Genomic DNA, 57,671 nt, shown 5'->3' on the forward strand with positions numbered 1-57,671 from the left:
CCGCTGTCATGCAAAGCGACCTATCATACACGAATGACTGCCATCTTATCTTGCGTCATATCATGCATCGTATAGCCGATGCCGCCCGTGTTGTATCCCGATTGCCGCCGTCCCGCGAAGGGCATCCAATCGACCCGGAATGCAGTGTGATCGTTGACCATAACTGCAGTAGCATCCAGTCGTTGTATGGATCGCATTGCAATATTTATGTTTCTGGTGAAGACGGCTGCTTGAAACGCGTATGGAAGGGCATTGGCAGCCGCTATCGCGTCATCCACACTATCATAGCTATAAACGCAGATCACGGGGCCAAATATTTCGGCCGTCGATACTCGTGCGTTGTCGGGTGGACTTAACAATACGGTCGGAGCAAAGGTTGTATCACCAAGGCGTTTGCCGCCGGTCAAAACGGTAGCTCCCGCCTTGACGGCCTCGTCTACCCATTGTTCGACGCGATCCACTTCTGCTGGTCGAATAAGTGGCCCACACTCAACACTGGGATCGCGGGCATTTCCGACTTTCAGAGCGCTGGCAGCATCGGCTAGCTTACCGGCGATCTCTGCCGCCATGCTTGCTGGCGCAAAAACACGCTGAACTGAAACGCAGACCTGACCTGAGTGGTAGAACCCGCCCTTCGCAAGCAAAGGTATCATCGTTTCAATATGAGCCGTTTCATCAACAATTACAGGTGCAGCCCCACCATGTTCCAGCGCGCATCGCACCCCAGGGGCCAGCTTGGACCGCAGCATCCAACCTACCTTGGCTGAGCCGATAAAAGAAAAGAAGCCGACCCGAGTGTCGGTGATCATCTGCTCGGCCACGTCGTTGTGGCAAATCGCTAAGTGGCACCAGTTCTTAGGCAAACCGGCTTCGTGCAGAATTTCGACAAACGCCTTGCAGGACAGTGGCGTGTCCAACGCTGGCTTGACGATCACAGGGCACCCCGTAGCAACGGCAGGGGCGACCTGATGCACGATTAAGTTTAGCGGGTGGTTGAACGCGCTGGCCGCCACCACGACACCGATGGGCTCGCGCTGCGTAAAGGCTATCCGACCTGATCCGGCAGCGGTCAGGTCCATCGGGATTTCCTTGCCAGCCATATGGCCAATCTCATGGATGCACAGCTCAACTCCATCGATGGCGCGGGTCACTTCGATACGCGCGTCGATCAGGGGTTTGCCGCCTTCGCTGGCGATTAGCATCGCCAGATCTTCGGCTCGGTCAGACATGATACGAGCCGTGGTCTTGAGGATCTCGATCCGCTGAAAGGCCGGCAGCCACCCGTCGCGCGACCGATGCAAACCATGGGCCACGTCCAACATGGCATCCACATCATTCCACGTGTTGATCGCGACACTGCCGATCTTTTCAAGATCAAACGGGTTTAGAACGTCCAGAGTATCGCTCATATCAGGCACACCTTTGCAGCCAATTCATCAATCAGCACGCGCTGGTTTTCGCTGTAGTCCACCGGTAGGTCGATCAGATGCACACCGCCCGCGTGGAACGCTTTTTCGAAGGTTGGCACCAGATCCTCGGTACGCTCGATCCGATGGCCGGTCGCACCATAACTGTTGGCGTATTGCACGAAATCGGGGTTGTTGAATTCCAGGCCCCAGTCGTCAAACCCGGCATGCGACTGCTTCCACCGGATCATCCCGTATGAACTGTCATTCAAAACGGTCACAACCAGATTGAGGCCAAGACGAACGGCAGTCTCGATTTCTTGACTGTTCATCATGAACCCGCCGTCGCCGCAGATCGCCATGACCCTGCGGTCAGGGTACAGCTTGGCTGCCATCATGGCCGAGGGCAGTCCGGCCCCCATGGTGGCCAGAGCATTGTCCAGAAGAACTGTATTGGGCTGATAGGCCTGATAGTTTCGCGCGTACCAGATTTTATAGATACCGTTGTCCAGCGCGATGATATCGCAATCGCCCATCACTTTGCGGGTATCAGCCACAAAGCGCTGGGGGATTACCGGGAATCGTGGGTCATCGGCACCTTCAGACGTGTGCAGGTCGGTCTCTTGCTTGACGCGCTGGAAATAGCTTCGATCAAAGTCGAGCGGGCCGCCCAGTATGTCGCCGAGCCGGGCGATGGATTGCGCCAGATCACCAACCACTTCTACCTGCGGGAAATAGACCTGATCGACCTGCGCCGCCTTGTAATTCACATGGATTACCTTCACCCCGTCTTCCTCCATGAAGAAAGGCGGTTTTTCGACCACGTCATGACCCACATTGATGATCAGGTCAGCCCGTTCGATGGCGCAATGCAGGTAGTCGCCGTCAGAAAGCGCTGCCGTTCCCAGAAACAGGTCCGATTGTTCATCCACCACGCCCTTTCCCATCTGCGTGTTGAAGAAGGGGATTTGCGTCTCATTCACAAAGGTGCTGAGTGCACTTCGCGCGTCCTTTCGGTTTGCTCCGGCTCCAAGCAGCAGCAGAGGCATTTTCGCTGCACGGATCATCTCTGCCGCTTCAGTCAAGACCGTATCCCCTGCTACGGCGTAGTGGCGCGGATGCGGCTTAAGAACGTGTTCCGTCGTATCTTCGGCCGCGATATCTTCGGGCAATTCAAGTAAGACAGCGCCAGGGCGTTCCTCTTGTGCCACGCGAAAGGCCTCGCGGATCAGGGATGGAATGGTGTTGCCGTGCACGACCTGTTTCGACATCTTGCAGATCGGATCGAACAGGCCCACGACGTCAATGATCTGAAATTGGCCCTGTTTCGATTTCTTGATGGGTTTCTGCCCCGTGATCATGATCAGGGGCATGCCGCCCAGATGAGCATATGCAGCGGGTGTGGCAAAGTTGGTGGCCCCTGGCCCCAGTGTTGCCATGCAAACACCCGCCTTGCCGGTCAAGCGTCCGTAGGTCGCCGCCATAAATGCCGCGCCCTGTTCATGGCGGGTCAGGACCAGTTCGACCCTTGAGGTCCGCAAGGATTCCAGCACATCCAGGTTTTCTTCACCCGGTACGGCAAAGATGTATTCTACCCCTTCAGCTTCAAGAGCCGCGACAAGCAGGTCAGAAGCTTTGGTGGTTGACGGCGTGTTTTGGGAGTGATCGGACATGTGTTCTCCTGATAGCTTTTGGCTGATACAAATGGGTCGACCAGATGGTGATAGGCCTCATGGTTGAAGTTTTGACAAGGCTGCCGTGCTACTCAGCAGCCTGCAAATGTTGAGATTCGGGATAAAGCTCATCCATTGAAACGGACCGGCCATTGTCCAACACAATACGCGCATGGTGACGCTTGAGCTGGCGCGGTTCGGCCACCCCGCAGCTATGGGCGATAATACCGACCTCTTTCTTCATGTTCCGGGCATAGCTTGCCACGCGTTCCGATTTACTCGTTGGATCAAGGCCGAACTGCAACTTGGTATTATGCGTGGTAATCCCGGTCGGGCAGGTGTTCTTGTTGCACTGCAACGCCTGGATGCAGCCCAGTGCAAACATGAACCCACGCGCTGAATTCACAAAATCCGCACCCGCACAAAAGGCCCATGCCACCTCGGACGGGTTGATCATCTTGCCGCTGGCGCAGACTTTGACCCTGTCGCGCAACCCATGTTTCTTGAGCATATCGACAGTCAGAGGCAGGCTTTCGCGCAGTGGCATCCCCATGTTGTCAATCAGGCTCATTGGGGCCGCACCGGTGCCGCCATCCGAGCTGTCGATGGTCACAAAATCCGGCGCGCTTTCGGGGCCGCGTTTCAGGATCTCTGCGCACAGATCGTCAAAGAACCCATATGACCCTATAACCGCTTTAAAGCCGACCGGCTTTCCGGTGATGTCGCGCACGTAGGCGATCATATCCAGCAGATCGCCGACGCTGTCGATTTCTGGGTGGCGGTTCGGGCTGATTGCGTCCTGACCTACTTGCAACCCGCGGATGTCGGCAATGTCCTCAGTCACTTTGGCGCCGGGGAGGATGCCACCCTTGCCGGGTTTGGCGCCCTGGCTCAGCTTGATTTCAAACATCTTCACCGCATCATGGGCGGCGACAGAGCGCAACTTGTCCTCGTCAAACCCGCCTTCAGGTTTTCGCACTCCGAACTTGCCGGTCCCGATCTGGAACACGACATCTGCACCGCTTTCCAGATGATAAGGTGACAGACCGCCTTCGCCGGTATTGATCCATATGCCCGCTTTCTTAGCCCCTTGGGACAATGCCCGCACGGCAGGGATAGAGATCGCGCCATAGCTCATGCCAGAAATGTTGAACATTGAACCCGTCGTATAGGGGTGACGTGCAAAGGGTCCAACTGTGACAGCAACCGGCCCCCGAGCATCCTGTTCCAGCATCGGGAAGGGGCAGTTGACGAAATACACAGTGCCTGTGGGACGCAGATCCCTCGTTGAACCAAATGCGACGGTTGAATCCACGTTCTTCGCGGCACGGTACACCCACGAGCGTTCCGCCCGGTTGAACGGCATCTCCTCGCGGTCCTGGGCAAAGAAATACTGCCGGAAGAACTCTCCCATATGTTCGAAAAAGTATCTGAACCGGGCCACGACGGGATAGTTCCGGCGCAATGTGCTTTCCGTTTGTGTCTTGTCTTTGAAATAGATGACGGCAACCCAAAGCACCGCGAGGCCGACAGAAAAAATGAACACATAGGATAGTATTTCCAAAAAGCTCAGGATCGCATTCGAAAATTGTGACATTTGTGGGAACTCCGGGCTATTTTTGTTTTGCTTGGTTAGAAATCCTACGATCTGTTTTCGATCGCCTGTTGATTAATGCATCCAAGGATTCGGTTGTGTAGAGGGCCCAATGTGCGATCAACTCTTATTGATATATGATCACATGAATAGGAGCGGCGCCGTGATTGCTTTTAGAGGCCGTCGGGTTTTATTCGCGGCGAAGCTCCGATCCAAAAGGACCGGAGCTTTGTGCGACAGACATCCCATTACACAAGGCTAGACTTGGCCAGCTGCGCTTTTCTTAATAAACTGCAAGCCCATATGTGCCGAGCTCGGGTAGCCCCCCGAGAGTTTGCTTATGGATCAAATCACCATTTGATTGAATGTCGAAAATCATAACTTCGCCTCGATTTCCGATAAGCTGATAGATTTCCATACCATCTGCACTCACTTCGATATCACTGAAAAACAGGTTTTCATTTGGGTCTTTGAAGGCCTGAGCATTTACCAAAGCAGCCGTTCCATTGGGTCGAATCCTGAAGCTGCTAATTGAACTCGACAAGGCATTTTCCGCCCAAGGAGTTTTGCCATCTTCGGAAATCGTAACCCAGCAATTTGCGATCTCTCCATCTTCGACTGATGGGCCTGTGAGTACATCCCCGGAAATAAGCTTCAGCGATCCGTCGGAAGACAAATCGTATGTAGAAAGCGACCCTGTCTGCCAAGAGTACGAGGGGCTCAGGACAACTTCACCTTGGCCTTCGCGTAAGCTGAAGTCAGGGGTCAAAAACCGGGCTTCCGACATCGCGATCGTATTCCCCGATATGGCAAACCCGACCGGGATCGCCTGAAACCGGGTGTCCTCGTCACGCGGAGAATCAACTTGAGAGATGGGTGCTGCAGACAGAGTTCCATTCTCAACTGCAAAGACCTTTATTTTTCCAGTCACAAGCTCATTGACCACCACAAATTCACCATTGTCAGAAAAACTGATGGTCGATGGCCGCGCTTCCAGATCTCGCCGAGAGTCAGCAACACTCTCAAGACGACCATCAGCTATCCTATACATCCCAATGTTGCCCGCGCCATTGTGGGTGCCGACCGCGGCAACCGCCAGCAAGTCATCATGAAAGGCGAGGCTGATTGGAAATCTGCCGGGTGCCGCTAGTGAATTTACGACGGATAGCGTGAAGTCTTGAGCAACGCGCATCAACGAGATGGTTGCATCGCCGGCGTTAACAACCGCCAAAAACCTGCCATCGTCAGACATTGCCAGCGAATTTGCAGAGATGAGCGGATCATCCCCGTTTGCCAACGGATGAGATGGGTCTTTCTTCAGATCGGGGATTTCTAGATCGCCAGTCCCCGTTCCTCCGGTTGGAAACTCGCCATGAACCCGATATTCACCATTGGCTTCAGTTTGATAGGCGACGATGGAGTTTTGCTTGGCATTGTTTGTGACCACAAAGAAACCACGCGTATCAACCCAACCAACGCTGGCGGTACCAAAGACGAGAAATGAGGCGAAACAAATCATGGTTTGTGAGTGGTGCATGGCGCTTCTCCTTTTGTCTTGCAAGGGAACCTGCCTTTTGCTCAACCGAATCATGAGCGGGTGCGCTTTTAGGCAGGAAAAAAAGAGGCTACCGAGAGGCCCGCTAAAAACTGTTGCTGAACTGTAGGCGAATTATGACGGCTGAACTTTCCAGGGATCATATCAATACTGGAACAGATGTCCGATTGACTACTCGACTACGGCGGGAGAGGGGGCTTCCAAGCGGTTCAGCCTTCCGACGGAGCTATCCGGTTCGGTTTTTCTTCGCGTTCTAGGTCGCAGTTGTGAGGGTTGTCTCGCGTCAATGGATATTGCATCTCCAGTTCTTTTCTAAGTTTGTGGTCTTTTCGATAAGAAGATTGGGGGTCCGCTTGTTGTTACAGGCAGAATTATCATATGGATTTCGAAATTCCGGTTATGAAATCTATAACCGTTTAGCGGCGCTCGATAACCGCGTGCGTGTCGTTCGGAGCATGCCAATTTGCTCCTCTATAAATTGCGCGCCTACTGAGACAGTTATTTATTTATTTTGGGTTATCATATTTTTGTGCCCAATGAGGCAGTCCTGCGACGTTGGATAAGACGAAGGCAATCTTACAGTTCATATAAACGCGTTGGTGGGACATTTCTGGGCGCGAGTAACGTCAACTTATCCTGACCCGGACATTCGGTACTGTCTCTCGAATGTGTGAGTCGCCTGAGCAGCTCGAAGTTTGCAAACCTCGGTTTTGAGGGTCTGCTTAGGGCTGCCGCCAGCCAATCGAACTGATTGCAGAGAAAGATAACTTTGGACCTTCTTGGCCTTTTTGCGGCAAGGCAACGAACGTCAACCTCATTGAAAAATGAAATCATCAGAATCTTTCTTTTCGAATAGGCCGTCGAACAAACAGGGTTTCAGGTTTATCAATCACTATTTCCCAAACAACGTTGCTTGAAGCAAAAACGTCTTTGAATCCCTGCATATTCGACGGCTCGTCCAAGATCAGGACCCAACCTTCATCGAACACGCTACCGATCAATCGGTTAAGCACCTCCAGCCGATCTTTTTCCAACAACATGTGCAAGGTGCGATCTATGAGCAATACGTCGAACTTATCTTCGGGAACAAAGGTCCTTATGTCTTCGACGATGCCCTCAACACTTAGATTCTCGTGCCGTGCTGCTTCAAGCAAATCACGAATGCCATTGGGAGAGATGTCAACACCTACAACGCTGTGACCCAATCGTGCGATGAACAACGCGTCACGGCCTTGACCGCAGCCAATATCCAACACGCGCAATGGTTTGCCAGAGCATTGTTTGAAAAAGTCGACAAAGACTTGAGTGGGTTCTCCAAGTGCATTGCGCGTTGACCGATAAAGCTTGTCGAAGTTGTACGGTATATACAGGCCAAACATCTCTTTTGTTGAATTTGACAACCCTTCTTCCAGCTCAAATCCATTTTTCCTCAATACTCTGGCAGAAGCTGGGTTGCCCGTTTCAACACCGCCGTAAAGCTGTACCGATTGGCCGTCGGCCCTGTACCATGTAATGAGACCCGAAATCAGTTCGGTCGCATAGCCTTTCCCCCAGGCGCGTTCGCAAAAAAGATACCCCAGATGAACTGTCTTAAGCGTTTCGGGTTCTAAAAATTCAGCTAAGATCAGAAGACCCAAAAGGCTATCATCAGCTCGATCTCGAACCGTCAATACCTCGCACTCGGCAGCCTGCTCGTTTATCCAGTCCTTTATCGAGGAACCGGTATCATGAATCTGCAACGGTTCAGGCAGATGTTGTAAAACAGCAGGTGTTAGAACGTCCTTAAGTTCATCCATCAATTGGCGTCGTTGTTCACCATTGCTCACTGTCTCTGACCAGCTTTGAACTCGCAAGCGCGCGGTCTCAAATTTCCTTGTCTGTTCCAAAGGCTCTACCTCGATTTGATTACTTGCAAAGTTGCGGAAGCACTATTGACTTCGCGCGCATACAGGTTAGTTAGAGTGACTGACTAAATAGGATGGTGGCATGAAGTTGGCAAGGCTGATCGAACTGGCGCACAGACAAGGCCACAGACAGTGGGCGAAAGCAGGCGGGCATCTGGGGATGACCCACAGCGAATACGAGTATCTTCGCGCGATAAAGGATCAGGAAGCCAAAAAAACGGACAAAGATGATCATGGGCAACATCTCCAAGATGTTGTCGATGATATGGGTGTTCGAAAAGCATCGGCCAGTGCGATGGTCTTGAAGCTTGAGGAGCGTGGGTTAGTCGTGCGTTTCCCTTGTCAGTACGACGCCCGCGCTCAACACATAATGCTAACTGAACAAGGTCAAAACCTACTGTCTTCTGGCGAGCAGATCTATGAAGCAGCAGCGAAGGCGCTGCTTGAGGAACTGTCCGAAGATGACGTCAGAGCGATTGAAATCGCAGTAGGGCAGCATCGGAAACCGGTCTGACAAGTATTTTGCTGCTTAAGGTAAGTCAGTCTGACTAACTTGAAAAGGAAACTGAAATATGACGTTCGAACTAGTCCTAATGGCGACGGCCATCCACATCTTGATCTGGGAGAAACTCCCTGAATGGGGAACGTGGTTCAACCGCTTCATTGCGGCGCTGCCTCGACCGCTAAGTTCACTCTATGAACAATGGCATTGCCCGTACTGTGCCGGGTTTTGGATCGCGCTGGTTCTACATGGTTTGACCGGGTTTTGGACGATACCGGCACTTGCGGCGCTGCCAGGGCAACTTGGTGTTACTGCGGCACCTATCGGGTGGTTCTTGGACGCCCTTGCCTCAGCGACTTTGATCTATGCAGCAATCATCGGATTAAAAGCCATCGGCCTACCGGCCATGAAAGCTCACATGATGAAAGAGGACTTCATGAAGTCCAAACTTTCGAAAGACGGTGCCTAAATAGCCGAAGAATACTAGTTGAGTTTGCTGGCAGATAGAATGTCCGCAAACGGTAGACACGTGAGCATATTCAACTCGAAGTGAATAGTAAGTGCCTTTTCCAAGCCGCTTGCCGTCATGCCTTACACGCAGCGGTGATGATGATCTCGACTTTCAGATCCGGCCGAGCGAGCTTTGCCTCACCGCAAGCGCGAGCCGGAGCGTACCCGGTCGGAACCCAGCTATCCCAAACGTCGTTCATCTCATCAAAATCGGCCATGTCGGACAGCCAGATGATCGCTTGCAACATCTGTTCCCGCGACGATCCCGCTTCGTCTAGAAGCGCATCGACGCGAGACAGGCACTCACGGGTCTGCTCGGCCACAGTGGCACCTTCGCCAACCTGCCCGCAAAGAAATGCGACGCCGTTGTGTTTGACTATCTTGCTCATGCGTCGGCTGGTGTTGATACGTTCGATCATGAAGGCTTCTTTCTTAGTTGGTTGCGCTGTTCACCGAACCGTCCATCGCTGCCAGTTCGCCAAGAGTCACGGGTTTCAACGGTGGCCTGATCCGATAGTATCCGGTTTCGTCCATCGTAGCGCCGTTCGCTTCGGCCAGCAGGCTGCTTACGGTCAGTCCGCAATATCGGCCTTGGCACGGTCCCATTCCGGCACGACTGAAGGCCTTGGCCTGGTTCGGACCCGAACAGCCGATACCGGCATGGCGACGAATGTCTCCGGCAGTGATTTCCTCGCAGCGGCAGATGATAGTCGCGTCGGCGGGCTTTGTGGCTTCGATTGCGGGTGGAAAAGCCGCGTCAAGGAAAGGGCGCGCCGCCAGTTCCTGCGCGATACTGCGCCGAATTGGTTTGGCGGCTTTGTCCCTCTCGATCGTCGAAATCGCCCCCAGATCGGCGGCCATTTTCAATGCTGCAAGGCGGCCTGCCAAGGCGGCTGCCTTCGCGCCACCGATGCCAGCGCCATCACCGGCGATATGGACCGTTTCGACATTTGTCCCGCCCCAGTCATCTAGGTTGGGCACGAAGCAGTGCTGCTGTGCGTCCCAGTGATGCGCCACGTCAATGGAGCGGGCTGCCTGTGTGTTAGGCACGACACCGTGATGCAAGAGCACTGTGTCGCAGGGAATATGCCGGGTCTTTCCGCCCGCAGTAAAGCGGATGCCTTCGGCGGTCGTTTCTCCATCAATCGAAATACCCGTAGCGGAAGTGTAGCGGCGCACCCCGGCGCGACGGATTTCCGATAGCATCGTCAATCCCTTGAGCAGATATCGCCAGCCGCGAAGGGCTCCGCCCAGATGCGGAAGCGCACGCAGAAAATCCGCTCGTGTCTGCGTTTCGACCAGCGCCAGAGGGGGTGTGCCCGCTCGTATCATCTGCGCAGCGATCAAGTAAAGCAGCGGCCCTGATCCAACCAGAACCGCGTTTTTTGACAGGACGCCAGATTGTTTCAACAGAATTTGCGCCGCCCCCGCCGTCATCACACCAGGCAAGGTCCAGCCCGGTAGCGGCATCGGGCGTTCCAGGGCTCCTGTGGCGATGAGGATGCGTTTCGCTTCGATTGCCCCCCCTCGTCCGTCAGCGGTGTAGAGAACCCGAATTCCCTCTTCGATCGACCAAACCACCGCTCCGCCGATATGGGTGATGTTGCCGTGATCCAGCCCGGCTGTGAGGGGCAATCCGTCTATATAGTCCTTACCCAGCAGTTCGCCCCTGATAGGTGCGACCCGATCCACATCGCGGTAGATCTGCCCGCCGGGACGGCGCTGCTCGTCCAGAAGGATAACATGCAGGCCAGCATTTGCGGCGGTTGCGGCCGCGGCCATTCCGGCAGGGCCAGCCCCGATGATGACAAGATCAGTTTTCTGCATCGATCACGTTCCTTCCTTTGCGCGGCATCGACAAGCGCAACCCTTCCGTAACTTCAAGCATGCAAGCTTGACGGGTCACACCGTCAACGTCCACGAGGCAGTCGAAACAGGCACCCATCATGCAGAATGGCGCACGTGGAGCGCCCGAAACCGGTGTGTATCTGAAAGTCTCTACACCGGCGGCCAGCATCGCGGCCGCGAGATTTGAACCTTCGGGCAGCTGCAGCTCTTCGCCCTCGAACCATACTGGAACCTGTGGGCGCCCAACCTCCAACTCAAGAAATGACGAAGCGGTCTTCACTGAACACCTCCAGATTCGGTGCGGCGTTGGTGCCTTCCAGCCAGTCGGGCAGGAAACGAGCGTGGGCCGCCGCAAGGGTGATGCCGCTGTGGCAAGTGACCAGGAAGGCGCCGGCCATCTCGGGACTTTCCTGGTAGATTGGCAAGCCATCGGGCGACAGAATTCGCAAAGCTCCCCAACTGCGTACGAGTTGCGCCTTGGCAAGCACCGGGTAGGCCGCGATGGCCTCGGAAGCGAGGCCGGAGAGGCCAGGCTGGGTGACGTCATCATTCAGGCCCACCTCTTCGTTGGTGGCACCTATCTGGACGCCACCTTCATCTACCTGCCGTGCGATCAGCGAGGGGCGGTTGATTATTTTTGGCAGCTTCTCGGTGATCATCACTTGACCGCGCTGTGGCCGGATTGGGGCTTTGAAGCCCAGTTTGGGCCCAAGTTCCATTGCGCCCAAACCCGCGGAAAGGATCACCTTGTTGGCCTGCACCTGGCTTCCGTCCGCACAGGTGATAGTGAAAACATCCGATTTCCTGACGTCTGTGACAGTTTTTTCGTTCAGCACCCGCCCACCAAGCCGCCGGACGTCGTCGGCGAGAGACCGCAGCAACTTCAATGGATTCACGTGGCCGTCTTGATGATGAAGGATCGCACCAACGACTTTGGGACCGATCTCCGGCTCCTCCATGAGGAGCGCCTTCCGATCCAGAACTTCATATGGGTAGTTTCCGTCCAGCTTCGCTTTCAGCTCCTCGTATTGCGCGACTGTTTTCGTCAGGGTTTCTTCCGAGAAATGCAGGTCGTAGCCACCCATCTGCTCAAGCGACATGTCATGTCCGGTCGCGTCAGCAAGCTCATCGGAAAATCCGGCCCATGCGGCGGCGGATTGCTGGCTCCACGCGGCATAACGGGGTTGTTTGGTGCCCTTGGATTGCACCCAGACAAGTCCAAAATTTCCCCGACTGGCGCGAAAGCTGCCGTCGCCTCCATCAAGGACCAGAACGCGCTTGCCGCGTTTCAAAAGGCCCCATGCGACAGACAGGCCGACAACACCACCGCCAATGATTGCAAAGTCGGATTCCATGATCTCAGTTTCTGAGTTTAGGTTTGAGTAGAGCCGGGGCGACCTGAAAAGCTGTCGCCCCGGATTGTATCAGACGAGAGGCTGCTTACTCGGAGACCTTATCAAGGATCGCCTGACCCCATTCCACGCCCACGTCTTCGAGCACGACCGGCCAGACTTCCGCCTGAACCTTAGCCGACATCGCGGCCAGTTCCGCGTCGCTTAGCGAAACGATGGTCGCGCCCAGATCGGCCAGTTTCTGTTCGTTGGCCTTCTGGTCTGCTTCGGCCACGGTCCAGCGGGTCGCTTCAAATTCTGCCGCGGCCGCTTTCAGCGCGTCCTGATCCTCGGCATCCAGGCCGGCAAGGGATTCATTCGAGATGATCATGTACCAGACCTCGAAATGGGTGTTGGCCGGGATGTAGGTTTTGGTCACATCGCGGAACGAGGCATAGTAGCCTTCGGCACCCGAGCCGATCACACCGTCAACAACGCCGGTCTGCACCGCCGTGAAGGCTTCGGAAAACGGGATAGGCGCGGGGATGTAGCCCAACGCATCGCCGGTTAGCTGGAAGCTCTTGATGCCGGGCACCCGCACCTTGATGCCGTTATCGACCGACGGATCGCCCGGCGACACTGCGTCGGTATTGAGCGCGATGCCACCAAAGTAAACCGGATAGGCGGCCAGCATGGTGATGTCCTGCTTGGCGTAAAGCCCATCCATGGTTTCACGCACCACGCCACCGGGGCCGTAGATCGCGCGGGCCTGTTCCCAGTTTCCGGCGAGATAGGGGAACGAGCTGATCTGCATCTTGCGGTCTGCAGCGGCGGCGGCTGGCTGGGTCGCCATGTCGACCGCGCCGACCGAGATACGTTCCTGCACTGTTGTATAGTCGCCCAACGCTGAGGCGGCATAAATTTTGATGTTGACGTCACCGCCGGTTGCTTCGTCCACGGCGGCGGCAAAGGTGTTCAACTCGACGTCGATCGTGGTACCTTGCGGGCGCACATGGCTCATCTTCAGGTCGGCTGCCATCGCGGTGGTCGACAGCGCCATCAGCGCGCCGGTTGCAGCAGTTATCATCATGCGTTTCATTGTGTTTCCTCCGTTTGGGTTTAGTTGGTTCAGGATCAGTAGCCAAAGAGTCTGGGCAGGAAGAGCGACAGGTCCGGCCAGAGCGATGTCAGGAACACCACGGGCACATAACCAGTCACGATCAGGATCATCGCGGGCGGGATCACCTTGGTGACCTTCACGTTGCCGATCCGAGCCCCGAGATAGAGGATCGAGGCATAGGGCGGTGTCACGCCCCCCATCGCGGTGTTGACCCCCATGATCGCGGCAAACTGCACCGGGCTGACACCAATGGCATTCATCAGAGGCAAGAGCAGCGGCGCTATCAGGATGATTGCGGTGACGTCGTTCACGACCATGCCGACCAGAAACAGCATAATGTTGATCAGGATAAGCAGCAGAACCTTGTTGTCAGTGATCTCAAAAATCGAGGCGACCAGCGCCTGCGGGATACCTTCCATCACATACATCTGGCTTAGGATCATCGAAAACAGGATCATAAGCAGAATTGCACCGACGGCGGTTGCGGACTCCTTACCGGCCATCAGGAAGTTTTCCCACCTGAGCCCCTTGTAGATCAGAAAGCCGACGGGCAGTGCATAGATCACCGCTACTGCGGCAGCTTCGGTCGGGGTCATGATGCCGCCATAGATGCCGCCCAGGATGATTACCGGCATCAACAGTGCGGGGAAGGCGTGAACGCCGCGTTTGGCAACCTCGCTACTGAGTTCGCTGAACGTGGGCTTTTCATCCAGTATCAGGTTGAACTTGCGCGACATCCATAGGTTCACCATTGAAAAGTTGAACATGATGAACAGACCCGGCCCAAGAGTCGCGAGGAAACAGGCGAGGATCGACGTGTCAGTGACCCAGCCGTAGATGATCATGGTGACCGAGGGTGGGATCAACAAACCAAGGATCGAGGAATTGGCAATCAGAGCGGTCGCGTATTCGCGGGGATAGCCGCGCTTTTCCATTTCCGGGATCAACAGCGGTCCGATCGCCGCGATACCGGTCAGGCCGGACCCCGAGATCGCCCCGATCACTGCACAGCTGACCGCCGCCACGACACCCAGACCGCCACGCACGTGGCCGATAAAGGCACTGACGAAGCGTAGCAGAGAGGCGGCAATACCGCTTTCGCTCATAATGGATCCGGCCAGAACAAATAGCGGAATGGCCAGCAAAATCGGGTTTCCAAGTTGCTGGAATCCCCAGAGCATGTTGCCCTTCATGGTGGCGCCGCCGATGAAATACATCACCATCAGCGCACCCCCGAAGCAATAGGGCAACGGCACTCCGAGGGTCAGCAGGATCACCAGGACAGCAACGGCAAGCAGGGCGACTTCAACCAAGGTGAATCTCCTCGTCAGTATCATATCCAAGAATGTGGCGGACCAGATGAATCGCCGTGTAGATCATCATCAGCGCCAGACCGATGGTCAGAGCCACCTCGGCATAAAATGTGGGAATGTAGAGCGTCGGGCTCTCTTTCCAGACACGCCACGAATAGCGGGTGAATTCCCAGGACCAACTTAGCAGCCAGAGTCCGACAATCAGGCTGATCACTTCGCCGATAATCGCCAGAATGACGTGCTGGCGTGGCGTCTTCAGGAAGATCTCAAGCACATTTGCGCGGATATGAGTGTTTTCCCGCGAGGCATTTACCGCCCCAAGGACGTAGAGCCACAGCGCCGGATATGCCATGGTTTCCTCAAGCCCCATCACCGGTACTTGCAAAACATAGCGGGTGATAACCTGAACAAACTGGCCCAAAGCCACGATGCAAATAATGCTGGTCAGCAGGTATTTTACGAAACGCTCCATTTCCCCCCTCGCGACGTGATTGTCCGTCGTCGCAATACCTACTTTCTTCTCTTCCATAGAAGCAAATTGGAAATTACGTTATATCCATAGTTTGCCTCTATGGGGTGCAATGGGAATCCAACCACATGAACCTGACAATCCGTCAACTCACGACATTTCGCGAAGTGTTACGCACTGGGTCCATATCCGAAGCCGGGCGCACGCTCGGGCGCACGCAACCATCGGTCAGCGCGATGATTGCGGGCCTTGAGAGTGAGATCGGATTTCGACTGTTCGAACGAGAGCATGGCCGGCTGACGCCGACGCCCGAAGCGCATTATTTTCTGGAAGAGGCCGAGGCCGTCCTGTCGCGGCTTACACAGTCCACGAACGCTCTACAGGAAATATCGAACCTGAAGCGTGGCCGCCTGCGCGTCGCTTGCCACCCAGCCGCATCAGGGTTCTTCATGCCAAGTGTTCTCGGCCAGTTTTTGCAAGACAAGCCCGCTATCAAGGCGTCGCTGATGATGCGCTCGTCCAAAGTCATTGAGGAACTGATCGCCTCGCAGCAATACGATCTCGGTTTTACCGAAACACCTGAGCCACGAAAATCAATTCATCAGCAGGATTTCGATCTGGAATGCCTGTGTGCTATGCCCGCTTCGGACCCGCTGGCTGCAAAATCCCTAGTTTCAACAGAAGATCTGGATGGCGCAAACCTGGCAACGCTTTTTTCAGAACATCCGACTTTCCTTCAGACATCTGCGGCCTTCAAGAACACTGGAAAGAGTTTTGAGCGTAGGTTTGAGTTGCGGACATTCTTACCTGGTTTGCAGTTTGTCAAAGCGGGCCTGTGCTATTTGATTTGCGATTTGATTACAGCTTTTAGCTGCAACGATCCCCTGCACGGTACCGGTGGTATCGTATTTCGCCGCTTTAGCCCCAGAATCAGCAGCAGCGTTTCAATTCTCACCCCCGCACATCGCCCGACGTCTCTGATAACTCAAAGCTTTAGCCAGAAACTGACTGAAGACATAAACGCTATGAAAGCAAACGTACTGCTCTGAACGCGGTTCTACACCCGAGCAATGGCCGGTCCCACAACTGGGCTTTGGTGCAGCTGTAGCGCAAGTCTGCTTTGTTGCGCTTTCTGTGAGTTCGCCGATCCGTAAGCTTTGCTTGTGCGGCGAATGTCGGGAAAGCGGATTGCGACCGCAGCATGCCAACACAGTTTCGAGCGTCCACAAAGGGCCGAGTGCTAGGGCAGCGCATTCTGCTGATCAACCAAACTCAAGTAAGACACACTGCACCGGTCTTCAGGTTGCGAAGAGGCTCACTGGCGTTCCGTTTGACGTAGACTTGAAGCACTTGAACCGTTGAAACATTAAATAAGCGCAAGAATCTTAAGGTGTTGAATTCAATGGGAGACAAGTCTCAATAATTCGGTCCCATTAATTACGTACTCCGACAGGCGAACCGTCGCAGCAGTTAATGGCTGGTAATGAGAGTTATGAAAAACAACCAAAGACGTAGAAGCCAAATTATGTGAAATGCACGTCTTTTGCCATTGTAGCAGCAGAATGAGTTAGTTTCTCAAAGACGAAGGCGCGCCGTGGGAGAAAGCTCTACTACCTTCAACCCACTGTTAGATGCGACGCTTACCTGTCCGTTGTTCCACGCATAGACAAGCACCACTGTTTTGCCTGTATGCGCATCCTGCACCTCAATGATCGGTTCGGCTCTTTTCGCGCACTCGTTGGGTTGCTGTGTCTGCATTTTCGTTCCTTGGTATCCAGCAGGTTCATTCCTCAAAACCCAGCGTCAAGCGAAGGGTAGGGGACTTTCGACTGTTCGATAATTGCGACCCGCTCCAGAAAACGAAGCGGGATTCTGCTCAACTTTTAGCTGAGTACCCCGGTTCGTTGACAATCGCACGAAACGAAACGACACAGGACGAAATGGAACGAAACGAAAGCGTGGAAGCCATTGACCAAGCGCGGGAAATATTTTGTTCCTCCGCCGAAAAACGGCAGCGACATCAAAGAGCTCTTTAAGTACTTGATGTCAGTCGGCGCTGGTCTACCGACCGATGAGACCGGATTGCCAGTCGGTTCCTGGACCCCGGAGCTTCTTGCGAGCACCATCTCGCAATTCGAGTCCAACAAAATGGGCGTAGACCTTCGGACCGTCCAGCATTGGTTTCAGGACAATGACAAAGGTATTAGCGCGGACAACATTCATTGGTTGGCGCGCATCTTTGGTTGTGACAATCCTGAGACCATCACGGCGTGGAGGGCGGAACTCAATGCTGCCAACAGACGATTGGCAGCAAAGCGAAGAGAGACGCGAAGTGCTCAAAAGCGCGGAGCGAACCACTCTGATGGTGCTTCCAAGGGCGGCGATCAAGATGAGATTGCGAATACAAGGAACCGCGACAAGAGGGTAGAGCCGACGAAAATCCCGGGGTTGGCCGGGCGAACGGAGGCGATGTTCAGCGCTCGTTCTTCATTGGGCTTGCCTGCCGTCGTGTTCGCCGCCGCCACCGCTTTGGGACTCATGTCGTTTTCATTGAGCATTCACAGCGTTCTTTTCGCACTTCCTACCGGTGCGACAAAGCAAGTCGGTTTTTTGTGGGCCCCGAATTGGACAGTTGTTTTCCTTGTACTTCTGCCAATCTACTTCGCTGTGTTGATCAATCTGTTAAAGCAGTGGAAAGAAGAATGGCGAACTGACTTAGTAACGAAGCTGCGCTCCAAGTCGCCACGAACAAGCTGGGCAAGCAGGGTTACAACGATGTCCTATGTCTATTGGGCAGTGTTTGTTGTGACCGTTTTGATAGCCTCAGCTTTCAACTGGGTGGAAACACACCTGATCCCATTGCTAACTGGGAATGCAGGGAACTGGCCGGTGGACTGGGGAAGAATTGCGATCTTTAATCCTGATCTGGTTTCAGTTCCGAACGCCGTTGTGTTCTCCGGGCTCGTCTTCATGCTGAATGCTTTTGGGTCCTATCTGTTCTTTGCCGGCTTGATCGTCCTCTATACGCTCACCGATGATTTTGTCGATTTTTCTACAGGCCTCGCCCACGACAGGGCTGAAGAACAGCGGCGACGTCTGGCAAAGATCGGCGACGAGTTGATGGTTGGGGTTTTCCGGTGTTGTTCATTGGGCCTGATGATCACCATCTTGATGAAACTGCAGGCCAGCTTTCTGCTCTCGGACAGCAGGGACATCGTTGGTTGGCTGGCAGCCGATCTGCAAGCCCTTTTTCGGGGTAGTGGCCCGCATTCTAACGGATACGGCTTCCATCAGAATGTGCCGGGTTTCTACTACAGCTTCTTCTGTCTTCTTGTGATTTTCGCAGTCTGTGTGATCTGCACCGCCAGAATACGTACAGCAGTTACCAGCCTGGACCTGTTGAAAAGCGAGAACGCGGAAAGACTGTCTTTGATGGCGATGTACGGGGTCCTTCTTCTGTTGACTGTGACTTACATGCTCATTGGTGTGTTTCCCGGCTTCACAATCCTTATGATTGCGGTCCTGGTCTTGGCTGCATTTATCCTTACACGCCCCTCCTTAGGTCGGGTGAACACAACAAAAACGAGAGAACTAGATGCTTAAGACGATCGCTCTGGATATAGCCCCCATTCATCCCGATGTTGCAGAAGGCCCACCCGACGTGCGCGCCTATTGGGTGCATGCAGGTGACAGTATTCGTCTCAGGGTGGCTCATTGGCCAACCGAAAAATCCTCCAAGGGCACTGTCTTCCTGTTTCAGGGGAGAACGGAAAACATCGAAAAATACGGACGAACCGTGGAGTATCTGCATCGCGCTGGCTACACTGCCTTCGCAGTTGATTGGCGCGGCCAGGGACTTTCCGACAGGCTCACTGAAGATCCGATGATGGGCCATGTCGTCAGGTTCTCTGACTACCAGAAGGATGTTGCTGCTGCGGTCGATGCGGCCAAGTCACTCATCTTGCCGCAGCCTTGGTACCTCGTCGGGCACTCTCTGGGCGCATGCGTCGGTCTGCGTGCGATAATCGAAGGTCTTCCTGTTTCAGCATGCGCGTTCACGGCCCCCCTGTGGGCCATTAACTTGCCGACATTGCAACGGCTCGGAGCATGGCCTCTATCAGGCGCGTTTCAAGCTCTTGGAAAAGGCGCCACCTATGCCCCCGGTACCCGTGGCGAAAGCTATGTGCTGACAACGGATTTCGACGACAACCGACTGACACATGACCCTGATATGTACCAGTATTATCGGAACGTTTCGGAATCTCTACCTGACCAACAGATCGGCGGGCCAAGTATGTCTTGGTTGTTTCAGGCGCTCAAAGAAACTCGAGCACTTTCCAAGCTGAAATCTCCTGACATCCCGTGTGTCACGTTTTGCGGCGCTGAGGACGAAATCGTCGCGATCCCCGCAATCAAGGACAGAATGGCACGATGGCCCAATGGGAAATTGGAGCTGATGCAAAACGCAAGACACGACGTCTTGTATGAGGTGCCAAGTGTTCGCGAAAACGTGTTGGCTCAAATTTGCGAGCTTTTCGGCTCAACGCACAAAGACATGCCGATAGCGTCGTCCTCGTAGATTTGAGTGTTCTGGCCGCGCTTAGATAGCTACTGTGTGTGTTCGCTAGTATGGCACGAGCACATAGTCGTAGCGGCCAAAAATGTCCGACCATTCCACACCAACACCTCGGTAGTAGCTCGGACATTGTCGTCGGAGAGGTAGCCATGCAGGACGCAGACCAGGTGCGCGATCGGACCAACTGAAACTGGCGTTTTCGTCGTACGATCCGACATCCATATCCAAGCGGGTTTCGCAAGGCCCTTCGCGTTCCCGCACTTTGTAGCTGTAGTGACGGACGTGCCACACCCGTATGGATCGGACTACATCGAAATCAGGAGCTGATAGATTCACGTTTGCCAACGTGGGCTCAGAGAGGGCAGGGGAACCGGCGCCGAATGTTGCCATTGGTTTTTCGCTTGTTCCAAGCGGCACCACTTCCAAGGTATCGGATACATCGAGCGATGACCAAGACTCTTGAGAGTAAGTGACATCTATCACTTGAGGAGTCTTGCCATACGTCTCGGGTAATTCAGGAAGCGGGTTGGCACTTGATGATTTGATGGCATCGAGACGCTGCATGGGTGACATGTCGGCAGAACCAGAATTAACGCCCATTGGGCATCGCCAGAGTTGAAGCGGCGGTTCGACCGGAAGGGGGGTGATGCGCCGGATGAACTCGGCCCGCGCGACGTTGCAATCTGGTGAATCCGGCCACCCTCCAGCAAGGCATAAGAAAATCGCACAGTCGATTGGGTAGGCGTAAGCTGGAGCGGTGCTTCCAAGAACAATAGCTGATGTGCATCCAAGTAGCTTCAGTCGAAACATGTTGTTGTCCTTTCGGCAGCAATGATTTCGTGGATTGTTTGCGCTGATTTCTGCAAAAAAGTTAAATCACTATATTTTCTGTTTTGCAAATTTTAAATTTTGCAGTAATGAAATTACCAGATCAGAACTTTCGGAGAATTCGAAAGAATGCAAGAAGTCGTCCTATAGGGGGACGACCATGCCGCACAGAAAGAACTTTCCATTGATCACCCAAGGTGAAGCACGAGACCTTGATGCATCAGGTAAGGACTATGAGTTTCGGTATGACCTAGTCGAGCTGGGGCAAAATGGACGTCCGCAATACATTTGTATTTACCGCTATGACGGTAAGGACAACGTCCTCATCTCTGAGAGGGCGACGTCCCAAGGAGTTGTTCCTCGAAGGCTGTCACTGTTTCCGGGCCTATTCAATTTTCACAGCCGCTTCAGACAAGGCAGCGACATTACTCTCCACAATGATCTCACCATTACGACAGATGGTGTGCGGGGGCAGATCAACCTGGACTTCGACAAGGAAGAAGACGACTGAGGGCGCGTCGCTTTCGAGTGGGTCCGAGAAGCGTAGTAGGCATTTACCATTAATCGGAGGTTCGGACCAAGTCTCGCACCGCTCTGGCTTTGCTATTCCTGTGGGAGGGCAAGCCGGTTGAAAAAGCTACTTTCTCTCACCGCTATTCTACTCGGCGCGGCTATCCTAGTGGATCTGGTCGGGTATCGGAAATCGACATTGAAGGTCTCAGGCGGTGACGTGCTCGTCATAGACGGCGACACCATTGATCACGGCGGTGACAGCTACCGGCTTGTGGGTTTCGATACCCCCGAAACTTACCGACCCCAATGTGACGCCGAAAAAGCGTTAGGTTTGAAAGCCACGAACCGGCTCACGGAACTCATCCAAACGGCTGGGTACATCGACCTTGAAATTGAAGAGGATGTCGACCGGCATGGCCGCTTCCTGGCGGTCGGCCGTGTGGATGGGTGGGATGTTGGCACGACTCTGATTTCTGAGGGTCTCGCACGCGAATATTGGGGCGGCAAACGCCTATCCTGGTGCCCGTAAACTAAAAGACCGGAAACAAGAATACTGCAGGAGGAAGAGAACTAAATCGAGCAGATAACGGCCCTGTCGGTTGCGCCAACAACTGACAGGGCCAGAGACGCCCCAAAGCCATCCGGGGCAATTCTCGCGCATCAAGAGAAAACCGTAACGATGAAGAAAACAGCAAACCTTGATGCTGTCCCTAAAAAGGACAGCACGGCGGCAGAGTCAATCACATTGACTTCCGTAGACCAGCACGCGCTTCGGCCAGCTTTGAAACCTCTAGTGGGTTCCGAAGATTGCAGGATGTCAATGTCGGCAAAAACGGTGGACGGCTTCGCCCCGTGTAATCCGTTTTATGTAAAATATGCTGACCTGTTTTTGAATGGCGCGAAACCGGCAACTCCAACTTTCGATATCTCGTCACTTTCTGAACCCATACCCAGCAATCTCCGAGATGATCTCTCTTCGATGCATGTGGTGCTGCACCGAAGAGAGCGCGCGGTAAAATCCAGACGGAATTCCCACCGCGCAACCGCGACCTGCAATCCACCAGGTACGGTGTTTGGAAGGCTACCGAGCGTAATCCTTTCAAACCAATACGAACGCAAACTCAATCACGGAATTGTCAACAAGCTCCAGAGCAATCCCGGAGCGCCAAAATGACCTTGTTTCTCAACGGCATTCCGCTGATGGTCGATAGCGAAAACGGACAACGCGCGCTGAGAACTGCACATAGGTCAGGTACGCGCGTTGAATGCCGCTGCCGCAAACCGGCAGCTCTCATGTATGTCGCCGCCATTGGCGGCAGGTTCATTGTCAAACGCATGCCCGGCACCGGCCCGGACCACGCGGTAAATTGTTCGTCATTCTTGCCGCCAGACGAATTGTCGGGACTGGCGCAGATCCGGGTGACGGCCATCTCCGAACATCCCGATGACGGAACCACCATACTCAAACTAGGCTTTCCGCTGAGGAAGAACAGCAAATCACGCAATGCGCCAGAGGCAACTGGTCGGAAGCCAACCGAGGCCAAGATTGCCCCATGCAAGCTGACGATCACCAGTGTCCTGCACTACCTCTGGCATGAGGCCGATCTGGGCAAGTGGTATCCCAGAATGGGAGGCAAGCGGCATTGGGGCGTGATCCACCATGCTTTGCGCCGGGCTGCGGCGGCGAAGATCGTCAAGGGTCAGGAGCTGGCCCGCATTCTCTATGTGCCGGAATACTTCAAGCCTGAGAAAAAGGCTGGGATTGCGGCCAGACGAAACCGGCTTTTTGCAAACCTGCGGCCAGCTGGTCGCGGCGCAACCCCGTTCGGCTTGGTCGTCGCGGAATACAAGGACAAAGAAATCACCCCTCACGGGGCGCGGTTCATCTTCAAACACGCCCCCGGTTGCGCGTTTTTTGCCGATAAGGACCTGTCCAAGAAATTCGACAAAGTGTTCGGGGAACAGCTGCTGCTTCTTGAAGCGATGGGGTCCGGCCATGCAATCCTGATCGCCAGCTTTTCCATCGCCAAGGCGGGTTATCCGGTTCTGCATGAAATCGGCATGATGCTAGTGACGGACACTTGGATCCCGTTTGAAGGCCTGCGCGAACTGGAAGTGCTGAATGCGCTGACCAAACAGAGCCGCGCCTTCCAGAAACAGATGCGGTTCAACCTGCCAGTGGACGCACCGATCGCATCGGCTGTGCTGCTGGATACGCCCGATCCGATTGCCGTCTTTGTTGCCGACAATCCCGACGACGCCCGGGCATTGGCGCTGCTCACCAGCGCCTCTGAAGAAGGCCGGTATCCGAGTTGGTGCTGGTTCGATGATGGGCCGATGCGCCCGTTCCCGGATCGTGGCGCGTCCCCCTCCAGCCATCACTCACGCACATCGGAGGGGGGCGCTACTGGTCAGAGTGTGAGGCCATCACCGGCAAATGAGCGCCGCGTATCGGGAGATGAACGCGACACGATTTGGGATAGCCCCATTCTTCCCAAGGGAGCAAGCGACCATGGCTAAAGCCGCACTCGTATCTCTTGTTTTTCTGACAACGGTTGCAGCCCCGGCATTCGCGCAGAATGACGAGGCCGCAATTTGTGCGGGTCGCGGTGGCCCGCTGTTAAGTGGAGGGCGATTGCTTTGTGCGACCGCCCCCACCCGCACCTGCCTGGAACCCGCATTCCGGGCAGGTGCAATGGTTTGCTTGCACTATGAGGATGGCGGCAATTTTGAACAGGTCGTCTCAAGGAACGCAACTTCGCTTGCCAAGGGCGAATGGGCCGATGAAGCAGAGCGCGCCGCCAAACGCCACGGTGTTCCGGTGCCGCTGTTTCATGCGCTGGTTCATCAGGAAAGCCGCTGGAACGCCAATGCAGTCAGCCCGAAAGGAGCGCTGGGGTTAGCACAACTGATGCCGCCCACCGCCGCCGCGCTTGGTGTCAATCCGCACGATCCGGTGCAAAACCTCGATGGCGGCGCGCGGTATCTCAAAGCCATGTTCCTGAAATTCGGCACATGGCGACTGGCGCTGGCCGCATACAACGCCGGACCCAAAGCCGTCGAACGATATGAGGGCGTCCCGCCCTACTCGGAAACCACCCACTACGTCGCAACCGTTCTCGAAAGGGCCGGGTTCCCACCCGACGCCTGAACACCCCATCCCAGGAGACTATCTATATGAACCGTAACCCTCAAAACGTCGCCGTGCTGGCCGCGCTGGCCCTCGTGGCGTTCAGCAGCCCGGCCTTGGCTCAGTCATTGTTTGACGCCCCGGTGTCCATCCTGACCCAGATCCGGACCTTTGTGACCGGTGCCAATGGTATTCTGCTCGGCGGGGCTGCAATCGCGCTTGCCGGTATCTCGGCCGCCAGCCCGCGTGTGCCGGTCACTTGGGGCCATTTCTTTGTGATCCTCGTCGTGCTGGGCATCTTCTATGGTGCGTTTGGCATTGCCGAAGCCATTCAGGGCTTTGCGACCTGATGAGCGACGATAATCGAATATTTCAGGCGATTACCCGGCCCTCCGAACGGGCCGGGATGCCGATGACGTTCCACATTGTGGCGCTCAGCATCCCCCTTATGACGTTCATCATGACGCAGGGCTTTTTGGGTTTCTGGGGATTGCTCGCCATCGCCCCGTCTTATGCCGCCGCCCGCTGGATTGTGAGCGTCGATCCGCACCTGCCGGATCATATCGCCACCATGGCTGACTGCAAACTGTTCACAAAAAACAAGCCCTTCTGGGGCGGCAATTCTTACGCCGGAGACTGACCCGAAATGCATTTGCACCCCGAGATTCAAAAGGCCATGCCGTCTGCGCGCCGCGCTGCGCGAGAGGTGCCAGCGACCACGCATATCCCCTTCGTGCGTTTCTTGCAGGACGGCACGTTCACGACGCGCAACGGTGATCTGGTCGCGGTGTTGGAACTCAAGGGGTTCATCCACGAAACTGCTGATCGGACGGCGATCAAGGCTGCCAATGATACGCTCGCCCGGCTGTCCTCCAGCTTTGAAGACAACCGGACAGCGTTCTACAGCCATATCATCCGCAGCAGAGTTAACCTGGCCGACACGCTGCCCCCCGTGAAAGGCCCCGGCTTTGCCGAAGATCTGGACCGCCACTATCGCGCCCAGCTGGACCAAGACGAGACCTATGAGTTGCGCCACTTCCTGACGATCGTTCGCAGACCTTACACCAGCGGCAAGCGCCTGCTCGATGCCGGGCTGCGGTCTCTGCGCTCAGCAACAACAGATCCAGCCATCAGCGCCGCCCGCACCAAGAACCGCAAAGCCCTGCATGTTGCCGCAGAACAGGCGAGGCGCGATCTGTCGGTGTTTGGCGCGCGCCGCTTGTCCGGATCTGCATCCGATCGCAGGCGCACGCTGTCATACCTCTCGATGCTGCAAAGCGGGATTTGGCAAAAGGCCCCGTCGGTCTGGACCCATCTGGCGGATGCTGTGCCCAACGGGCGTATCACCTTCCGCAAAGACCATGTTCACAGCCTGTCGCCGGGCGGGGACAAGGATCGCTTTGCGGCCGTCTTTGCGGTCAACGCCTATCCGGAACGGTCGAAATACTACATGTTCGACGAGCTTCTGGGGGAACGCTGCGAGTTCATTGCCACCCAATGTTATGCGCCGATGGACCGTGTATCAGGCGGGACAAAGATCCGTGACGCCAAACGAGGCATGGCAGATGCAGGCGATGAAGCGGAAACGCTACAAAAGGATTTGAACGAGGCGCGCGACGCGGTTGCCTCCCGTGCCATGTCCATCGGGCGGCATCACTTCACTGTTTCTGTTCTCGGTGACACCCGCGAAGAGTTGGAAGATGCGGCCACGCGGGTGAATTCCTGTCTGACTGGCGCGGATCTGCGCACCCGGCGCGAAGACATCGGGTTGGAGGCGGCCTGGTGGGCGCAGCTGCCCGGCAACTTTGCCTATCAGGCGCGAGCCAAAAAGCGCTTTGTGTCCGCCAAGAACTTTGCTGACTTTGCCAACCTGCATTCCTGGCCGACAGGATCACGCGAAAGACTGCGTTGGGGCGGGCCTGTTGCCGCGTTCCGGACGCTGGGCGGTACGCCCTATTGGTTCTCCTTCCACCGCGAAGGCTCTGACAAATCCAAAGGACCAGGAACCACGGCCATCTTTGGGGCAACGGGTGAAGGCAAAACCCTGCTGGCCAACTTCCTGATGTCCAGCTGCTACCGCCTACCCGAACACCCGCACCTGATCGCCTTTGACAAAGACCGGGGGTCGGAAACCTTCATTCGAGCCATAGGCGGCATATACCTTCATCTGAAATCCGGCATGAATCTCGGCTTCAATCCGTTTGCTGTCGCCACGGATGAGGTTGGGATCGAATGGCTTGAGGGCTTCATTCAACGCCTGACCGGCGCGGAAAAACTCACCCCGGAACAGGAACGGCGGATTGCCACTGGCCTGCGCCGCCTTGCGTCTGGTGATCCGGCCCTGCGCACATTTTCGGATTTTGCCGACACGCTGCGCTCTGTTGACGATGTTGACGCGCCTGTTCAGGTGCTCGATGCGCTGAGCAAGTGGTATGGGACCGGTAGTCGCGCCTGGCTGTTTGATAATGCAGAGGACAGTTTCAGCCTCGATCAAGCCGTGACCGCTTTTGACATGACGGCGCTGCTCAAGGCGTCGGATATTCGTTTGCCTCTGCTGGATTACCTGTTCTACCGGATCGAGCGCAAACTGGCCGAAGGCAAACCGCTGATCATCAGTGTTGATGAAGCTTGGGCGTTATTTGATGACCCCCGGTTTGGCCCCCGTATCCAGGACTGGATCAAAACCATCCGAAAGCTGGATGGCATTTTGGTGTTCATGACACAGGAAACGTCGGATGCGGCCAAATCCTCAATCTCGGACACGCTGATCCAGTCGACGGAAAACCGCATCTTCTTTGCCAACCCCAAGGCCGACCGCAAAACTTATGTGGATGCGTTCCGGCTGACGGAGGCTGAGTTCAGCGCTGTTTCTTCCATGCCACCCAAATCCCGTCTGGTGTTGATCAATGACGGAGACGGATCAGCCGTAGTCTCGACGCGGCTTGAGCTTCCCGAGCAATTCTACCGCGTGTTGTCCGCCACAGGCGACAGCGTTGCCGAGATGGACCAGCTGCGCGCCGAGTACGGCGAGGATGGCTGGCTCGACGCCTTCATGACCACCAAGCCCCTTGAGGAGACCTCCCAATGATCCGCAAGTTTGTTTTCGTTACCTTTAGCCTGCCGCTTCTCGGAGCCTGCACCATTACCGGAGATGCTCTCGATCCGCCCCGCGAACTGAAGGCCAATTGCAACATCGCAGACGCAGAGCCGGTTCCCCAAACCGGCCTCACCACCAACCTTCCACTCAACGCCGGCAAACTCTGACCCCTCCCCTGAAAGGACAAGACAATGAAGACCACTCTCAAAAGCACCGCCGCGGTTGTTGCAATTGCACTGGCCGGATTTGTCGGGACGTCCGGCACAGTCAGCGCACAAGGTGTCCCAACCTACAGTGTCACAGAACATGCGGAACAGCTCGCGATGCTGAATTCTATGGGCGACATGATTGGCCTAGACACGCAGATGCTCGACAATGCGCTGCTGCAGTTGCAGGAACTTCAGGAGCAATTGCGCCAGGCCCGGGCAACGCACAATGCGATCACCGGTGCCCGCGAAACAATCAGCAACTTGTTCAACGGCGATATCACACCACGCAAGCTATCCTCGTCCCTTTCCACGCTCTCGATGACTGGCAATTCGGTGAACCGCCGCCTGAGCAACCATATGGAAGCACTGAAGGTCGATTTCCAGCCGCTGAGCGGGCAGCAGGCGTTGGGGCGTTCAGCGGAAGATCCGGCCACGCGGTCACATGATCTGGTTTCTGGATCGAGCATGGCTGGGCTCGCAATTGCTGAGGAAGGCTTTGCCGGGGCCGGTGAAGCGATGGAGCGCTATGACGGCTATCGTGAGCAGATTTCCGCGACCGATGATCTGAAAGCTAGCATCGATCTGAATACCCGCATAGCGATTGAGAATGGCATGATGCTCGCCACATTGTTGCAGACCCTCTCTGCACAAGGTCAGCTGGACGCCGCAATCGTAAACCAGCGTCTGCGCGGGCAGGATATCGTGGCCCGTCAGGCGTACAGACCTGAAGGATCAAACTGATGCGCTTTCCCACAACCACCCTCCTCATCGCAGCAACCGTCGCCACATCGCTGGCAACGGGTCAACCGGTGTTGGCTTTGACGGCTGATGAGAAACGCGAAAACTCGCGCCTGGCTGCTGCTAAACGCGCGACCCTCACCCGAGAAACGGCAGCTGTAAGGTTCGCCTATGCAGAGAAGTGTGAGTTGGCCTTTGCTTCTGACGAACCCATGCCAGAAAAAGATCTTCGCATTTCTGCTCCAGTGGGGATTGATGACGATCTGCTGGGAATGACCGTGGATGAAATCTCAGAACAATACGGGCTTGCTTCAGACGCATTCTACGCTGCCGACCGTGCCGTCAATGACTGCATTCGCAAATTCAGAAAGAGGAATGATGGGTCATGAGCATCAGAGATTTCCTTGTTGGCACTGATCAGAGCTTTGACAACATTATCAATGGCGGGTCGCAGCAAGTGTTCCAAGCACTGGCCGCCCCAAGCGCTGAATTTTTGACCCTTCTCGCCGGCGGAGCACTGGCAGTCTGGGCGGTCACGGCGGCGTATCGAGGCAGCTTCTCCCTCGACGGCTTCATAATGTTCGTGTTTCGGTTCACACTTTTCTATCTGGCGGTATCGGGCGGAGCGCTCTGGACCCAATACATATTTCCCTTCATCACCCAGTTCCCTGTTGAAGTCGGCAACACAGTCATCAGTCAGTTTGGCGGAGGTGGCAACGCCGGTGGAGTCGCCACTGCATTTGCTGATGTGGCTGACACGTCTTTCAGAAACATCGTAACGGCAATCGGATCTTATGGCGTGGCGGACTACATTACGGGCGATGCGCTCGGAGTGCTCCTATTTGCACTGTTGGCAGCAGGTGCAATCCTAATAATGATCGTAATCGCACTGGCTCTGCTTGTCGCCTCCAAAGTCCTACTGGCCATCCTGCTTGCGATTTTCCCAGTTCTGGCCGTCTGGGCTTATCTCCGCAGTTCGGCGGAAATCTTCAATGGTTGGGTGCGCGGCATTACCATGTTGGTTCTGTTTCAGGTCTTGCTTTTTGGAGTGATGGGTATCGCCTTGGCTGCAACGGAAGGCGTTTCAGATGCGGTCGCAATTGGAGTGGCATCAGGCTCGGATATCCCGTTGGAAATGTTCAAGCTCGCAGGCATCAGCGGGATCACAGCGGGCCTACTGCTGATTTGCCCGATGATCGCACAGCGGATCGGCGGCGCAGCGCTTAGCCTGGGTGAGTCTCAGATCAAAGGCGCAGGTGCAACCGGTGCGAGGCTTCTTGGCGGCCAGCTGACTGGAGTAAACTCTGGCGGCAACAACCTGGGCGACGTCTCCAATCAGCGTGCAAGTGCGGTGAATGAAGCCGACAAACCATCCGCAACAGAGGCAAACAACCAACGCATTCGGGATTCTGTAAGGCGCGGGGCTGAACGCATGGCCGAAGACGCCCGACGGCGCAGAAGCTGATCAATTTGCACTTTCTGGTTTGATTGAGGCTTCCCTCGCTGCCTCTCCCCTGCGGGTCGAACGCGAACTCAGCCAACCAATTCTCAATGATCCCAGAAAGTGTCGTAACCAATTGAAAACACTGGCGGGCTGGCCCCGCAACAGACGAGGAGTCACCAGATGCAACATGCAGCAGCAGATTTGAGGCCCGATCCACTCAATCCTGACGGGCAGTATCAGGGCTCTCCCCTGCTTGATACATCCACCATTCACGAAGGCCACGACCGCTGGGAAGATGAAATGTATCTCTCGATGCGGCGCAGGGCGCGGATTGCATATGTCGTCGGCGGGATCGGCGCTCTGATTGGCGTCATGGGCGTTGCGGCCGTCATGGGTCTGGCTCCGCTGAAACAGGTCGTGCCCATCACAATGACGGTCGACAAGCATACCGGACTGGTCAACGTGGAATCCCGTCTGGGTGATCTGACACTGGACGATGACGAGTATGTCACGCAGGCGCTGTTGTTCCAGTATGCCCGCGACCGGGAAACCTATGACGCGCACGATCAGCGGGAACGGCTGACCGATGTATATGGGCGAACTTGTGGCGGGGCCGCAGAGGATCTGGCCGCGCTCTATGACGAAGACAATCCCAACAGCCCCATGAACATCTACGGCAGCTATGGCCGCGTCGATGTCCGCATTCGGTCTGTCACGCTGAACAACGGAAACTCGGCCACACTGCGCATCACGAAAAGCGCGCGCCGGCAACAGGGTGCCCCGGTCACAACGCGGAACTTTGTGGTGACGATGGGCTACGAGTTCGACCGCACCGGAAACATGACACTGGAAGAGCGTTGGAACAACCCAACCGGCTTTTGTGTCGCCAATTACCGACTGGATGAGGAGGCGCGATAATGCTGCGTTTAATTTGCACTGTGGCTGTGATGCTGGCGCTTGGCGCGGCCTCTGTCACAGCTGAACAAAAAGGACGGGGAACCCGCATGGACGCGCGCGTGCGCACCCTCGTCTATCACCCTGACGAGGTGTACAAGATCGATGTTTCACGGGGCTATGCTCTCAGCATTCACCTCCAGGATGGTGAACAGATGGTCGATGAGGTCCGGGGCGATCCCAAGACCTGGGACTTTATTCCCCTGACCGCTGGCAACGGCTTTGTCCTGAAGGCCAAACATGCCACCTCGCAGGCGAGCAACCTCATTCTGCAAACCAACCTGCGCAGCTATGTATTCCTCCTTCAGGCGCATGAAGCCGGTCCACCTGATAATATCGGGTTCCTCTATCGGTTCAGCTACCCGGATCAGAAAAAGGGCTTCAAACCGCGACAGGCCGGAAACATCCAAGCCGCATTCAACACAACCGGGCGGCCCGCCAATCTGCAATACAGTGCGGGCGGCGACAGGTTGCTACGTCCGGAAGTCGCTTTTGACGACGGGCGCAAGACCTATCTGCGCCTGAAGCAGCAAAGCGTGCGACCCGCTGTCTTTGCCATGGACGCAAAAGGGCGCGAACGCCTGGTCAACTCAACGGATCTGGCGGACGGCACCATTGTTGTGACCGGAGTTTATCCGCGCCTTGTCCTTCGCGACGGACCTTATGTGGTCTGCGTGTTCAACATCCCTCTCTATGAAATCGACCAGAACCGCGACCCGAACAAGCCGCGCAGGGTTTCGTCATCAACGTCACAGCGCAATGCAGGTCAAGGTGGGGAGAACCGCTGATGTCTGACCAAAACAAGCTACTAAATGATCGCATCGAAGGATTAGAGGAACCGGAGCGCGGCATCAACTGGCCCATGATCGGAGGCGTTGTCGGTCTTATCGCGTTTCTCGGGTTGTTCCTTTGGATCAATCTGGGCGGTGATGAGGCTGGTCGCCGTGCCGGTATCATTCCTAAGGTCAATCAAACACCAGATCCCCGCCAACAGGGCGGTGAACTCTTTGGCACTGTTCCGACGCAACCACTGGCGCCGGTCGAACCACAACAAGATCCCCGTGTTGCCTTGCTTGAGGCTGAGCTGGCCGAACTGCGCGAGTTAATCAAAGCGGCGCAGGAAGAAGAATCTGTGACTGAGCCTGCCCCGCAAGCGCTCGCCTTGGATCTGGACGCAGCGGCCCTCGAAGCGCTCGAAAAACGCACCGCGCGACAAGAACAGGCCCTTGAAGCGTTCCTGAAGAAGCTGGAAGAAGATCGGCTTGCGGATGAGCGCCGGCAACGGGAACTGCTCGCGCGGATTCAGGCCAACCGGCCGATCACGGAACCGGGCCAAGCGTCTGAACAGGCACAGCAAGGCGATGCGGTACAGGATGCAGTTGCGGCTGAAGAAGATCGGTTGACCCAGCCTTTGACCAATAGCCTTGGGCGCAGCGCCGCTGGGGCCGGTGATGGCGGCAATGCGAACAAAAAAACGGGCAATGACTTCCTCGATGCCGCTGCGTCTCGTACGGTCCAGACAGCGCGGGCGACCCAGTTGCAGGACGTGCATCGTCTGATCACCCAAGGCACCGTGATTCCGGGCGTTCTGGATACCGCAATATCGTCCGATCTTCCCGGTGAATTGAAAGCCACCATTAGCCGGGATGTGTGGTCAGCGGATGCAACCACCATCCTGATCCCCAAAGGCTCAACGCTGATTGGGGAATACTCGTCTGATATCTCCCTTGGTCAGCGCCGGGTTCTGGTGGCCTGGAACCGGGTGATCACGACTGACAAACGCTCTGTCATGATCGGATCGCGTGGCGTCGATGGTCTGGGCCGCGCCGGTCTGACGGGCAATGTGCAGCACCACTTCGGCCTCAAGTTTGAAGCGGCATTCTTTATCTCGATCTTCTCGGGGATTTCCAGCTTTGGAAATCGCACTCTGAGCGACAACGATTTGTCGACCGGCACAGATGGGTTTGCGAACTCCGGCCAGGATGCCTTTGAGGAATACCTGTCGATCCCGCCGACAATCTGGGTGAATCAGGGCGAGAACATCAACGTGTTCGTTTCGCGAGACCTCTATATGTGACGCCTTGAGCATCATTCCAGGCGGGGCGCAACATGGTTGTGCCCCGCAGCGTATTTGAGCTTTCCACCCTTTAACACTCTTGTCCTGAAGGAGAATGCCATGAGCACCATACAGGCAAAGACCCACCTGCCTTACACGATCGCAGCTGGCGTCATCAGCATCCCGCTCTGGGCCGCACTCCTGGTCGCTTGGAAGGTGAATGGCGATATTGAAACATGGCGGCCTTGGCTCTTGCTCAGCCAGCGCAACAGCCTTCACCAGAAGGATTGGGACCTGGTACTTTGGGGCGGTATCACGCTGGGCCTCATGACTGGTGCCGGCCTTGCCTATCTCTTCGGTGGCATGGTGTTTGGCGTGACCGCGACTGATGCGCATGGGGATGCTCGCTGGGCCACGGCGAAAGAGATCCGCGCGGCGCGTCTGATCAGCGATTGGGGGCTTGTTCTGGGCAAGCTGGGGAAGCCAGAGAAAAAGGCCCCTCACCTGCGTGCCCATACCGATGACCAAGGCACGGTGCTGGTCTCGGGTCCGCCTCGATCCGGTAAGGGTGTTGGTATCGTTGTCCCCACCCTGCTCGACTATCCCGGCTCTCTCATCGTCTATGATGTCAAAGGCGAGCTTTTCGAAACCACGTCGCGGCGGCGATTGGAAAAAGGCGACAAGGTGCGCGTGCTGTCGCCCTTCGACGTTCAGTTTCCGAACAATCCCGACGGCTCCCTTGTCGGCCGGTCGCACAGTTTCAACCCGCTGGTTGAGATTGCGGCGATGGATGATCTGGAAGACCGGCTCGTGCGGATTTCGGAAATCTGCGCCGCGCTGTTGGCCCCCAAGAGCGCAACCGGCGCTGAGGCGTCATTGATGGAAGATGCGCGGGAAATCTTTGAGGCCGCAGCGGCCCTCGTCTGCAATGAGCCAGAACCGTCGCTCGGCCGGGTTCTTCAGGTGCTGACGCCGGAAGTGGGCGGCGATGATGAGATACCGGATTACAAGGGCATGTTCGCCGCCCTTGCGCCACGCGCGCCTGATCCGGTCTCAAAAGGGGTAATGCTGCGCATGGCGGGCCAGGACAACAAGCAGCTGGGCATCTATCTGTCGGTCCTGATGGGTGGGGGTCTGAACGCATGGCGCAACCCTGCGATCGTTCGCGCGACAAAGGCCAATGACTTCGACTTTGAATCGATGCGTTGGGAACCTCAAACCTGCTACATCTCGATCCCAGAGGCGCATAAACAGGTGTCGCGGCCTTTGGTGCGTCTGTTCATCCAGTGCGCGATCAACGCGCTGCGTCGACGGCTCATGGCCTCCGGTGAGGATTTCCTGCCCGTCCTGTTTCTGATCGATGAGTTTCATTCGCTGGGGAAAATGCAGGGTGTACTCGATGCCGTAACCACCCTGCCCGGCTATGGCGGTCGTCTCTGCCTGATTGTGCAATCGCCGGCATCGCTCAGAGAACACTATGGGCAGGCGGGCGAAGAGATTCTGACCGAAAGCTCGCATCTGCATGTCTGGCTGACGCCCAATTCCGAGGAAACCAAGCAAAAGCTCTCCAAGGCGCTTGGCAACAAGACGGTGACGCAGAAATCCGTATCGGGGCGCAACTGGTCGAAAGAACCCGGCCGCTCTGAGAGCTGGTCGGAGAAAAGCCGGGCGTTACTGACCCCTGAAGAAATCGGCCGGTTGGGCAAGGAAGAAGTGATTATCACCGGCAAGGGCATGTTCCCGATCCGGACAAACAGGGTGTCCTATTATAAAGACCATCGGTTTAAAGCCCTGAGTGAAAGTCAAGTGGGCAAGCCCTGGCCGGATGTGCCCACGGTCAAGGATGGCGTTGTGACGCGGTTTGATGAATTCCTGAAAAGTGCCGGGTCGGCAAAATCGGCTGAGGCCGAAGAACCTGGGCCTGTCGCCAAACCGCCTTTGTCGCAGCGTGCGGCTGTCACCGGACCAAACTCATACGATCCACCCGAATTTGACGGATATCTTGATCAAGGTTTGGCTGGATACGGGTACTTCGAAGATCCGCGCGAGACGGCCGGTGAAGAAGAAACGGCCGAAGACCGCCAGCTAAAGCAAGCAATGGAAACGGTGACAGCCCCAAGCTTTGCCGACAACCTTGGCAATCTCCTGAACTTGGCACCAATTAGCCCGGGCGGCGAGGCCGAACTTGCCGACCTGGCACATCGGCTCTCACCGGACGAGTTGATCAAAAGACTAATGCCACTGTTCAGCGGTGAAAACGTGAAGATCAGTGGCTATTCGCTGCGTGGGACATAGACTGGTTAGAAGGCAAAAAAAATAGACTTTCGCTGCGCCTGCAATTTGTTGGACAAGGCAAAGGATAGTCGGCCACAGAGCTGCCGCTCGCTGCAGTAGCGGCACAAGTAATTTCTAATGTCGTTTTTGCGCAGAAAACAGAACTTGCAGTTTTCAGGTACAGTGCATCTGAGTATGATGTCGGCGACGTCTTGGGAAGCACCGCCGCGATCGATCCACAGCAACGAGAGATCTGCACGCCGCCAAGCTTTGAGACCGCAACCCGCGCGGTGCTGTCGATCGAACGGCCAACTATTCGTCCTATGTTAGCTTCCTGTTAGAGTGCAACGTCACCCAATCTGGCACACCCCTTAAGATGTATGTCCAATGCGTGTTTCAGCAAAAAGGTGAAAATTTTCGCTCTTTGTTCTTGACGCCCCAAGTACGTCAACTATCTAGATGTGGTCGCTAGCAGTCCAGGGTTGCCAAAATATGGCAGGAAGAAACCATCGCGGCGCAAAATCGAGCGAGCCCGTTTCATCCAAACTTGCCAAGTTGAATCCATCTACGACTGTCAAAGCAATTTGAGGCTAGAACAATGAGTTTAGATGGAACAGCGTTGATTGGTTATTTGATTGCAGGGTATGAGGAATCTAGCAAGTGGCGCATTGCGTCTTTTGTTCTCGGGTTTGTCGTTACACTCCCAGCCATGGCTTCGATCGTAACAAACGACGCCTCGACACTCTACTATCTTGCATGCCTTAACGCTGCTCTTTTGGTTTTGTGGTGGGTTGCAAACAATCGCTATTGCCAAAAGCAAAGCGCAGCACACAATGCTAGGCGCGCCGCTTTGATCGTTAACGGCCTCGGAGAAGACTTATCAGCGGGGGAAAAACGCCGCTTAATCGATAAGTTTTCGGTCGATGCAGATAAAGCTAAAAACTCGCAGAAAGCGGACTATTACGCTACGCAAGCTGAACCGGGACCTTTGAGGTTGCTTGATTGCTTGGAAGAGTCGGCATTCTACAGTTCAAAATTGCATAAATTGAGCGCAAACGCGTGGGTTTGGCTTGTGGCCTTCTATGCCGTCTTGTTTTTGGCAATCGCGCTGTTTTTTGTGCCTTCGGCGAACAACGATATCCTTATGACGATGGTTCGTGTTTTCTTCGCTGCAACGGTATTCGTCCTATCAGCTGATGTCTTAGGTTCTTTGATCTCTCACAGGCGATGCGCAAACGAAACCAGTGAAATCCTGAGTCGCATTGAGATTGCTAAAAAAGCTGGCAAAGATTCAGTAAACACTGCGGACGCTTTACTCATACTGGAAGACTACACCAGTGCCATACAAAGCGCGCCAGAAGTCGTGCCTTTCGTTTATGGGGCACAAGTATCCAAACTTAATGCGCAATGGGCTGCGTATCTAAAAGGCTAAAATGAAGAGAGTTTGAACCAATTGAAAAATCTACGACTATTTAAAGAATTCCTTGAAGATACAGTAAATTTAAACCTCACGCGGTTAGATAGTCTCGATAGCACATCTGAAGCTCTGAACTCGTTTGTGGAGTCTTCCGATTGGGAACCCGAGAACCTAGAGTGGTATCCACAAGGTTCTTGGGCGCATCATACGATCATCAAGCCTCTTCCCAAAAAAGAATTTGACGCTGATGTTCTCGCAATTGTAGATCCTGTTGAGGGATGGACTGCTGGCGACTACGTCGACGAACTTTATTCGGTCTTTCGATCGAGCAGCTTGTACCGAGAAAAAACCCGCAGATACGACTATTGCGTAACACTTGAGTACGCTGGTGATAAGCGCATCGACATTGCACCTTGCGTTCGCAACCGATGGGGGTTCGATACCTTAGAAGTTTGCAACCGAAAAATCGACGAATTCGAGGAAACGCAACCCAAGCAGTTTACGACGTGGCTCAAGGACAAAAACTCACTTTCCGGGAACAACAGCTTCAGGAAAGTAACGCGACTAGTAAAATACCTCCGCGATATTAAAACCACTTTCACTTGTTCATCGGTGTGCTTGACCACTCTGCTCGCGGGCCAGATTCAACAAGGCGACAAAGGAAGCGCAGATTTTGCCGACACTCCGAGCGCGCTCAGAACAATGTTCGAGAGATTGGACACATGGCTTCAAGTTCGCCCACTGAAACCGCAAGTTAGTAGCCCATTTAGCAGCGAAGATTTCTCCGTATGTTGGAGCGAAGATCAATACTCAAACTTTCGCAACAAGGTTCAAAAATACCGTGAGTGGATTGACGATGCGTTCAACGAGCCGGACAGAAACACAAGTATTGCAAAGTGGCGGCGCGTATTCGGCGACGACTTCGGCAAAAGTGAAGGCGAAGTTCAGGCTAAGTCAGTTACCGCGAATGCGGTTGATCATGTTCGAAGAAACCTGAACGCGCCCATCTCAACCGTCTATGGGTTTGTCGGCGATCTTGTTGATCTCGTGAAAGAGTTCGGAAAAAGGGCCATACCATCGTCCCATATAAACTTGCCCTATCTAGAACAGCCTACTTGGAGGGCTGTGGGTAATCATCTGCTCTCTGTGAAAGTATCAGCGAAGCTGCACTCTTCGCGAGGAGGGCCGTTTATTCGAAACGTTGAAAGTGGGAATATTGTGCCCAAAGATCGCTGGCTTCAATTTGTGCCAGCAACTATTTCAGGCTTACCATTAGACAGAAACACCTATGAAGTTCGGTGGCGCGTGACCAACACAGGTGATGAAGCGTCGAGCAATGGCGTACTTCGCGGGACTTTCGAGTATTCGCATGGCGGAGGTGTACGATGGGAAGGCCTCGAGTATCGTGGGGTGCACTTCGTTGAAGCTTTCGTAATTCGTAAGCGCGACAACATTCAGGTCAGTCGCAGCGAGCCATTCTATGTAGTGATTGAGTAATCGCTAGGGGCAAACACGGGTGAACCGCGGACCTATTGAATACAAATCAGTTGATTGGACATCCGCTCTAATAGAATTTGCCCAAGACTATCGCGGCGGCAGCGAACCTCCGTTTTGTCGCTCTAGGTGCCGAACCTCCATGTCTGCTTTTGGCTGCCAGTTGCCTATAGCATTGGCTGATTCCTAACTCGGCAACAACGACGGCTAAGGGCTGGGATCCCGCCATTCTCCGCGAGATTCATGAACGTCCGCTTGAGCCTGCGCACGATCTGCGCGGCCGTAAAAACCAACTTCGGCCACCTAGCCATTGAACGTTCCAAAACCTATACCGCTTTCTCCCTGAGCACCCTGACGGCAACTGGTCGCCTCTGATCGCCGGACTTCCGGAACTGCACAATCACATCGATCATCGAGCGGCAGTATTCGAGGATCTCAGAATAGGTCAGCCCGGTATCTGCCTGCATGACCATCAACGCCAAACGAGAAAACGCAGATTCCGGTGATGCTGCGTGTAGCGTGGAAATGCCGCCCGGATGTCCAGAGTTGATCGCGGACAGGAAATCATAAGCCTCCGCCCCGCGTAGCTCCCCCATGATGATCCGCTCCGGTCGGAATCGCAGACAGGCTTTCAAAAGATCGCTGCTCGATGCGTTCTTGTTGACAACCAAAGACACCACATTGGGCTGGCTGGGTCGGATCTCAAGCACGTCCTCGATGGTTATGATCCGCTCTGAATGGTCGACTTCGCCAAGACAGGCGCGCAACCAAGTCGTTTTGCCCGATGACGTGCCACCCGACAAAAGGATGTTCCATTTGGCCCTGACGGCCGCGCGCAGGAAATCACCAAATCCTTTGTTCTCATAGGCATCGAAAACAGCCTCATCAGCGGGATCAACGCCAGATTTCAGATCGGCCATGTTGGCGTCCAGATTCGGCAGGCCTTGCATCAGATCGTCGAGCGACAGTTGCTTTGCCACGGCCCGGCGCAGGGCAAAGGCAACGCCAGCCTCAACGGCAGGTTTGACCGCCACCTGCGCCCGCCACAATGACCCGTCGATTTCAAACTGCGACCCGGCCAGCGGCGTTTTTTCAGAAATCGGATTTCCGCCGGCCAGGTCATGTGCAAGCGCCTCTGCATCATCCTCACCCATCGGCTCGTCCAGCTGGTGCATGGCAGGTTCACCACTGCGCTCGATCCAGATTCTACCGTCCGGATTCAGGACGATTTCAGACAGGAGAGGATCGGAGAGCAATTGGCCTCCGAACACCCGATTCAACGTGCTTTCCAGATGGCGGCTCATCGGCTCACGCTCCGGTCGCCCTTGGCGCGTTCTTCCCGCTCCCGACGCCGCTGCTCTTGCACCGCCGGATCACGGTCAATCTGTCGATCGACGTTCTTCACATCCCAGGCCGTGCGGGTGACATTGACGCGCTCCGGCTCGTCGGTCTCCGGGTTCCGGCGTGAGCGGGTGACTTCTTCTTTGCCCGCTTTGACGAAGGTGGCCGTGTCACCAACTGAAATATTGTTCCGCGCCATCTGGTCTTGCAGGGCGGTTCCCCAGATCCGTTCCGGCTCGTCTTTGCCCTCGACCTTCATATCCACATAGAACGATTGGCTGTTTGGATCATCAGGACGCACCAGAGCCTCTTTGGCATCCACGATGACACCCGTGACGCCGGTTTCAACGGAGACCTCCTGCCGTACCGCGCGATCCTGCTGGGCCTTTTCGCCTGCTGTTGCAGTCGTCACATCGGACAACATGGGCTGTTCCTGTAACCGATCGTTGCCGCGCGGTGCGCGCTCGATGTCGGTTGCTTTCCAGGCGCGGCGGTTTGCCTCGATGGTCTTCGCTTCGCCGGTCTCTTTGTCGATCTTGCTGACCGTCACCCTCTTGTACCCGTCATGGGCAAGCGTTGCCGTGTCACCGATGTTGAGATTTTCGCGCTGCATCAGGTCGGGCAGATCGACGCCCCAGACGCGGAAAGGTTTGTCGCGGCCGTCCACCTTCAGATCGACATAAGGCGACATGCTGTCTTTCTCGTCTTCTTTAAAGAGCGCGTCACCGGTCCCGATGATTTGGCCCCTCACTCCCGCGTCCAAATCGGGACGCCGCGGCGATGATCCGGTGGCATGGGTCTCTGTGGTCTGGCCTTGCCGTTTCGAGCCCGGGCGGGCGCCACCATCGTCACGATCCGGCGCGCGGCCTGTCACACGCTCTTGCACCCGGTCCTCTATCTCAAGCAAACGTCCACCGATCGCGGCCCGATCAAAACCCTGCCCTTTCATCGTCTGGATTTCATCCTGAACGCCGGTCTTGATCTTCTCGTTCAGGAAGTCGTCTCCCCTGCCCTCTGCAAAGGCGCGGTTGATGTCGCGGATCTCGCCACGAGCATCGCGGTAGATTTCTGCGGCATCTTTATACGCGGCCCTCATGTCGATCCGCGCCTGGTTCTCACTGAGCGAATGGGCGTTCGCCAAGGTCTTAACATCGCGTTCAAACCAATTCTCGCGGGTCTGACGGTCCACGTCAGCGCCATTGCGGATGCGCGACAACACCAGATCACCGTTGATGCCCATGGCTTCGAAGCGCTCGGCCACCTGCCTGTCGGCATCCTTCAGCACCGCATTGGCGGCAGCGCTGCGCGGATCATTTGCATCGGCCCGTCGGTCCGCACGCTCCTGTCCGATGGGTTGGGTGCGCGTCGGATCTGCTGCATCCTGTTCAGCCGCCCGACGCTGGCGTGTCGGATCGGTATCATCGCGCCCGACCTCGATCTCATCGTCCCGGTCGAGACGCTTGCCAAAGAATGCCCGGGTCTCGTTGTCCATCAACGGTTCATAATCCCGCAGGACACGGGAAATCGCCGCCTCCGTCTGGCTGCGTTTTTCCTCGTCCTCCATGGCATCAGCTTTTTCCGTCATGCCCTCAATGAAGACCCGGATATCGCTGCCAATGGCTTTGATTTCACGGTCGATGCCACCGGCCTGTGCCGGATCCATATGATTGGCGACCTGTTCGTTCATGTCGACTTCCTCAGTATTGAGAACCCCGCCCCGCAACAGGATTTTGGCTGCGCCGAGAACAGCCGTTCCAAGATTGCCCAGGGTCTCGGCCCGCCCCGGATATGAGGTAGTGAAGATGCCCTGGCTAAGCCCGGCCTGATGCGACCGGAGGGTTTCACGCAAGGCGACATAGTCCGCGTTCCGCTGATCCCTCAGGACCTGCAGCTTGTCAGGAGCGGCCGCCTGTTGGCGACCGGCACTAAGGAATGGAAATCCACTGCGCCGGTCGGGTTTCGTCCGTTCCAGCAGTTGCCGACCCTCGCGCCGCGCATGAACCCGGGCGCTGCTCTCCCGGCCGGGGCGTAGGTTGCGGCTGAACCGGCTGGTGGCGTTCAGGACAATACCAACCTCGCGCGCGGTGTCCGCCTGCAGCTCACGCAGATCCTGCGTTGTGATCCCATATCGGCTCAGATGAAGTGTCTTGCCCGCAGCCCCTGCCCGGCTTATCACCAGATGTGTGTGCGGATGGCCAGTGTCATCATGATGCGCCATCACGTGTTTGTACCGGTCACCATACGCGCCATTGGTCAGGCACTCGCCAAAACGGCGCGCTGCCTGTTTGGCGGCTTCGCGGTCTGTGTGCTTTGGGTAGGACAGGATCACGTGATAAGTATAGTTGGTCGTGCGCGCATCCATTTGGACCCAGTCTTTTGCCCAGTCCGCCTGCACGTCGCGCAACGCCTCAATCCCTTGGGAGAGCTCACCGGTGTCGCCGCGCTCCATCTCAACGGTGCCTTTGCGCGTGATGTAGGAGAGCTGCCCTCCCAGACGCCCTGACGTTGTGACACCGCCGCCCCGGACGATTTTGACCACGGCCTGCTCGGTCAATAGCGCGTTGGCAATCATGCCAGCCGGACCGCTGACAGAACCTTGTCGCCGTGCTGGGCGGTGCCACGCGCGCAACGGGTTTTGACCGGGACGGGGTTTCAGGTCGGGAATGAGTTGAAACTCCCCAAACAGCGCCTCCCAGGCCGGGTCATATGCGGCGATCAGGCTGGTCATCCTCTAACCTTTGCCTTGGGCGACACCCGCCGCGCGCGCTGATCTTCAGCCCGTCGCTCGATTTCCAATGCGCGCGTGAACGACCGTTCGTGGGCCGCATCCGAGTATTCCTCAATCAGCTGGCGCAGCGCGCGCACTTCTTGTTTAACCTCAGCAAGCTGATCTTCCATACGCGTGTCGAGTCGAAGCTCCCCGGTATTTGCGGCCTGGGTCATCTGGGTGAGATCGTTGGCGATGCCGACCAAGAGGACCAGATGCGCTTTGAACTGCTGCGTGCGAAACTCTTCCTGAGTGGGAATACCGAAAGCGACACGCAGGCAAACACGCACCAAGCCGGTCACGCTGCGCAGCTGCATCGCCTTCCTGCGCTGTTCGAGGAACGCCCATTCGTCTTCGTCAAAGCGCATCGACTTAACAACAGATTTGGAAGTGCCTGATGGCATCGGGGCAGCTCTCCTCGATCAGAAATCGGGCGAGGCCCCCGCAGGCCGCGCATGTACAAGATCAATTTTAAGTTGAGATTTCGGCCGACTGCAAGTCAAATAGATTGTCGGTACTACAATCTATATTATCCCGCTAAGAAAGCGTAGGTGTAGTCGGGCTGGTGCTAGGGAAACGTCGGTTCACAACCTGCTGAAACTTCCGCTCAACGGGCAGTTCACAAGCCGCAATCAACGGGCAACAGCGCTCAGCCCACGGTGGTTGCAGGTTGCAGGTTGCAGGTTGCAGGTTGCAGGTTGCAGGTTGCAGGTCAGAAGCCTCATACTGATCTGCAACATGCAAGTGTTGCGAATTGCTCAAATCAGCAATAGCATTCAACCAGCGCGGGTGCGGGATCGCGCGATAGTTTGACATCGCGAGCCCGATTGTGGCGCGTCGCTGCGCGGCGTGACCTACGGGCGCAAACCCGGAGACCAAATTGAAAATCTTTGCCGCTGTGAACTCCAAGGGCGGGGCCGGAAAATCCTCCATGCTCATCGCCTTCGCCTCCGCATTACACCATCAGGGAAAACGGGTGCGTATCCTCGATCTGGACCCGCAGGCCACATTGGCCGGGTGGTTGGATACAGAGATCGGGTTGCCGCCCGTGCCTGCCGAAGAACTGCTGATCGAGGCGGGCCACTTCGCCGAAGATGATGCAGAAAATGCCCGACAGGCCTATGCCAGAATTCTGGCGGCGGAAGACGCCGGGGGATATGACTACCTGTTAATCGACACGAAAGGCGAGCCGAGCATGACGGCAGCGGCAGTCATGGCCGTGGCGGATCTGGTGCTCTGCCCCTCCGATGGATCGTCTGCCGAGTTCGAACCTATTCAGGCGACCTACAAGTCCTGCGAACTGGCGCTGCAACAGGTTGGCAGTCAAATGAAACCAGAGGAAAAGTTTCGCGTCGTGTTCACACGGCAGTCGGTGGCGCAATCTGCTGGCATTCAACGTGGCAAGCAGGCGCTTGCAAAGCGGTTTACCTGCGTGGGCGGCATTGCGGAGTCAGCTGTCATGGATGACGCGCATCGCACCGGCACCACGATCGGCCGTCTGATGGATTACGCCAACGATGCCGCAGAGAACGCCGAAGCCCCAGCGACCCGAGCGAACGGACGCAGGATGGTGGGGCGCTGTCGGAAGGCGTTGGACAATGCCGCCTTCGTGTTGAGCGCGATTGAAAAGAGCGAGGTCGCCCATGTCCCGGCGTGACGGCATTGAAAACCTGCTGGGTAGACCAGCCTCAAACGCTGCCCCAACCGTGACCGAGATGAAGAAGCAGGCAGTTGATGAACCAGCGGTACCGCCTCCAACCGATGCAACGTCGGAGCCCAGCGTAGAGACGTCTGCAACAAAGTCGCAACCTGACAAGAGAAGGAGCACTAACCCGGCAGCGGGCAAAGAGCGCGCGCAGATCAGGTTTCAGGTCTCCCCACCGGTCGGCAGTGACGTCGAGCAAGCACTGATGGATGCCTTGCGCGAAATCCCGGAACCTTTGCGGGCGGGTGTGAACATTGGGCGCTTGTTCAGAACAGTGCTGATCGAGAATGATGAAGCGATTGCGCTCATGATCCGAAATCACGTAAGTGAAAGTTAGATGGTTCTGCCAGTCAACCGGCGTGTGTTTCACTCAAAGCGGTCTGTATTCGCTCCCTGCTGAGCGCCGAAGGCACGCAACTGCCCGAAAGGAGTCCTCCAACCCTTCCTACCCAGCGTTTCTACTCAATAAGAAACGCCCCGCCCGCAGCTCCGTCCGAACACACATGTGTTCGGACGGACGCGAGGGGGAGGGCGAAATACCCTGCAAACAGGTCCGACTGACAGGGTCAAGGGAGGCCAGATTTGGCCTGTCCAAATCTCTGCCGAAAAACCGGCGGGCAACGCCCGAAGATTTTTTGGATGGCCCCCTTGAGGCTGGTTGGCGGACTTGTTCTCGGAACGGGGAAAGGGCCGCCTCTCGGCGGCCCATCCTCGTCAGAGGATTTACTCCTGAGGCTCTTTGGAACTCGGCGGGAACATCACCAGCTCCGAGACTGCGACCGGGAAGTCGAGCTTGAGGCTGAAGAACTCCGAGCCGTCCCCGTTGCGGGTGTTGCGGAACATGGCGCCGACGCGTTGGAAGCGGGTGCGTTCCTGGCCATCGTTATCGGTGAACTTGACGGGGACGGTGGCGATGTAGTGGTTGGTCATTTGGGTTTCTCCTTTTTGCGATGGGGATCTCACGGCACGGGGGCAGAAGGACCGGTCGCAAGTGCAAATGCGGAGGGTCTGCGCGCAACGCGCGTGGAAACCGTATTTGTGCTTGCCGGAGCGCAGCGGAGGGAACGACCGGGCCGCCCCCGTGCGATCCACATGCATAAGCAAAAAGGTGTGACCCAAATTCGCGCCGCCACTTTGCAGTCGCCTTCGACCCCGTGGATCGAGATAGGAGATGGCTTGGGCCGTTCTGCTTCAACGCAGCAGTAAGAATGATACGCCGCGCCCAACAGATGGTAGGCCCGATATTAGCCGTGAGCACAGACCCATCGTCGGTGTCGGGTGGCTATCGCTGTTACCGGCACCAGGGTTCCGGGCGTGGAGGACAACTGGTTCGGCCGCATCGATACGGCACGGCTAAGCCTTCCGCAATGAGCCTGCGCCCAACATCCTGACCGTTGACAAACAACGCACCGCAGAGCCGCCCGAAGTTGCACTGATCCGTGCCCTCCGTGCCGGGCCGGCAGGCACAGGCCACACGCTTAAATTCAATGGACGCCGCATTTCGCACCAATTGACCAAGACGTGCCGTGGCGCGTTCCCCGAGTTGACGCTCAGCCGTGCAGGATGGTTTCCATGTCTCGGGCGTATTAAACCCGACGAGACGGACATTCGCTGTCATGCCGCGCACATCGATCGTATCACCATCAACGATCCGTATGTCGCTGGCGCGAAGGGATCGGGTTCGCGACGCTGACCGCACGGCAGCAGGAGCGACCGAAGACAAAAAGCCGGACGACATCCAGCCCGTTCCCAAGTCTGATCGGATTTGGGTCCACTGCCCCTGACCATGGAGTTTCTCGACACGCTTGCCTTCGGTCAAGACGCCCATCACAGGATCTGAAGTAGACGGCCCGGTGCGCTGGTTGACGCGTGTTCCCGTCACATAAACATAAGCCGCGTTTGTTGTCTGCGATAAGGGTATCGCTGAGGATTGTGGGGTGTGGATCGTGAATTTGAGGGTCCAAACAAGGATCCAACCACTGCGAAGAACGCAATAGCGATAAGCATGGGCACCATGATCTGGCGCTGCGCCTTGCGCACGGCACGCCGAGGTGCGGTGATCGCGCGGGTCTTGGAAACCGGACGCGGTCTCGTCTGGTAAGATCGAGAGCGGCGCTTTAGTGCTGGTTTAGAAACGCGTGCATCAGTTGTCGGGCTTGTCTGCGTCAGGTTCTGCCGCTCCAGTTTCAAGACCTTGTGCAGGCTGACATATTGAGCCTTGCTCAGGCGGGTCTCCGTCCCATGTTTCTGAAAACGTTCCGCCATGTTTGTAAGAAACGACATTTCCCAATCGTTCGCCTGACCCGACCGCAAACGTGCATCAATGCGTGCCTGAATCTCTTTGGTGCGTTCCGGGGAAAAGGGCATCAATGAAAAACCTGTGCGGGTGTCAGGCTGCGCAACACATGGCTTTTGCAGCGCGGCCACAGTAAACTGAAATAGTTTCGAGTTACCATCCGGTCTTTCCCGAAACCAGAGTGGCTGGCTTCAATCACCAAGACCGCTGGAGGTCATCCTGGCGCAACTGACATACGTTCGCACCCTCTGAAAACGAAAAAAGGGCCGCCCGAAGGCGACCCTCATTCATTCACGCGCTCGTATCTTTCTTCGCCGGGCCAGCGACACGCATGACCGTCAGACCCTGGGCTTCAGCCTTCTGACCGAGATTCAAAGCGACCCCGTTGCCACCGAAGAGGACAACACCGGTTGCAGCGAACTTGTCGTCCAGCATCTCATCGTTGCATTTGAAGGGGGCCGCCCGCCCATGCGCGGACCAGCGCGGATCGAAGCGGGCCTGGGCGACGCCACGCGCGCGGGCCCAACGGGCCGCGATCATTTCGGCCCCGTGCTTGCCGCCCTTGTGACAGATGAAGATATCCTGATTACGGGTCTGCTTGATACGATCCCGAACCTTGTCGAGCGTGTTGAAGATGACATCGATGTCGGTCCAGTCGGTCGCGCCGGAGACGATCAGAGGAACTCCTTCGACCTTCGATCTGGCGGCGGTCTCCCGGTCATGCTGCTCGAGCAGCTGCCTGGCCTCAAAGACGGCTCCCGTCTCCTGCGCCCGGACGCTGGCGCGCGATCCTGCCGCCGGGATGAAGGCGTGACCGGTTTCGACCTCGTAGCACTCGGCCGCCGCCTCGCTCATCGTCTCAATGCTACCGACGATCTCCCGCAGCTGCAGGAAGCGGGCCTGCGCCTCTTCGAGCGCGGTTTCCGCGATCTCCGATCCGTCGTGACATTTTGCCAGCGCGCCGATCTTGTCGGCGGTGCGGTCGAGTTCCTTTCCCAGAACAACCTTGCGGCGCTGCAGGATCGTTGCCAGCCCGTGCGCCAGCGGTTCGATTTCCGCCTCGAGACCCGTCCCGCGCATCTGACCGAGCAGGGTCTCGAAGGTCTCGCGGACGATGCTGTCCTTCAGGATGTGATCGTCGGGTGTGGGCAGCTGTGCGTCCTTTTCGGTCAGGCCAAAGAGTTCGATGGTTTCGTATGTATTCGCTTGATCGTAAGCCATTTTGCTATCTCCAGATGTTCGGGGACCACCACGTGAGTGTGGTGGCATGGCCGAATGCCTGGTTTCCGAATCTGTCCGGGTCAGGGGCGGCGCAGCCGCCGGCGTGCCGGGCGCAAAAGTTTTCCGGGCCCGGGCTCCGACCACACGCCGCCATCGCGCACGGGACCACGCTTTCCACCCGCGCCGCCCTCGCCGAAAAGTTTTGCGATCCTTGACGCGGGCTGATTTGGGGGCCATCCGGAGGATATGCTTCCGCACTCATGTGTGTGATGTGACGGCAGGTTTGCCCGACACGAGCAGGCAAACGGCGCGACCGGACGCGGGAGACGGATGCAGCGTCGGGATCGTTTTGCGCCCCGCAAAACAGACCAGAGCGCAATCCGGCGGAGCGGCCGGGAAGCGACGTGCTCGCGAGGCGGGCAAACCGGGGGCCTGGTCGCAACGCCGCGGTGAGGCCGAATGGCCGAATGCGCGACAGGCCAGCGGCCTGTTCTCACCTGCGACACGCGCAGCCGAGCAGGAGAGGCCGGAAGGCTAGACTCTGGTCGACAGTATGGCGTTTGCACTCGCAGACGAAGACTGGTTCGCGCATGCTGAGTGTATTTAGCAGAATTCGCGGGAGCTGATCATTAACCACGGTTGCTGGAGATTAACCTTCCGACCGAACACCAACACGCAAAGCAGCTTCAAGCTCATTGTGAATGTCAAAGGCGGTTTCTGCTTCAACTTCCAAAGAGATCGCGAGGGCAAACCGGATGTCGTCATCCGGACTTAACCCACCACCCGAGCTATCGCGACACTGTACCCTTATGGGAAGCCGCATATCAGTATGAAAGTTCGGGACCACTGGATTTCTGTGAATCAGTCTTCGTGACCAAACAGTTCCGCGTTTGATAAGGTTGGCATCAAGCTGTTCGTTTTTCATAGCGAGCGCCCATCCTTCGTCCTCGATGAGTTCTCCGAAAAGATCATATCCATGCGGGATCGCATCCAATGCGGCCAAACGGTAGCGCGCGCGTGTCACCCGGACCGGTGTAAACCAGGCAACAGTCACGGTCATCGAGCGACCAATGCGTTCGCCGCTTAAGGACGGCGGAAGTGGAACATCAAAAATCGCGGCACGATCTTTACGCAATGTTCCGAGCCCTACCAGGGTTGCGCCATTCCTTGGAGCCTCTCGCATCTTCACGCTGTCGAGGAGGCCATGTCCATAATAGCGGCAAACTTCCTCCCGCGCTTGTGCATGGCGTCTGGGGTTTGGTGCATACTCGGTCGCAAATTTTTCGATGGCGGCAGGTGGCCAGATTGCGGCATGCACACTGAGGGCCTTGACCAAGAGCGCCTTATCGCGGGGCGCAACCATCTGATTGCCAAATGGACCGTCATCGTCGGTCAGCGCAGCCGCTGAAAAGAGCGCAGCCCGAGATGCAAGGGCATTCGCACAACTTGTGCCTCGCGTGCGATAAGTGTTTGCCGCGCCTTGTTGAACGGTTGCCGCATAAAGACCCGATCTTTGAGATCGGTCCACGACCCGTAAGCGGACCCCGCCTTGGCCGTTTGCAGACGCGCGAAGTTCATGTTCACCAGCAGGAGCAATAATGTCTGGCTTAATTGAACGGAACGCACCAAGCCCCACAGCAGAGGAAAGTGCCGGGTAAGGGTTATCGGCGTCGTTTAGAACAATAGAGCCGGCAGGTGGAGGCATCCTAGGAGGACTTAAATCTTGGGAAGCGCCTCCGACGGTAAGAACATTCATCGCCTCTGCGGGGGCGAGCAATGTGCGAAATGGCCGTGAAGATTTCTGGGCCGCCTCGACCATGGTTCGTTGTTCGGCTTGGCCTGCGTCTTCGAAGGCTGTGTAGCTTGTACCTGCAACTGTAAGGTCGTCGCCAACATTGCCCGCCGCGACCATAAAGAGAATGCCATGGCGTTCGGACCACCAATCCAGCAATCGGGCAAGTGATCCAATCCGGCCCGCAAAATGCCCCCGAAAGATACCGACTGAGAAATTCACCAGGTGTGCATCTGGCGCAAGCGCATCTTCTCCAAGAAATGCACGCGCGAGCGCCACATGAACCAGATCGACAAAGAGCCGGTCGTTGGGTGACGACGCACCTTGGGCATCGTCAATCAGGATAGGAATTGAAAGTAGGCGGGCATCTGGAACTGGTTCACCGTCCGCTTCAAGATCTCCCCTCAGAATGAGAGACGCCATGGACGTTGCGTGACGCCGGTGCTCCACTTGCGACAGCCGCACCAGATCATGAACATCTTCGATGACAACCCCGTTGTTTAGAGCGGGGTGGGCTGCGATTGGGGTTCCGTCAAGCAAAACGGCGCGGATCGGCGCATCTTCCTGAATGGGTGGAAGAGCGCCATCAAGTGGTTCAAGTGCGTCGCTGCTGTCAGGTAACGATTGGGCGACCATTTGAGGCAGAATGAACTGCAAGCCATCGAGACTGGCAATACCATCAGGGGCCATCGGGTTGGCGAGCATTTCGCGAACGGAGTCAGGGGGTAGCTCAGCAAGCACCGCCTGATAAACAAAATCAATCTCATCGATGCCAGATGTCGCAAGAATGCGACCGCCCAACGCTACGATCTTGGCACGTGTGTCCTGAAGCCACCGGCGCCGCAACGCGGCATTTGCCGTCGGCCAGATTTCAAGTTCGAGCCGGATCGGTTCGTCGCCCGCCTGATTTAGCCGATACACCAGTTCGGTACGGACTTCAGGCGTCAATCTGTCTTGAGGCCCCCACACGCGGATATCCGAAAGCATAGCGAAGAGGTTCCACCAAGGTGCCAAACCATGCTCCGCCGGCTCCTGGGCCTGATAAGATCTCCACAACGTTAAGAGCCGTTGAAGGTCGGCCGTTGAGGGCATAGTGGCATAGAGCGTCGGAGAAGCTGCCCCTGCATATTCGTCCACCATCTCCTCGGGGATATCATAGTCATCGCCAAGGGGATCTTCGATCAGGAGTTCAAATCCGGCATTTGTTGCGGCGTTCTGAAAACGCGAGATAGGTACGACTGTTTCAAAGACGAGCGCGCGCTCAGGCGCAATCCCTGAGGGATCTTGCCGAAGCAGAATTTCGGCATTTTCACCGCGAAATGCTTCATCCAGCCGGGTGAACTCATCGCCAAATCGCGCCGATTGCCCTTGGCGCCCCAATCCTTGAGGGCGTCGCCGTCTATCGGCGGTCCCTGGCAGTCGGACATCTGGGCGGGGGTCAGGAAGACGTAGAATCGGCCGATCTGTCATCACCAATTATCCTTCCGTGTTGCGCCGTCCATGCGTTGACGCGATCTTTAACAAGTGTGCGGAAGGTGACATTGCCCTGTGCGAGAGCGAGGCGACGATGAATATCCATAAAAAAATCTTCTGCTTCTGAAAAATTGATGGGTGCAACAGCATTTCGCAGCCGCTTTGCAGTATACCCGAAATTGTCGGAGAATTCCTTCATACGCGCAGCAAAGTACTCGGTCATGTGTTCATCACTTGGCCGAGAGAGATCAAGCTTGATTTCAAATCTGCGCCATGTTGCGCGATCAAGCAATTCCGGATGATTGGTCGCCCCTACCAGGACGCAATAGGACGGAAGGTCATCGAGTTGCATCAATAGTGTTGTAACCACGCGTTTGATTTCGCCGGTTTCATGGGTGTCACCTCTTTCCTTCCCGATCGCATCGAATTCATCAAAAAAAAGCACGCATGGTTCAGTTCTGACAAATTCAAACATGCGCCTGAGGCGTGTTGCGGTGTCTCCGAGGTAGCTTGTGATGATCGCGTCGTATCTGACCACGAACAATGGCAAAGCCAATTCATAGGCCAGGCCTTCTGCCAAGGATGTTTTTCCGTTACCCGGAGGACCGGTCAGCAGCATTCGGTGTCGAGGCTCCAGACCGTGCGCACGCAAGACGTCAGCGCGGAGTTGCTCTTCAACCAATTCCAGACTGGCGTTTCGGGTTGCTTTCTCAAGAAACAAACTATCGAGGGGACGATTTGGTTCGCGCCGTTGGATTGCACCGCTGCCATCACGCAGCCGAGCCCCTTTGGACGTCATCCGATCACTTACCGTCGACTTAGGCGCGGTTGTCAAAGCACGCGCTATTCTGTCGGCAACCCCTGTATGCTTCTTCGCCCGCTCGTCGGCGGCGATAGCTTCGGCAGTCATGCGCACAGACGCTTGATCGCCAGTTACACCGGCCTTGACCAAATCGACAACAAGATCACTGCGGGCCACGTCTACTCACTTTTGATGATCTGCTCCTGATTGATTGAATCATAAACGGATTAGAGGAAATGTCACCCGATTTCCCGGATTCGACGCCGATTATTCAGTTTGCGCCTCAGATTGAAGCTTCAGTAATCAGCCCAACGGCACGATTGGGTACATTCCAACGCCAGCCAAGGGACGCTTGGCAATCGTTTTGAGCTCACCATTCGTCGCGTCGCCCTCTCAACCAAACCAACACGGCAAAAAGGGGAACCGTGTACCCACGGTTCCCCTCGCGCTGCTGAATTTGCGGTTTTCTCCTCAGTCAAGCAACCAGCGACAGTACGTCGCTTGCAGTCCGATCCTGCTCGCCGCTGTCGACAAACGGGATGATCGAGAAGGTCTGACCGCCACGCTGCTCTTCGTTCTGAACGGCATTGACGCGCAGATCGCCGTCGGGCGTGTTGACCAGCAGCGACAGGTAGTTGTTGCCGGTGCGAGCACTCTTGGCCATCCAGGCCGATCCCACGCGGATTGGCTTGCCGCGCGGTGAGCTGATCTCGATCCGATAGTCGGGATGCGAGTCCTCGGACTTGAAGTCATTCTCGATCAACGTGAAGTCGAGGTCGAACATCATGTTTGCGATGTAGCCCGCGAAGGCGTTGTCCGCGTCCATGGCCGTCAATTCGCCGGAGATCGATCCGGATTTCATCGTACCCGTTGAAACAAGCGGGATGATTTCAAACACGCCGCTCTTCGCGTCGCGCGCCTCTTTCGTCTGCACGGCATTGACCCGGAACGGGCCGAAGCCAACATCGATCTGCATCGAGATATAGTGATTGCCGCTGGTATTGCCGGTCTCGTTCCAGGCGGTACCGATGCGCACCTTGCGACCCGACTTGTTGACAGCGGTTACGTCGAAATCCGGGCTACGCTCGGACATTTTGTTGCGGGTTTCCAGCTGGATGGCGATGTCGAACCGGTTGCTGTGGATCATGCCGAAATATGCGGTTGCCGTGGTTTCAGCTGTTTTGGTCAGGGTTCCTGCAAACATGGGTCATTTCCTTCAGTTTGTGCCGGTGCCTGACCTCTGATCAGGGCAACCGGGATTGCTTTTCGACCCCTCATGGGATCACAAAACAGAAAGCTCGCTTTCCTTTCAGCCCCGCCTACGGGTCAGAAACGTCGTCCGAGTGGATGCGCCACCGCGTCTCTAGGTGCTGTGCCCCTCCCCTGCCCGTCTGGTCTTGATTGGCGATCCGGGTATTCGTCGTCAACATTCTCCGATCCGACGAGGAAGAACTCCGTCTCTTTTCCGTTCAACCGTTGCCCGCTCCGGTCGGTCAGGCCGATGCAGCTTCCGTTCGGCAAATAGGTGATCAGGTACTGACCGAGCCGGTCCTTGTGGACAATGTAGCCGGTATTGGCCCAATGCACGGTTTGGCCCGCATCCACGGCGAATTTGATCTCATCACGTGTCATGCTTGCCTCCTTCCCTATTCTGCCGCCAAAGATGCCGTATCCTGGGTGGCATCTTTGCCTGCGCAGACAATTCTGGACAGAATGCCAACTGAATCGACACCGTCCCCGTGCGGCAGGAACACCCGCAGCTGGAAAGCGATTATCTCCGTGAAACACCCGAACGCCTTCAGGCCGTCAATCATGCCCCTGTCGGCACCATTCAATTCGAGGCGCATCTCGCCGGCGACACGGCGGCGCGTCAGGGTCAGGCCTCGGCCCAGATCGACAGGTGTCGTGGTACCGAGGGCTGCGCTCAGCATCTCTTGCGGCGTTTTCGGATCCGGAACGAGGAACCGCGCGCGCAGTGCCGCCGCCCCTTCCTCGCTCAACGTGCGACCAATCATGCTTGTGCCACCATCAGGCGTAACACGATAGATACGCTCGTTTGTGGTCGGGATATCTTTCCAGATCGGCAGCAACAGCCCGGTCAACAGGTAGAGCCTGGTGGTGGAGGTTTTCGGCAGGGCGGCGGCCTCTCCCTCCCAAAGGTGGATGAACTCGAAGCTGCCGATCTCCTCCCAGGCGGACGCCTCAAAACGGGTCTCCTCGAGATAGCTGGACCCGTTCGGCCGCACGGCCTTGCGCATCAGCGTCACGATATCCTCGTCATACATCTGCATGGGCCGCGCCGAGATCAGGCCCGCGCGCCCGGAGGCACGATTGACCATCGACCGTTTGTCCGAATTTCGGGCGATGGCCTCTTCAGCTGACAGCACATGAACCGGGTTCGTCACCTCGAGCCCGATGATCTGCGTCACCGCGCCAGATTTCGGGCAGGTCCAGAGATCTTCGGTCGAGACCTGTTCGATCTTCTCGCCGCGCAGGGTCTCCACCCCGACATCAAGCGTGCCTGCAGCGCGCGCGCGTTCGGTCTGGTCGGCAATACGACCCATGAATTCCGCAAAGAGCGCGTTCTGCAGATGGATGGGTAGCGCCAGCACCCGGTTGAGGAAGCGTTGGATTGGGGGCAGATCTTCGAGCAATACCCCCTCCGCATCGGTCAGCCGCAAGGCGGTCCAATCGGTGAATGCCTCATGGCTCATCGCCCCCGCACGCCCGGCGGCGAGATCGGCATAATAGCCGCGCAGCGCGCCCCGTGCGATCGGGCTTTCCAGATTGTCTTCCTCACGGAACATACCTTGTGAACCGGTCTCACGCTGGCCCTTGGTGAGTGCGCCCAACTGATCGAGGCGTTTGCTGATCGTGGAGGTGAAGCGCTTTTCACCATGCACATCCGAGGTGCAGACCCGGAAGAACGGCGCGCTGACCTGCGCAGACCGGTGGGTGCGTCCCAAACCCTGGATTGCCGCATCGGCGCGCCAGCCGGGTTCCAGCAGGTAGTGGCGTCGTCGCTTCTGGTTTTTCACTGTCTGTGCCGCGTGATAGGACCGCCCTGTCCCGCCCGCATCGGAGAAGATCAGGATATCTTTCTCGCCGTCCATGAACGCACGGGTCTCGGAGGAATTGCTGCTGGAGGCGCGTTTCTCGATGAAGAGGTGACCATCCTCCGCCTTCAATGGTCGGATGGAGCGCCCGGTCACTTCGGACACCGCCTCGTCACCGAAGGCCCAGAGGATCTGATCGAGCGCAGAAGGGATCGGTGCCAGTGTCATCAGATCCATCATCGCCGCATCCCGCAGGGCCAACGCTTCGCGCGAAACAATCAATGCACCATTGTCGTCGCGTAATGGTTCTGCCACCATATTGCCGTCGATCTCGACGAGCTTTTGTGCATGGATCGGGAAGGCCTGTTCGAGATAGCTCAGCACGTAGTCGCGAGGAGTCAGGGCTCCTTCGACCAGCTCGTCTTCCGGGTCCATTGCCTCAAGCCGACGTTTCAGCAGGCTTTCGCCGGTTGAGACCACCTGAACGACGCAGGCATATCCATCTGTCAGATCCTGTTCGATGGCGCGGATGATCGTCAGAGCTTTCATGCCCATCAGGAGGTGATTGAAAAATCGCTGCTTGGTGCTTTCGAACCGGGATTTGGCAGAGGCGCGCGCGGCGGAGGCATTGGTTTTGCCGGAGGCGTCATTGACACCCGTTGCCGTCAGCGCGGCTTCGAGATTGTGATGGATGGTGCGGAAGGCACAGGCATAGGCATCGTAGATCTCGGTCTGCGCCGGGGTGAGCGCGTGTTCCAGCACATCATATTCCACGCCGTCGAAACTGAGGGCGCGCGCCGTATAGAGCCCGAGCGTCTTAAGATCGCGGGCTACCACCTCCATGGCCGCGACGCCGCCCGCCTCCATCGCAGAGACGAAGCTTTCGCGGCTCGGGAACGGATATTCAGGCCCCTGCCCCCAGAGACCCAACCGCGCGGCATAGGCGAGGTTATACACGCTGGTGGCCCCCGTGGCGGAGACATAGAAGACACGGGCGCGCGGCGTTGCCAGTTGCAGACGGAGGCCCGCAAGCCCCTGCTGGGAGGGTTTGACTCCCCTGCCCTCGCTCGACCCTGCGGCGTTCTGCATGGCGTGAGCCTCGTCGAAGGCCAGCACCCCATCAAACTCTTCGCCCATCCACTTGAGCAGCTGGCTCAACCGGGTGGTGCCACATTTGCCCGCCGAGCGCAGCGTGGCATAGGTGACAAAGAGGATGCCGTCGCCCATTGGAACGGGCTGGTCCGGTTTCCATTTGGAGAGCGGCTGAATGTCTGCGGGCGAGCCCCCGAGATCGGTCCAGTCGCGGATAGCGTCCTCGATGAGGGTCGCCGATTTGGAGACCCAGACGGCCTTGCGCCGTCCGGCGAGCCAGTTCACCAGGATCAGTCCGGCACATTCGCGGCCCTTGCCGCAGCCGGTGCCATCGCCGAGGAAGTATCCGAGGCGATAGGCAAGTGCCTCGGGATCATCGTCACAGCGGGACATCCGGGCCTGGTCCTCATCGATCGTGAACCGGCCGGGCAGGTTCCGGGCATGGGCATCATTTGCCATGATGATGGTCTCGAGCTGCGCCTCGGAAAGGTGGCCCTCTTCGATCAGCCGGGCAGGCAAGCGCAAACCCTCAGTGATTGCGCTTGATGGGGCTGGCGGCGCAACGGAGGCCATGGCGATGCTTTCGACCAGCGGTGTGGGATGGTCCTGTGCCCCGGCGATATCGATCCGCTGCGGCCGATAGCGCGCATAGATGTCCGAAACCGGCCTATTGTCGCGCGGGATCTCAAGGCTGGTGAAGGTCAGCGGCACGGCCGCGTTGCTGCGGGGCTTGGAAGCGGCAATCGCAACCGGTCTCTTGCGCGTGACGGGCGCAGGTCTGCTCTTTGACGGGTACGGCATCGCCGCTGCCTGCACGAGGCGTGCCTCGCAGCGGGTCGCGGCAACAACATCGACATGACCCAGGGCCTCATCCAGGTCTCGCACGCTGGCGCGGATCAGATCGTCGTCCTCCTGCACTTTGTCGAAGATCATCAGTTGGGTTTCCACGGAGGTACCAAGCTTGCGGTAGACATGCCCGGGGACGGATAGCGCGAGGCGCGGTGTCAGAATCCCGCGCACCCGTGACCAATGCGCCGCGTCGCGATCGGGTCCGAACCCCGCCGGCATGATTGCCACCAGCCGCCCGCCCGGTGCGAGGCGCTTGGCCGCAGCGACAAGATGTTTGGCTGCGATGTGCCGGTCCTTCGAGCGATCGACCGAAGAGGCAAAAGGCGGGTTCATCACGACAACATCGGGTTGGACGGATGTCTGCAGGAGATCGTCGATATGCTCGCCGTCATGGCCCGTCACATCAAATTCGAAGACAGCCCGCAGGAGCTGTTGCCGAAAGGGATCGATCTCATTCAGCATCACCTTGGCCCCGGCGCGGACAACAAACATGGCCAATGCGCCTGTTCCGGCGGACGGCTCCAGCACCATCTCATCCTTGCGAATGCCAGCGGCCCGCACCGCCAGGGCCGCATAGGGCAGCGGCGTGGAGAACTGTTGCAGCCGGATCTGCTGCTCCGAACGTCGTGTCTCCGTCAGGAGCCGCAAGGCGAGGAGTTTTGCAGAGGATAGTTCATCCGGCGCGCTATCACCGTTCAGGAGTGCCTGCACTGCGGCGGCCTGCATCACGTCATAGGCCATGCGCCAATCCCAGGCACCGCTGGCATCGCTGCCGCCGAAACACGCGCGCATGATGCGCGCCAATGATGAACTGCGTAAGGCTTGGTGATCGATCTCCGCACCGATCTGCTGCAGCGCAATAACGAGATCAGCTTCGGAAATGGTGTGAGCGGTCTGTGTTGGGCTGGATACAGCCATGGGGTCTGTCCTTTGGGTCAGGGTCTGAATTCCAAAGGACAAAAAGCCCCCTCTACACTTTGTGAGTGCGAAGAGGGCTCGACTGATAATGTATCAGTTTGCTCGTCACTCCTCCTGCCCCGCCAGGAACTCGGCGAGGACTGGGCTCGCTGCCCCTTTTGCCGAGCTAAGGAGCTCCGAGCCCGCGAGTGAGACCTTTGACAGACGCACGAGGCCGCCGGTTTCCTCGATGCGATAACAGCGACGTTTTTGCTGCCCGCACCGGTAGTGCGTCGCAGTGATGAATTGGCAGGTGCTGCCATCGGTCAGCGTCACGGGTGCGGCCAGCTTGATTTTGTCGCCTTCGTCATAATGGGGGATTTCCGCCCAATCCCGACACCGCTGACGCCAGGCACGGGCGTAGC

General features: G+C 56.6%; 50 protein-coding genes and 1 pseudogene (1 of these 51 only partly in view). 25 read left to right on the forward strand and 26 right to left on the reverse strand.

The annotated features are described in order from the left end of the window. Positions 1-23 precede the first annotated feature (23 nt). From ACR1XV_RS18300 to ACR1XV_RS18320, 5 genes are all read right to left on the reverse strand, one after another. Complete coding sequence (locus ACR1XV_RS18300) at positions 24-1,409, reverse strand: aldehyde dehydrogenase family protein (protein WP_480533978.1); 1,386 nt, start codon at positions 1,407-1,409, stop codon at positions 24-26. Further along, positions 1,406-3,079, reverse strand: coding sequence for an acetolactate synthase large subunit (locus tag ACR1XV_RS18305; RefSeq protein WP_480533980.1), 1,674 nt, complete (start codon positions 3,077-3,079; stop codon positions 1,406-1,408). The genes ACR1XV_RS18300 and ACR1XV_RS18305 overlap by 4 nt, the downstream gene beginning before the upstream one ends. A gap of 88 nt (positions 3,080-3,167) precedes the next feature. Further along, positions 3,168-4,676 carry an FMN-binding glutamate synthase family protein gene (locus ACR1XV_RS18310; RefSeq protein ID WP_480533982.1) on the reverse strand — a complete coding sequence of 503 codons (1,509 nt, stop codon included), beginning with the start codon at positions 4,674-4,676 and terminating at the stop codon, positions 3,168-3,170. Positions 4,677-4,956: 280 nt separating this feature from the next. Further along, positions 4,957-6,210 carry a lactonase family protein gene (locus ACR1XV_RS18315; protein ID WP_480533984.1) on the reverse strand — a complete coding sequence of 418 codons (1,254 nt, stop codon included), beginning with the start codon at positions 6,208-6,210 and terminating at the stop codon, positions 4,957-4,959. Between the two features lie 851 nt (positions 6,211-7,061). Next, positions 7,062-8,024: a GNAT family N-acetyltransferase gene (locus ACR1XV_RS18320; RefSeq protein ID WP_480533986.1), complete on the reverse strand. Its 963-nt coding sequence runs from the start codon at positions 8,022-8,024 to the stop codon at positions 7,062-7,064. Positions 8,025-8,214: 190 nt separating this feature from the next. On the opposite strand from ACR1XV_RS18320, the gene ACR1XV_RS18325 reads away from it, so the two are divergent. Continuing rightward, the gene (locus ACR1XV_RS18325) at positions 8,215-8,646 is read left to right on the forward strand and encodes a MarR family winged helix-turn-helix transcriptional regulator (protein ID WP_480533988.1); all 432 of its coding nucleotides are present in this window, start codon (positions 8,215-8,217) and stop codon (positions 8,644-8,646) included. Between the two features lie 58 nt (positions 8,647-8,704). Then, on the forward strand, positions 8,705-9,103 hold the full coding sequence (locus ACR1XV_RS18330) for a hypothetical protein (RefSeq protein ID WP_480533990.1): 399 nt from the start codon (positions 8,705-8,707) through the stop codon (positions 9,101-9,103). Positions 9,104-9,218: 115 nt separating this feature from the next. Here the strand turns inward: ACR1XV_RS18330 and ACR1XV_RS18335 are convergent, their stop codons facing one another. The 7 genes from ACR1XV_RS18335 to ACR1XV_RS18365 form a co-directional block, all read right to left on the reverse strand. After that, entirely contained in the window at positions 9,219-9,563 is a 345-nt protein-coding gene (locus ACR1XV_RS18335; protein WP_480533992.1) for a RidA family protein, read from the reverse strand. A 13-nt stretch (positions 9,564-9,576) separates the two neighbouring features. Beyond that, positions 9,577-10,971, reverse strand: coding sequence for an FAD/NAD(P)-dependent oxidoreductase (locus tag ACR1XV_RS18340; RefSeq protein ID WP_480533994.1), 1,395 nt, complete (start codon positions 10,969-10,971; stop codon positions 9,577-9,579). Continuing rightward, positions 10,958-11,272, reverse strand: coding sequence for a (2Fe-2S)-binding protein (locus ACR1XV_RS18345; protein WP_480533996.1), 315 nt, complete (start codon positions 11,270-11,272; stop codon positions 10,958-10,960). Before ACR1XV_RS18345 ends, ACR1XV_RS18340 begins: the two co-directional genes overlap by 14 nt. Continuing rightward, positions 11,247-12,347 carry an NAD(P)/FAD-dependent oxidoreductase gene (locus ACR1XV_RS18350; protein WP_480533998.1) on the reverse strand — a complete coding sequence of 367 codons (1,101 nt, stop codon included), beginning with the start codon at positions 12,345-12,347 and terminating at the stop codon, positions 11,247-11,249. Before ACR1XV_RS18350 ends, ACR1XV_RS18345 begins: the two co-directional genes overlap by 26 nt. Before the next feature lie 85 nt (positions 12,348-12,432). After that, positions 12,433-13,422 carry a TRAP transporter substrate-binding protein DctP gene (gene dctP, locus ACR1XV_RS18355; protein ID WP_480534000.1) on the reverse strand — a complete coding sequence of 330 codons (990 nt, stop codon included), beginning with the start codon at positions 13,420-13,422 and terminating at the stop codon, positions 12,433-12,435. A 35-nt stretch (positions 13,423-13,457) separates the two neighbouring features. Further along, entirely contained in the window at positions 13,458-14,756 is a 1,299-nt protein-coding gene (locus ACR1XV_RS18360) for a TRAP transporter large permease (RefSeq protein WP_480534002.1), read from the reverse strand. Next, positions 14,749-15,228, reverse strand: coding sequence for a TRAP transporter small permease (locus tag ACR1XV_RS18365; RefSeq protein ID WP_480534004.1), 480 nt, complete (start codon positions 15,226-15,228; stop codon positions 14,749-14,751). The genes ACR1XV_RS18360 and ACR1XV_RS18365 overlap by 8 nt, the downstream gene beginning before the upstream one ends. 125 nt (positions 15,229-15,353) lie before the next feature. On the opposite strand from ACR1XV_RS18365, the gene ACR1XV_RS18370 reads away from it, so the two are divergent. From ACR1XV_RS18370 to ACR1XV_RS18380, 3 genes are all read left to right on the forward strand, one after another. Beyond that, on the forward strand, positions 15,354-16,274 hold the full coding sequence (locus tag ACR1XV_RS18370; protein WP_480534006.1) for a LysR substrate-binding domain-containing protein: 921 nt from the start codon (positions 15,354-15,356) through the stop codon (positions 16,272-16,274). Positions 16,275-17,193: 919 nt separating this feature from the next. Then, positions 17,194-18,828, forward strand: a complete 1,635-nt coding sequence (locus ACR1XV_RS18375) for an RcgA family putative transporter (protein ID WP_480534008.1) — start codon at positions 17,194-17,196, stop codon at positions 18,826-18,828. Next, the gene (locus tag ACR1XV_RS18380) at positions 18,821-19,804 is read left to right on the forward strand and encodes an alpha/beta hydrolase (protein WP_480534010.1); all 984 of its coding nucleotides are present in this window, start codon (positions 18,821-18,823) and stop codon (positions 19,802-19,804) included. The genes ACR1XV_RS18375 and ACR1XV_RS18380 overlap by 8 nt, the downstream gene beginning before the upstream one ends. A gap of 45 nt (positions 19,805-19,849) precedes the next feature. On the opposite strand, the gene ACR1XV_RS18385 is transcribed toward ACR1XV_RS18380, so the two are convergent. Next, positions 19,850-20,611, reverse strand: a complete 762-nt coding sequence (locus tag ACR1XV_RS18385; protein WP_480534012.1) for a hypothetical protein — start codon at positions 20,609-20,611, stop codon at positions 19,850-19,852. Between the two features lie 178 nt (positions 20,612-20,789). Here ACR1XV_RS18385 and ACR1XV_RS18390 point away from each other — a divergent pair, with 178 nt between their 5' ends. From ACR1XV_RS18390 to ACR1XV_RS18475, 18 genes and pseudogenes are all read left to right on the forward strand, one after another. Beyond that, on the forward strand, positions 20,790-21,140 hold the full coding sequence (locus ACR1XV_RS18390; RefSeq protein ID WP_480534014.1) for a hypothetical protein: 351 nt from the start codon (positions 20,790-20,792) through the stop codon (positions 21,138-21,140). Positions 21,141-21,257: 117 nt separating this feature from the next. Beyond that, complete coding sequence (locus ACR1XV_RS18395) at positions 21,258-21,671, forward strand: thermonuclease family protein (protein ID WP_480534016.1); 414 nt, start codon at positions 21,258-21,260, stop codon at positions 21,669-21,671. A 150-nt stretch (positions 21,672-21,821) separates the two neighbouring features. Beyond that, on the forward strand, positions 21,822-22,316 hold the full coding sequence (locus ACR1XV_RS18400) for a hypothetical protein (RefSeq protein ID WP_480534018.1): 495 nt from the start codon (positions 21,822-21,824) through the stop codon (positions 22,314-22,316). Further along, a complete protein-coding gene (locus ACR1XV_RS18405) occupies positions 22,313-23,662 on the forward strand; it encodes a DUF1173 family protein (protein WP_480534020.1) in 1,350 nt (449 codons plus the stop codon). Before ACR1XV_RS18400 ends, ACR1XV_RS18405 begins: the two co-directional genes overlap by 4 nt. A gap of 247 nt (positions 23,663-23,909) precedes the next feature. Next, positions 23,910-24,293, forward strand: a pseudogene (locus ACR1XV_RS18410) (lytic transglycosylase domain-containing protein); the annotation flags it as partial. Positions 24,294-24,319: 26 nt separating this feature from the next. Continuing rightward, positions 24,320-24,622, forward strand: a complete 303-nt coding sequence (locus ACR1XV_RS18415; RefSeq protein WP_480534022.1) for a TrbC/VirB2 family protein — start codon at positions 24,320-24,322, stop codon at positions 24,620-24,622. Further along, positions 24,622-24,912 carry a VirB3 family type IV secretion system protein gene (locus ACR1XV_RS18420; protein ID WP_480534024.1) on the forward strand — a complete coding sequence of 97 codons (291 nt, stop codon included), beginning with the start codon at positions 24,622-24,624 and terminating at the stop codon, positions 24,910-24,912. The genes ACR1XV_RS18415 and ACR1XV_RS18420 overlap by 1 nt, the downstream gene beginning before the upstream one ends. A gap of 6 nt (positions 24,913-24,918) precedes the next feature. Further along, the gene (locus ACR1XV_RS18425; RefSeq protein ID WP_480534026.1) at positions 24,919-27,360 is read left to right on the forward strand and encodes a VirB4 family type IV secretion/conjugal transfer ATPase; all 2,442 of its coding nucleotides are present in this window, start codon (positions 24,919-24,921) and stop codon (positions 27,358-27,360) included. Next, the gene (locus tag ACR1XV_RS18430) at positions 27,357-27,536 is read left to right on the forward strand and encodes a hypothetical protein (protein ID WP_480534028.1); all 180 of its coding nucleotides are present in this window, start codon (positions 27,357-27,359) and stop codon (positions 27,534-27,536) included. The genes ACR1XV_RS18425 and ACR1XV_RS18430 overlap by 4 nt, the downstream gene beginning before the upstream one ends. 24 nt (positions 27,537-27,560) lie before the next feature. Then, positions 27,561-28,319 carry a type IV secretion system protein gene (locus tag ACR1XV_RS18435; protein WP_480534030.1) on the forward strand — a complete coding sequence of 253 codons (759 nt, stop codon included), beginning with the start codon at positions 27,561-27,563 and terminating at the stop codon, positions 28,317-28,319. Next, positions 28,319-28,705 (forward strand): hypothetical protein, encoded by a 387-nt coding sequence (locus ACR1XV_RS18440; RefSeq protein ID WP_480534032.1) that lies wholly within the window; start codon positions 28,319-28,321, stop codon positions 28,703-28,705. Before ACR1XV_RS18435 ends, ACR1XV_RS18440 begins: the two co-directional genes overlap by 1 nt. Then, a complete protein-coding gene (locus ACR1XV_RS18445; RefSeq protein WP_480534034.1) occupies positions 28,702-29,781 on the forward strand; it encodes a type IV secretion system protein in 1,080 nt (359 codons plus the stop codon). Before ACR1XV_RS18440 ends, ACR1XV_RS18445 begins: the two co-directional genes overlap by 4 nt. 159 nt (positions 29,782-29,940) lie before the next feature. Next, the gene (locus ACR1XV_RS18450) at positions 29,941-30,678 is read left to right on the forward strand and encodes a VirB8 family type IV secretion system protein (protein WP_480534036.1); all 738 of its coding nucleotides are present in this window, start codon (positions 29,941-29,943) and stop codon (positions 30,676-30,678) included. Beyond that, positions 30,678-31,502, forward strand: coding sequence for a TrbG/VirB9 family P-type conjugative transfer protein (locus ACR1XV_RS18455; RefSeq protein WP_480534038.1), 825 nt, complete (start codon positions 30,678-30,680; stop codon positions 31,500-31,502). Before ACR1XV_RS18450 ends, ACR1XV_RS18455 begins: the two co-directional genes overlap by 1 nt. Next, positions 31,502-32,791 carry a TrbI/VirB10 family protein gene (locus ACR1XV_RS18460; RefSeq protein ID WP_480534040.1) on the forward strand — a complete coding sequence of 430 codons (1,290 nt, stop codon included), beginning with the start codon at positions 31,502-31,504 and terminating at the stop codon, positions 32,789-32,791. The genes ACR1XV_RS18455 and ACR1XV_RS18460 overlap by 1 nt, the downstream gene beginning before the upstream one ends. A gap of 99 nt (positions 32,792-32,890) precedes the next feature. Further along, positions 32,891-35,065, forward strand: a complete 2,175-nt coding sequence (locus tag ACR1XV_RS18465) for a type IV secretory system conjugative DNA transfer family protein (RefSeq protein ID WP_480534042.1) — start codon at positions 32,891-32,893, stop codon at positions 35,063-35,065. A gap of 577 nt (positions 35,066-35,642) precedes the next feature. Next, entirely contained in the window at positions 35,643-36,476 is an 834-nt protein-coding gene (locus tag ACR1XV_RS18470; protein ID WP_480534044.1) for a hypothetical protein, read from the forward strand. A 12-nt stretch (positions 36,477-36,488) separates the two neighbouring features. Then, positions 36,489-37,958 carry an SMODS domain-containing nucleotidyltransferase gene (locus tag ACR1XV_RS18475; protein WP_480534046.1) on the forward strand — a complete coding sequence of 490 codons (1,470 nt, stop codon included), beginning with the start codon at positions 36,489-36,491 and terminating at the stop codon, positions 37,956-37,958. Between the two features lie 323 nt (positions 37,959-38,281). Here ACR1XV_RS18475 and ACR1XV_RS18480 read toward each other — a convergent pair whose 3' ends face one another. From ACR1XV_RS18480 to ACR1XV_RS18490, 3 genes are read right to left on the reverse strand one after another with little or no spacing between them, the layout of a single operon-like run. Beyond that, the gene (locus ACR1XV_RS18480) at positions 38,282-39,259 is read right to left on the reverse strand and encodes an ATPase, T2SS/T4P/T4SS family (RefSeq protein WP_480534048.1); all 978 of its coding nucleotides are present in this window, start codon (positions 39,257-39,259) and stop codon (positions 38,282-38,284) included. Then, a complete protein-coding gene (locus ACR1XV_RS18485; RefSeq protein ID WP_480534050.1) occupies positions 39,256-42,024 on the reverse strand; it encodes a relaxase/mobilization nuclease domain-containing protein in 2,769 nt (922 codons plus the stop codon). Before ACR1XV_RS18485 ends, ACR1XV_RS18480 begins: the two co-directional genes overlap by 4 nt. Further along, positions 42,021-42,467, reverse strand: a complete 447-nt coding sequence (locus tag ACR1XV_RS18490) for a MobC domain-containing protein (protein WP_480534052.1) — start codon at positions 42,465-42,467, stop codon at positions 42,021-42,023. Before ACR1XV_RS18490 ends, ACR1XV_RS18485 begins: the two co-directional genes overlap by 4 nt. 476 nt (positions 42,468-42,943) lie before the next feature. Between ACR1XV_RS18490 and ACR1XV_RS18495 the strand changes: the two genes are divergently transcribed. Together ACR1XV_RS18495 and ACR1XV_RS18500 are read left to right on the forward strand one after the other, a co-directional pair. After that, on the forward strand, positions 42,944-43,720 hold the full coding sequence (locus ACR1XV_RS18495) for a ParA family protein (RefSeq protein WP_480534054.1): 777 nt from the start codon (positions 42,944-42,946) through the stop codon (positions 43,718-43,720). Further along, positions 43,707-44,105, forward strand: coding sequence for a hypothetical protein (locus ACR1XV_RS18500; RefSeq protein ID WP_480534056.1), 399 nt, complete (start codon positions 43,707-43,709; stop codon positions 44,103-44,105). The genes ACR1XV_RS18495 and ACR1XV_RS18500 overlap by 14 nt, the downstream gene beginning before the upstream one ends. 386 nt (positions 44,106-44,491) lie before the next feature. Here the strand turns inward: ACR1XV_RS18500 and ACR1XV_RS18505 are convergent, their stop codons facing one another. From ACR1XV_RS18505 to ACR1XV_RS18550, 10 genes are all read right to left on the reverse strand, one after another. Further along, positions 44,492-44,698, reverse strand: a complete 207-nt coding sequence (locus ACR1XV_RS18505) for a hypothetical protein (protein WP_480534058.1) — start codon at positions 44,696-44,698, stop codon at positions 44,492-44,494. Between the two features lie 361 nt (positions 44,699-45,059). After that, positions 45,060-45,650, reverse strand: a complete 591-nt coding sequence (locus ACR1XV_RS18510; RefSeq protein WP_480534060.1) for an SH3 domain-containing protein — start codon at positions 45,648-45,650, stop codon at positions 45,060-45,062. Further along, the gene (locus ACR1XV_RS18515; protein WP_480534062.1) at positions 45,647-46,195 is read right to left on the reverse strand and encodes a hypothetical protein; all 549 of its coding nucleotides are present in this window, start codon (positions 46,193-46,195) and stop codon (positions 45,647-45,649) included. The genes ACR1XV_RS18510 and ACR1XV_RS18515 overlap by 4 nt, the downstream gene beginning before the upstream one ends. Positions 46,196-46,355: 160 nt before the next feature. Next, a complete protein-coding gene (locus ACR1XV_RS18520) occupies positions 46,356-47,285 on the reverse strand; it encodes a DUF2493 domain-containing protein (RefSeq protein ID WP_480534064.1) in 930 nt (309 codons plus the stop codon). Positions 47,286-47,934: 649 nt separating this feature from the next. Continuing rightward, entirely contained in the window at positions 47,935-50,547 is a 2,613-nt protein-coding gene (locus tag ACR1XV_RS18525) for a S8 family serine peptidase (protein WP_480534066.1), read from the reverse strand. Further along, complete coding sequence (locus tag ACR1XV_RS18530; RefSeq protein ID WP_480534068.1) at positions 50,516-51,529, reverse strand: AAA family ATPase; 1,014 nt, start codon at positions 51,527-51,529, stop codon at positions 50,516-50,518. Before ACR1XV_RS18530 ends, ACR1XV_RS18525 begins: the two co-directional genes overlap by 32 nt. A gap of 298 nt (positions 51,530-51,827) precedes the next feature. Further along, complete coding sequence (locus ACR1XV_RS18535; protein WP_480534070.1) at positions 51,828-52,556, reverse strand: DUF736 family protein; 729 nt, start codon at positions 52,554-52,556, stop codon at positions 51,828-51,830. 122 nt (positions 52,557-52,678) lie between these two features. Beyond that, on the reverse strand, positions 52,679-52,984 hold the full coding sequence (locus ACR1XV_RS18540) for a hypothetical protein (RefSeq protein WP_480534072.1): 306 nt from the start codon (positions 52,982-52,984) through the stop codon (positions 52,679-52,681). A gap of 14 nt (positions 52,985-52,998) precedes the next feature. Continuing rightward, positions 52,999-57,267, reverse strand: a complete 4,269-nt coding sequence (locus ACR1XV_RS18545) for a strawberry notch-like NTP hydrolase domain-containing protein (protein WP_480534074.1) — start codon at positions 57,265-57,267, stop codon at positions 52,999-53,001. Positions 57,268-57,372: 105 nt separating this feature from the next. Beyond that, a protein-coding gene (locus tag ACR1XV_RS18550) for a DUF6927 domain-containing protein (RefSeq protein ID WP_480534076.1) crosses the window boundary here: on the reverse strand, positions 57,373-57,671 show its final stretch. Its footprint extends 358 nt past the window's final position; only the last 299 of its 657 coding nucleotides appear in the window; the start codon falls outside the window, past its right edge; the stop codon is at positions 57,373-57,375.

The organism is Ruegeria sp. AD2(2025) (genome assembly GCF_056542385.1).

Bases quoted from the DNA above. Each gene is read 5' to 3' on its own strand.
- ACR1XV_RS18310 (WP_480533982.1), bottom strand. From the start codon at position 4,676: ATGTCACAATTTTCGAATGCGATCCTGAGCTTTTTGGAAATACTATCC.
- ACR1XV_RS18305 (WP_480533980.1), bottom strand. From the start codon at position 3,079: ATGTCCGATCACTCCCAAAACACGCCGTCAACCACCAAAGCTTCTGAC.
- ACR1XV_RS18470 (WP_480534044.1), top strand. From the start codon at position 35,643: ATGAGTTTAGATGGAACAGCGTTGATTGGTTATTTGATTGCAGGGTAT.
- ACR1XV_RS18520 (WP_480534064.1), bottom strand. From the start codon at position 47,285: ATGGCTTACGATCAAGCGAATACATACGAAACCATCGAACTCTTTGGC.
- ACR1XV_RS18460 (WP_480534040.1), top strand. From the start codon at position 31,502: ATGTCTGACCAAAACAAGCTACTAAATGATCGCATCGAAGGATTAGAG.
- ACR1XV_RS18415 (WP_480534022.1), top strand. From the start codon at position 24,320: ATGAACCGTAACCCTCAAAACGTCGCCGTGCTGGCCGCGCTGGCCCTC.
- ACR1XV_RS18340 (WP_480533994.1), bottom strand. From the start codon at position 10,971: ATGCAGAAAACTGATCTTGTCATCATCGGGGCTGGCCCTGCCGGAATG.
- ACR1XV_RS18545 (WP_480534074.1), bottom strand. From the start codon at position 57,267: ATGGCTGTATCCAGCCCAACACAGACCGCTCACACCATTTCCGAAGCT.
- ACR1XV_RS18540 (WP_480534072.1), bottom strand. From the start codon at position 52,984: ATGACACGTGATGAGATCAAATTCGCCGTGGATGCGGGCCAAACCGTG.
- ACR1XV_RS18435 (WP_480534030.1), top strand. From the start codon at position 27,561: ATGAAGACCACTCTCAAAAGCACCGCCGCGGTTGTTGCAATTGCACTG.
- ACR1XV_RS18480 (WP_480534048.1), bottom strand. From the start codon at position 39,259: ATGAGCCGCCATCTGGAAAGCACGTTGAATCGGGTGTTCGGAGGCCAA.
- ACR1XV_RS18330 (WP_480533990.1), top strand. From the start codon at position 8,705: ATGACGTTCGAACTAGTCCTAATGGCGACGGCCATCCACATCTTGATC.
- ACR1XV_RS18325 (WP_480533988.1), top strand. From the start codon at position 8,215: ATGAAGTTGGCAAGGCTGATCGAACTGGCGCACAGACAAGGCCACAGA.
- ACR1XV_RS18450 (WP_480534036.1), top strand. From the start codon at position 29,941: ATGCAACATGCAGCAGCAGATTTGAGGCCCGATCCACTCAATCCTGAC.
- ACR1XV_RS18420 (WP_480534024.1), top strand. From the start codon at position 24,622: ATGAGCGACGATAATCGAATATTTCAGGCGATTACCCGGCCCTCCGAA.
- ACR1XV_RS18390 (WP_480534014.1), top strand. From the start codon at position 20,790: ATGCCGCACAGAAAGAACTTTCCATTGATCACCCAAGGTGAAGCACGA.
- ACR1XV_RS18490 (WP_480534052.1), bottom strand. From the start codon at position 42,467: ATGCCATCAGGCACTTCCAAATCTGTTGTTAAGTCGATGCGCTTTGAC.
- ACR1XV_RS18430 (WP_480534028.1), top strand. From the start codon at position 27,357: ATGATCCGCAAGTTTGTTTTCGTTACCTTTAGCCTGCCGCTTCTCGGA.
- ACR1XV_RS18440 (WP_480534032.1), top strand. From the start codon at position 28,319: ATGCGCTTTCCCACAACCACCCTCCTCATCGCAGCAACCGTCGCCACA.
- ACR1XV_RS18350 (WP_480533998.1), bottom strand. From the start codon at position 12,347: ATGGAATCCGACTTTGCAATCATTGGCGGTGGTGTTGTCGGCCTGTCT.
- ACR1XV_RS18400 (WP_480534018.1), top strand. From the start codon at position 21,822: ATGAAGAAAACAGCAAACCTTGATGCTGTCCCTAAAAAGGACAGCACG.
- ACR1XV_RS18485 (WP_480534050.1), bottom strand. From the start codon at position 42,024: ATGACCAGCCTGATCGCCGCATATGACCCGGCCTGGGAGGCGCTGTTT.
- ACR1XV_RS18300 (WP_480533978.1), bottom strand. From the start codon at position 1,409: ATGAGCGATACTCTGGACGTTCTAAACCCGTTTGATCTTGAAAAGATC.
- ACR1XV_RS18535 (WP_480534070.1), bottom strand. From the start codon at position 52,556: ATGTTTGCAGGAACCCTGACCAAAACAGCTGAAACCACGGCAACCGCA.
- ACR1XV_RS18445 (WP_480534034.1), top strand. From the start codon at position 28,702: ATGAGCATCAGAGATTTCCTTGTTGGCACTGATCAGAGCTTTGACAAC.
- ACR1XV_RS18370 (WP_480534006.1), top strand. From the start codon at position 15,354: ATGAACCTGACAATCCGTCAACTCACGACATTTCGCGAAGTGTTACGC.
- ACR1XV_RS18365 (WP_480534004.1), bottom strand. From the start codon at position 15,228: ATGGAGCGTTTCGTAAAATACCTGCTGACCAGCATTATTTGCATCGTG.
- ACR1XV_RS18455 (WP_480534038.1), top strand. From the start codon at position 30,678: ATGCTGCGTTTAATTTGCACTGTGGCTGTGATGCTGGCGCTTGGCGCG.
- ACR1XV_RS18385 (WP_480534012.1), bottom strand. From the start codon at position 20,611: ATGTTTCGACTGAAGCTACTTGGATGCACATCAGCTATTGTTCTTGGA.
- ACR1XV_RS18425 (WP_480534026.1), top strand. From the start codon at position 24,919: ATGCATTTGCACCCCGAGATTCAAAAGGCCATGCCGTCTGCGCGCCGC.
- ACR1XV_RS18465 (WP_480534042.1), top strand. From the start codon at position 32,891: ATGAGCACCATACAGGCAAAGACCCACCTGCCTTACACGATCGCAGCT.
- ACR1XV_RS18320 (WP_480533986.1), bottom strand. From the start codon at position 8,024: ATGGATGAACTTAAGGACGTTCTAACACCTGCTGTTTTACAACATCTG.
- ACR1XV_RS18500 (WP_480534056.1), top strand. From the start codon at position 43,707: ATGTCCCGGCGTGACGGCATTGAAAACCTGCTGGGTAGACCAGCCTCA.
- ACR1XV_RS18380 (WP_480534010.1), top strand. From the start codon at position 18,821: ATGCTTAAGACGATCGCTCTGGATATAGCCCCCATTCATCCCGATGTT.
- ACR1XV_RS18315 (WP_480533984.1), bottom strand. From the start codon at position 6,210: ATGCACCACTCACAAACCATGATTTGTTTCGCCTCATTTCTCGTCTTT.
- ACR1XV_RS18505 (WP_480534058.1), bottom strand. From the start codon at position 44,698: ATGACCAACCACTACATCGCCACCGTCCCCGTCAAGTTCACCGATAAC.
- ACR1XV_RS18405 (WP_480534020.1), top strand. From the start codon at position 22,313: ATGACCTTGTTTCTCAACGGCATTCCGCTGATGGTCGATAGCGAAAAC.
- dctP (WP_480534000.1), bottom strand. From the start codon at position 13,422: ATGAAACGCATGATGATAACTGCTGCAACCGGCGCGCTGATGGCGCTG.
- ACR1XV_RS18335 (WP_480533992.1), bottom strand. From the start codon at position 9,563: ATGATCGAACGTATCAACACCAGCCGACGCATGAGCAAGATAGTCAAA.
- ACR1XV_RS18525 (WP_480534066.1), bottom strand. From the start codon at position 50,547: ATGACAGATCGGCCGATTCTACGTCTTCCTGACCCCCGCCCAGATGTC.